43 protein-coding genes, 1 tRNA gene, 1 pseudogene and 1 riboswitch (1 of these 46 running past the window's edge) are annotated in these 57,671 nt (G+C 51.4%); of the genes and pseudogenes, 24 read left to right on the plus strand and 21 right to left on the minus strand.

Annotation, left to right across the window (positions count from 1 at the left end; genetic code table 11):
* Positions 1-220: 220 nt before the first annotated feature.
* The 5 genes from NDA02_RS05615 to NDA02_RS05635 all read left to right on the plus strand — a co-directional run bounded on the left by NDA02_RS05615 (position 221) and on the right by NDA02_RS05635 (position 4,777).
* Complete coding sequence (locus tag NDA02_RS05615) at positions 221-1,087, plus strand: radical SAM protein (RefSeq protein ID WP_190791666.1); 867 nt, start codon at positions 221-223, stop codon at positions 1,085-1,087.
* A gap of 151 nt (positions 1,088-1,238) precedes the next feature.
* The gene (locus NDA02_RS05620; RefSeq protein WP_348247917.1) at positions 1,239-2,561 is read left to right on the plus strand and encodes an S-layer homology domain-containing protein; all 1,323 of its coding nucleotides are present in this window, start codon (positions 1,239-1,241) and stop codon (positions 2,559-2,561) included.
* A 24-nt stretch (positions 2,562-2,585) separates the two neighbouring features.
* Positions 2,586-2,685: riboswitch (TPP riboswitch) on the plus strand.
* Positions 2,677-2,817 carry a hypothetical protein gene (locus NDA02_RS05625; RefSeq protein WP_190791667.1) on the plus strand — a complete coding sequence of 47 codons (141 nt, stop codon included), beginning with the start codon at positions 2,677-2,679 and terminating at the stop codon, positions 2,815-2,817. Its footprint overlaps the riboswitch before it by 9 nt.
* A gap of 12 nt (positions 2,818-2,829) precedes the next feature.
* Positions 2,830-4,329, plus strand: coding sequence for a Na+/proline symporter (locus tag NDA02_RS05630; RefSeq protein ID WP_348254584.1), 1,500 nt, complete (start codon positions 2,830-2,832; stop codon positions 4,327-4,329).
* A 187-nt stretch (positions 4,330-4,516) separates the two neighbouring features.
* Positions 4,517-4,777: a hypothetical protein gene (locus tag NDA02_RS05635; protein WP_190790252.1), complete on the plus strand. Its 261-nt coding sequence runs from the start codon at positions 4,517-4,519 to the stop codon at positions 4,775-4,777.
* Between the two features lie 12 nt (positions 4,778-4,789).
* Here NDA02_RS05635 and NDA02_RS05640 read toward each other — a convergent pair whose 3' ends face one another.
* Entirely contained in the window at positions 4,790-6,310 is a 1,521-nt protein-coding gene (locus NDA02_RS05640) for an MBOAT family protein (protein ID WP_190790253.1), read from the minus strand.
* Positions 6,311-6,433: 123 nt separating this feature from the next.
* Positions 6,434-7,732: a lipid-A-disaccharide synthase gene (locus NDA02_RS05645; RefSeq protein ID WP_348254586.1), complete on the minus strand. Its 1,299-nt coding sequence runs from the start codon at positions 7,730-7,732 to the stop codon at positions 6,434-6,436.
* Between the two features lie 264 nt (positions 7,733-7,996).
* Between NDA02_RS05645 and NDA02_RS05650 the strand changes: the two genes are divergently transcribed.
* Entirely contained in the window at positions 7,997-8,413 is a 417-nt protein-coding gene (locus tag NDA02_RS05650; protein WP_190789851.1) for a hypothetical protein, read from the plus strand.
* A gap of 329 nt (positions 8,414-8,742) precedes the next feature.
* Here the strand turns inward: NDA02_RS05650 and NDA02_RS05655 are convergent, their stop codons facing one another.
* The 3 genes from NDA02_RS05655 to NDA02_RS05665 form a co-directional block, all read right to left on the minus strand.
* The gene (locus tag NDA02_RS05655) at positions 8,743-11,565 is read right to left on the minus strand and encodes a hypothetical protein (RefSeq protein WP_348254588.1); all 2,823 of its coding nucleotides are present in this window, start codon (positions 11,563-11,565) and stop codon (positions 8,743-8,745) included.
* A 392-nt stretch (positions 11,566-11,957) separates the two neighbouring features.
* Positions 11,958-14,597 (minus strand): DUF4347 domain-containing protein, encoded by a 2,640-nt coding sequence (locus tag NDA02_RS05660; RefSeq protein WP_348254589.1) that lies wholly within the window; start codon positions 14,595-14,597, stop codon positions 11,958-11,960.
* 525 nt (positions 14,598-15,122) lie between these two features.
* Entirely contained in the window at positions 15,123-15,350 is a 228-nt protein-coding gene (locus tag NDA02_RS05665) for a hypothetical protein (RefSeq protein ID WP_199296373.1), read from the minus strand.
* 436 nt (positions 15,351-15,786) lie between these two features.
* Here NDA02_RS05665 and NDA02_RS05670 point away from each other — a divergent pair, with 436 nt between their 5' ends.
* Positions 15,787-19,233, plus strand: coding sequence for a hypothetical protein (locus NDA02_RS05670; protein ID WP_190790439.1), 3,447 nt, complete (start codon positions 15,787-15,789; stop codon positions 19,231-19,233).
* Between the two features lie 7 nt (positions 19,234-19,240).
* Here the strand turns inward: NDA02_RS05670 and NDA02_RS05675 are convergent, their stop codons facing one another.
* Positions 19,241-20,611: a bifunctional oligoribonuclease/PAP phosphatase NrnA gene (locus NDA02_RS05675; RefSeq protein ID WP_190790440.1), complete on the minus strand. Its 1,371-nt coding sequence runs from the start codon at positions 20,609-20,611 to the stop codon at positions 19,241-19,243.
* A gap of 400 nt (positions 20,612-21,011) precedes the next feature.
* Complete coding sequence (locus NDA02_RS05680; RefSeq protein ID WP_190792743.1) at positions 21,012-21,509, minus strand: HNH endonuclease; 498 nt, start codon at positions 21,507-21,509, stop codon at positions 21,012-21,014.
* 154 nt (positions 21,510-21,663) lie between these two features.
* Here NDA02_RS05680 and alr point away from each other — a divergent pair, with 154 nt between their 5' ends.
* The 3 genes from alr to NDA02_RS05695 all read left to right on the plus strand — a co-directional run bounded on the left by alr (position 21,664) and on the right by NDA02_RS05695 (position 24,365).
* The gene (gene alr, locus NDA02_RS05685; protein WP_190792742.1) at positions 21,664-22,863 is read left to right on the plus strand and encodes an alanine racemase; all 1,200 of its coding nucleotides are present in this window, start codon (positions 21,664-21,666) and stop codon (positions 22,861-22,863) included.
* Positions 22,864-23,017: 154 nt separating this feature from the next.
* Positions 23,018-24,175 (plus strand): patatin-like phospholipase family protein, encoded by a 1,158-nt coding sequence (locus tag NDA02_RS05690; protein ID WP_199296642.1) that lies wholly within the window; start codon positions 23,018-23,020, stop codon positions 24,173-24,175.
* A gap of 98 nt (positions 24,176-24,273) precedes the next feature.
* Positions 24,274-24,365: transfer RNA gene (locus NDA02_RS05695), tRNA-Ser, on the plus strand.
* Between the two features lie 14 nt (positions 24,366-24,379).
* Here NDA02_RS05695 and NDA02_RS05700 read toward each other — a convergent pair.
* The 4 genes from NDA02_RS05700 to NDA02_RS05715 form a co-directional block, all read right to left on the minus strand.
* The gene (locus NDA02_RS05700) at positions 24,380-24,598 is read right to left on the minus strand and encodes a hypothetical protein (RefSeq protein WP_190792740.1); all 219 of its coding nucleotides are present in this window, start codon (positions 24,596-24,598) and stop codon (positions 24,380-24,382) included.
* 120 nt (positions 24,599-24,718) lie between these two features.
* Complete coding sequence (locus NDA02_RS05705; protein ID WP_190792739.1) at positions 24,719-25,474, minus strand: alpha/beta hydrolase; 756 nt, start codon at positions 25,472-25,474, stop codon at positions 24,719-24,721.
* A gap of 450 nt (positions 25,475-25,924) precedes the next feature.
* A complete protein-coding gene (gene tsaE, locus NDA02_RS05710; protein ID WP_190792738.1) occupies positions 25,925-26,446 on the minus strand; it encodes a tRNA (adenosine(37)-N6)-threonylcarbamoyltransferase complex ATPase subunit type 1 TsaE in 522 nt (173 codons plus the stop codon).
* 93 nt (positions 26,447-26,539) lie between these two features.
* Complete coding sequence (locus tag NDA02_RS05715; protein WP_190792737.1) at positions 26,540-26,767, minus strand: Calvin cycle protein CP12; 228 nt, start codon at positions 26,765-26,767, stop codon at positions 26,540-26,542.
* Between the two features lie 435 nt (positions 26,768-27,202).
* On the opposite strand from NDA02_RS05715, the gene NDA02_RS05720 reads away from it, so the two are divergent.
* The gene (locus NDA02_RS05720) at positions 27,203-28,480 is read left to right on the plus strand and encodes an FIST C-terminal domain-containing protein (RefSeq protein WP_190792736.1); all 1,278 of its coding nucleotides are present in this window, start codon (positions 27,203-27,205) and stop codon (positions 28,478-28,480) included.
* A gap of 15 nt (positions 28,481-28,495) precedes the next feature.
* On the opposite strand, the gene NDA02_RS05725 is transcribed toward NDA02_RS05720, so the two are convergent.
* The 5 genes from NDA02_RS05725 to lepB all read right to left on the minus strand — a co-directional run bounded on the left by NDA02_RS05725 (position 28,496) and on the right by lepB (position 39,002).
* Positions 28,496-31,531, minus strand: a complete 3,036-nt coding sequence (locus NDA02_RS05725; RefSeq protein ID WP_348247907.1) for a PAS domain S-box protein — start codon at positions 31,529-31,531, stop codon at positions 28,496-28,498.
* Between the two features lie 176 nt (positions 31,532-31,707).
* Positions 31,708-32,763 carry a glycosyltransferase family 2 protein gene (locus NDA02_RS05730; RefSeq protein ID WP_348247906.1) on the minus strand — a complete coding sequence of 352 codons (1,056 nt, stop codon included), beginning with the start codon at positions 32,761-32,763 and terminating at the stop codon, positions 31,708-31,710.
* Positions 32,764-33,145: 382 nt separating this feature from the next.
* The gene (locus NDA02_RS05735; protein WP_348254590.1) at positions 33,146-35,002 is read right to left on the minus strand and encodes a YbaK/EbsC family protein; all 1,857 of its coding nucleotides are present in this window, start codon (positions 35,000-35,002) and stop codon (positions 33,146-33,148) included.
* A 305-nt stretch (positions 35,003-35,307) separates the two neighbouring features.
* Positions 35,308-37,842, minus strand: coding sequence for a tetratricopeptide repeat protein (locus NDA02_RS05740; protein ID WP_348254591.1), 2,535 nt, complete (start codon positions 37,840-37,842; stop codon positions 35,308-35,310).
* 491 nt (positions 37,843-38,333) lie between these two features.
* Entirely contained in the window at positions 38,334-39,002 is a 669-nt protein-coding gene (lepB, locus tag NDA02_RS05745; RefSeq protein WP_190794507.1) for a signal peptidase I, read from the minus strand.
* A 100-nt stretch (positions 39,003-39,102) separates the two neighbouring features.
* Between lepB and NDA02_RS05750 the strand changes: the two genes are divergently transcribed.
* From NDA02_RS05750 to NDA02_RS05775, 6 genes are all read left to right on the plus strand, one after another.
* Positions 39,103-39,345 (plus strand): DDE transposase family protein, encoded by a 243-nt coding sequence (locus tag NDA02_RS05750; RefSeq protein ID WP_190794506.1) that lies wholly within the window; start codon positions 39,103-39,105, stop codon positions 39,343-39,345.
* Between the two features lie 139 nt (positions 39,346-39,484).
* Positions 39,485-40,411: an alpha/beta hydrolase gene (locus NDA02_RS05755; RefSeq protein WP_190794509.1), complete on the plus strand. Its 927-nt coding sequence runs from the start codon at positions 39,485-39,487 to the stop codon at positions 40,409-40,411.
* 343 nt (positions 40,412-40,754) lie between these two features.
* Positions 40,755-41,366, plus strand: coding sequence for a ParA family protein (locus NDA02_RS05760; protein ID WP_347277932.1), 612 nt, complete (start codon positions 40,755-40,757; stop codon positions 41,364-41,366).
* 77 nt (positions 41,367-41,443) lie between these two features.
* Positions 41,444-42,517, plus strand: a complete 1,074-nt coding sequence (locus NDA02_RS05765) for a hypothetical protein (protein WP_348254593.1) — start codon at positions 41,444-41,446, stop codon at positions 42,515-42,517.
* A gap of 45 nt (positions 42,518-42,562) precedes the next feature.
* A complete protein-coding gene (locus NDA02_RS05770) occupies positions 42,563-43,876 on the plus strand; it encodes a pitrilysin family protein (RefSeq protein ID WP_190794503.1) in 1,314 nt (437 codons plus the stop codon).
* Positions 43,877-43,917: 41 nt separating this feature from the next.
* Entirely contained in the window at positions 43,918-44,784 is an 867-nt protein-coding gene (locus NDA02_RS05775) for a fructosamine kinase family protein (protein WP_348247902.1), read from the plus strand.
* Positions 44,785-44,932: 148 nt separating this feature from the next.
* Here NDA02_RS05775 and NDA02_RS05780 read toward each other — a convergent pair whose 3' ends face one another.
* From NDA02_RS05780 to NDA02_RS05795, 4 genes are all read right to left on the minus strand, one after another.
* Complete coding sequence (locus NDA02_RS05780) at positions 44,933-46,672, minus strand: ABC transporter ATP-binding protein (protein ID WP_190794501.1); 1,740 nt, start codon at positions 46,670-46,672, stop codon at positions 44,933-44,935.
* A 184-nt stretch (positions 46,673-46,856) separates the two neighbouring features.
* A complete protein-coding gene (murQ, locus tag NDA02_RS05785) occupies positions 46,857-47,771 on the minus strand; it encodes an N-acetylmuramic acid 6-phosphate etherase (protein ID WP_348254594.1) in 915 nt (304 codons plus the stop codon).
* 76 nt (positions 47,772-47,847) lie between these two features.
* The gene (locus tag NDA02_RS05790; protein ID WP_190794499.1) at positions 47,848-48,279 is read right to left on the minus strand and encodes an NUDIX domain-containing protein; all 432 of its coding nucleotides are present in this window, start codon (positions 48,277-48,279) and stop codon (positions 47,848-47,850) included.
* A 61-nt stretch (positions 48,280-48,340) separates the two neighbouring features.
* Positions 48,341-48,526, minus strand: coding sequence for a hypothetical protein (locus NDA02_RS05795; RefSeq protein WP_348254596.1), 186 nt, complete (start codon positions 48,524-48,526; stop codon positions 48,341-48,343).
* 60 nt (positions 48,527-48,586) lie between these two features.
* Between NDA02_RS05795 and NDA02_RS05800 the strand changes: the two genes are divergently transcribed.
* Positions 48,587-49,003 (plus strand): thioesterase family protein, encoded by a 417-nt coding sequence (locus NDA02_RS05800; protein ID WP_190794498.1) that lies wholly within the window; start codon positions 48,587-48,589, stop codon positions 49,001-49,003.
* Between the two features lie 208 nt (positions 49,004-49,211).
* Positions 49,212-50,084, plus strand: coding sequence for an alpha/beta fold hydrolase (locus tag NDA02_RS05805; protein WP_190794497.1), 873 nt, complete (start codon positions 49,212-49,214; stop codon positions 50,082-50,084).
* Between the two features lie 98 nt (positions 50,085-50,182).
* Here NDA02_RS05805 and gvpA read toward each other — a convergent pair.
* Positions 50,183-50,401, minus strand: a pseudogene (gene gvpA, locus NDA02_RS05810) (gas vesicle structural protein GvpA).
* A 517-nt stretch (positions 50,402-50,918) separates the two neighbouring features.
* On the opposite strand from gvpA, the gene NDA02_RS05815 reads away from it, so the two are divergent.
* The 5 genes from NDA02_RS05815 to NDA02_RS05835 form a co-directional block, all read left to right on the plus strand.
* Positions 50,919-52,136: a response regulator gene (locus tag NDA02_RS05815; protein ID WP_348254597.1), complete on the plus strand. Its 1,218-nt coding sequence runs from the start codon at positions 50,919-50,921 to the stop codon at positions 52,134-52,136.
* A 28-nt stretch (positions 52,137-52,164) separates the two neighbouring features.
* A complete protein-coding gene (locus NDA02_RS05820; protein WP_190794495.1) occupies positions 52,165-52,530 on the plus strand; it encodes a response regulator in 366 nt (121 codons plus the stop codon).
* A gap of 3 nt (positions 52,531-52,533) precedes the next feature.
* Complete coding sequence (locus NDA02_RS05825) at positions 52,534-53,544, plus strand: chemotaxis protein CheW (RefSeq protein ID WP_190794494.1); 1,011 nt, start codon at positions 52,534-52,536, stop codon at positions 53,542-53,544.
* Positions 53,545-53,648: 104 nt separating this feature from the next.
* Positions 53,649-57,497 (plus strand): GAF domain-containing protein, encoded by a 3,849-nt coding sequence (locus NDA02_RS05830; RefSeq protein WP_348254598.1) that lies wholly within the window; start codon positions 53,649-53,651, stop codon positions 57,495-57,497.
* Positions 57,498-57,649: 152 nt separating this feature from the next.
* Positions 57,650-57,671, plus strand: partial view of a hybrid sensor histidine kinase/response regulator gene (locus NDA02_RS05835; protein WP_190794492.1) — the 5' portion only. It continues 3,644 nt past the right edge of the window; the window shows 22 of its 3,666 coding nt (coding positions 1-22); it begins with the start codon at positions 57,650-57,652; its stop codon lies off the right edge, out of view.

Raw genomic sequence — 57,671 nt, forward strand, 5'->3', positions numbered from 1 at the left:
TAATCTCAAGTCGTCTTTGCTCTCTTGAATGTTGATTTTGCAAACGCCAACCATACTCGTTAGCCCTCAATTCTCCTCCTCCCATCTGTAGCATATAAAAATTGAATCGGTATTAGCATTCTCCTGAACATGCACGTTATGATTCGCGTAGGACGATGAGTTAAAAAAGCTCTCACCGTCTATGTTTCATCTGCTAAGCCACTAAGGAATATTCTGCTCTATGGTCTTCAAGGAGCGTCAACCCCGCGCCAAAGGTGTTATCGAAGCCGTTTACTCTGAAGGAAGAACTGTTTCACATCGCCTGTTAGAACTTCATCTTTACCCCGGAAATCAGTGCAACCGCGACTGTGATTTTTGTACGGTATTCGGAACACCGAAGGGATGGTATCACGATTACACGATCGATCATTTAGAGGCGGCTTTACGAACGATCGTGCTCACTCCTGAGGGAACGCTGAAGTTTTTTGGCGGGGAACCGACGCTGCATCCCGAAAATGTGATTTGGGCGATCGGCTATTTACGGCAAAGAGAATTTCAGGGATCGATCGTGATTTATTCCAACGGAATTCAGGCAGAACGGCTGCTGCAAATCCTCCAGTCTGATCCGCTCAACTGCACGACTGCCTCGCTCAACTACTCGATCGCCACCGGAGACGGCGCACTGCAAATGCCGCGCAAATCGCTAGACCTGCTAGAGACATACGAGAAAGCGCATCCAGGCACGATCGCGATCGGTCATCCCGACATCGTGGATTCCGGGCGCGGCGTTGATCCGTTTACCGGGGAGGCCAGTCGCCCCAAGGTGAACTCCCGCTGTCCCCACTGCTATCCGGTGCTGACTAGCGAAGGCAAATTTCATGCCTGCCCATTTGCGATCGAAAACCAATCCGCTCATTTTCAGCTTGGCGATATTCACACCGATACCGCGATTGTGACCCAAAACTTTCGCGCCTTTTTCGACTGGCTCGATACTGTTCACGAACCCTACGCCGTTCAGCACGAACTCCCTGCCTGCACCGTTTGCTGGAAGCATTTAGACCAATTACCCGTGCCAGACGATTACCGTTCTGTTTCCTGTGCTAGCTAATATGCCAGGACGATGAATGCCTGATCGCACTAAAGCTTGATGGACTATCAATAAAGCTTCTGTCAAATGGAGGATATTTCGTCAGCCAACTGCACACCTCCAGTTTTGATCTGCTAGCGTAGGATTGTAGTGGTGTAGTCAGAGAATTATCGTGTCTGCTAAACGTGCGATCGTTCTAACCAGCTTGATGTCCTCGCTGCTTGCTCTGGGTGCTTGCTCGAATAGCCCCTGGGCGCAGTCTTTAGAGCGATCGATCGCGGCTGATCCCCGACTGCAATCTAGCCCAACGGCTTCCCCAGAAACAGAGGGGACTCAAACCCAGTTTCCGGCTGATTTTCCTGCCGAAATTCCCCGCTATCCACAGGCTCAGCTTGTGCAGGCAACTCCTGGAAGCGGATTGAATAGCTCCACACAGACTCAATGGGCAGCTCCCAGCTCAACCGATCAAGTGCAGCAGTTTTACCAGACCGAACTGAGCCAAAATAGATGGCAGCTCACTCAACCTGCAACCCCCGGACAGCCTCTTGTTGCAACTAAAGACGGGCTCCAGGCAATTGTTACGATTCAGCCTGCAATTGATCCATCCCGCACACTTTTCTCGATCGCCTATCAGTTTAGCGATACGGCTCAAGCCAATTCCCCATCCAGCCCCACCGCAACGAATTCTCCGGGTGCTGTCTCTCAACCCGGCGATCCTGACTTTATTGGTCCTGTGCTGCCCGGAAACTCGGCTGCCCGATCGCCAAACCCCTCGACTTCAGCCGCCGCGACTGCGTTTACCGATCTGGATCAGGCTCCTGATGGGCTGCGATCGTACATTGTGGATCTAGAGCAGCTGAACGCGCTGCCGCTTCGGGGAACCAATGCTGCCCCAGCGGGCGCAAACGAATTTAAGCCCAATCAGGCAATTACCCGCCGCGAATATGCGCGATGGCTACTGACAACGAATAATTTGCTTTATGTCAATCAAGCCTCGCGTCAGATCCGGGCAGCTTCACTCACCGAGCAGGCTGCCTTTCAGGATGTCAAATCGACCGACCCGGACTTCGGTGCAATTCAAGCTCTGGCAAATGCAGGGTTAATTCCCAGTCCCCTGTCAGGCAGCAGCACAACCGTCACCTTCCGCCCGGATGCCCCCCTGACGCGCGAAGATTTGATTTTCTGGAAAGTGCCGATCGACACCCGCCAGCCGCTTCCTAATGCCTCGATCGACGCAGTGCAGCAAACTTGGGGCTTTCAAGATACCGCCCGCATCGCGCCCCCGGCTCTCAAGGCAGTGCTGGCAGATTTTCAAAATGGCGATCAGTCCAATATCCGGCGCGCATTTGGCTATACCACCCTGTTTCAACCGCAAAAGGCAGTGAGCCGAGCCGAAGCCGCTGCTGTATTGTGGCAATTTGGCACGTCTACGGATAGCGTGACGGCAAAAGATGCACTTCAGAGCGGTACGAAGCCTGCACCTACTGGACCCTAATCGGAACCAGGAATGGTATGATTTTCCTTAAGCTAGGGGTGCCTGATTCTGCGTCAGGCTGAGACTATACCCTCGGAACCTGAGACTGGGTAATGCCAGCGTAGGAAAGCGTTGATTGCGGTCACTTGCACCAAAACCGACGGGCGATCGATCCAACCTGATGACGGGCTGTGTGGATTTTCTGCACGGTCATAGAGCGATCGTCAAAACGAGGTCATTTCTCATTTCAACCCTCAGCTTGAATGGCTCAAGTTAGGGGAATTTTTCCATGACAGTTGAAGCGATCGGATTAATGGTGCTGCTGGTGACGGCGGGTGGCTTTGCGCTGCTCGGATTGATCCATGCCAGTCAGCAAACGATTAACTTAGAAGAATATTTGATTAGCCGCAATCGATTTGGAAGCTGGTTGGCGTTTGCCACGATTCTGGCATCTGCGATGGGCGTGTGGATTTTGTTTAGCCTGCCAGAAGTCGGCGCAACGAGTGGCATCGCCGGAATCATAGGCTATGGCATCGGGCAAGCGGCTCCGGCAGCAATCATTTCGCTGATTGGTCCTCGAATTCGCAAGCTGATGCCCCACGGACACTCGCTGAATGAATATGTGCTGTATCGGTTCGGCAATGCCATGTACGGGCTGACACTGGCGATCATTCTATTTTATATGTTCATTTTTCTCTCGGCTGAGCTGACCGGAATTGCCAAAGCGGTGCAGATTATTGCAGATGTGCCCCTGATCTGGACTGCGCTCGTGGTAATCACAGCGACGTTTCTATACACAACCTATGGCGGAATGGGGGCAACCGTGTTTACCGATGCGGTTCAGTTGGTCGTGATTGTGCCGCTGCTTGTGGTATGTGCAGCAGTAGCGATCGTCTCCCTGAATGGATTGGGGGCTGCACTTCAGCCAATTCAAATCAACACGCCCGAACTGCTGTCGCTGGGAAATCTGCCCGGCATTAAATTCGGCGCAACGCTGATTATTGCGATTATTGCCGCCGAAATGTTTAACCAAACCAACTGGCAGCGCATCTACGCTTGCCGCACGAATGCCACCGTGACTCGCGCTTTTTTTGGCGCAGCTCTAGGCACGCTGCCGATGCTGTGGATCGCAGGCGGTTTGGGTTTGCTTGCCAGTCAGTTTGGCTTTACCGACGATCGCGCCTTTTTCTCGCTGATAGAGCGGCTAGAGTTACCTGTCTGGTTCCTCATGGGTGTGCTGGTGCTGGCACTGGCGTTGGTGATGAGTACTATGTCTTCGCTGCTAAACGCCGTTGCCAGTCTGTTCACAGTGGATCTGATGCGGCTGATGCCCCACTTGCAAACCAGCGGCTTATTGCGTGCCTCGCGTCTGATCACCGTAGCGATCGGGCTTCCGGCGATCGTCATTGCGGCTCAGGGCTTTAATGTGCTGTATCTGTTTTTGCTGGCTGATCTGGTTTGCGCGGGAGCCGTTTTCCCCGTGATTTACGGGCTCTATGCTCGCCAGATCACCGGAATGATTGCGTTCTGGAGTGCAGTCATCGGCATTGCTGCCGGAGCCTTGTTCTTTCCCAAACCAGATTTCACTGCCTGGACTTCCCTGCCTTTTGCAGGCGATTTGCTGGTAAGCTTTATCGTCCCCGTGATTGTCTCTGCTGGGATTGTGCTGGCTTGGACAACGATCGCCGCCCGTCAGGGTCACTCACGCCTGTTTGATTTCTCGATTTTGCAAACCCAGATTCAGCTTTATAGCGATCGAGTGGAGGCAGTACGGGAGATGATGGAATAAGGTTTACAGAGTCGCGCTAGACCCATTAAGAAGCATCAGAGCAGAGCAATTGAGGGCTGTTTGAATAGCGTTAATTGTCCTACACCGCCCCCTAAATCCCCCAAATTGTGGGACTTTGAGACCGCTATCGCTTTTCAAACATCCTCTAAGATAGGAAATACGTTTGTTACAGATAGGGCAACAGCCGATGCCGCGTTACAATCCCTTCAGCCTCCAGCTCCAAGTCAGCCGTATGTTTGAGCAGGGGCAATCCTTTTTTGCCACGACTAGAGTGCAGGACTGGCTGCGTCAGCGCAACGAAGACCCTAACCAGTATGAAGTGATTTTTCACGAGCGACCTGCTCCGGCAGATTCGGGGTTGATTAAGGCGATCGAAATTCAGCTCAAGCGCAAAGACGGTCAGCCGATCGATCCCTTTTTGCAGAAAGAGCTAAATGAGTGGGGTTAACCAGCCACCCATCTAAAAATCGAAGTAAATATAGGGCTGGCTCTCATTGGGGGCAAGTAGCCACGCCGCAAACAGACAGAGTGGAACCAGCATGAGTTTGACGGCCCAGTTGAGCTGAAGCTTCAAGCCGCGATAAAACAGATAGGCAATACCCATTCCGACAACGATCGCCCAGAGTAGTAAGGCAAGGTGAAGGCGATCGATTTGCAACGTTTCGACATATACCTTTTGGGCAAACTGAATGTCGCCTGCATGCCCAAATAGCCGCGAAATTACCAGCCCAGAATCTTTCAGGTTGGGCAGTCGGAAGAAAATCCAGGTAGTAAACACCATGAGCTGTGTCATCGTCCAGGCAGACAAGATGCCCGGAACGGTTTTCCAGAAGATGCCGAGCCAGTGCCACTGCTTGGACAACGCATCGGTGAGGCGATGAACCACCAGTGCCAGCCCGTGAAAACAGCCCCAAACGATGAAGCCCCAGGCGGCTCCGTGCCAGATGCCGGCTAGCAGCATGACAATAATCAGGTTCAAGCAAGTGCGGGCAATGCCCTGACGCGATCCGCCAAGCGGGAAATAAAGGTAATTTCGCAGCCAGTCGCCTAGCGTGATGTGCCAGCGTCGCCAAAAGTCAGCAATGCTCGTGCAAAAGTAGGGAAAGTCAAAGTTTTGCGGTAGCTCGATACCCATCAGCAGGGCACTGCCACGTGCCACATCCACATAGCCGCTGAAGTCGAGATAAAGCTGTAGTCCATAGGCAAATGTTGCCAGCCACAAATCGCCGCTTCCTGCGCGTTCGATATTGCCAAAAATCAAGCCAACGATCGTCCCCAAATGATCTGCCAGCAAGAGTTTTTTTACCGCGCCCGACGCAATCAGCCATAGCCCCTCTGCCATTTGGCTCGGCATCGGAAACCGCAGGGTTTGAAGCTGAGCCGCAAACGGATGAAAGCGGGTAATCGGACCCGAAATAAACTTGGCAAAAAACAGCTTATACGTCGCAAATTTCAAAAAATCATGGGTGGCAGGCGCACCCCGGTAGACATCTACCAGATAGGCAATGCACTCAAAGCTAAAAAAGCTAATCCCCAACGGCGCAATAATATTCGTTTTTACCCAGTCTGCCTGTGCTGGTGCCCCGGTCGCTCCTAATGCGCCAACGGACTCCAGCACAAACGGCACATACTTAAAGCCCAGCAGCAAGAGCAGATTCAAACTAATGCCCACCCAGAGCAGCTTCAGCCGTCGCTGGTTCCAATCCTGCTGAGCAAACTGCCACTCGTCATCGTCTACCCGCCAGTCCATCGGTGCGCCGATCGCCCGCCCGATATAAAACGTAATGCCCGTCAACATTAGCAGCAGCGGCACATACTGAATTTGCAGCGAACTGTAAAACACCAGACTGGCAATCAGGATCACCCAGAGCTGAAACGATCGCTTCCCGGTTGTTTCAGAGTGCCCTAAAGGGACAACCGCCCAGAACACTCCCAACGTACTCAGCAAAAACAAACCGTAGGTAATTGAGAGAAAAGACATAGCGACGACTCAGGGGATGCAGCAGTTCGGTTGCATGATACCAAAGGTAATTCGGAATTGGTAATTTGCAATTCGTAATTGTCAGACCATTTGGAAGGTTGGGAACTTGCGACGGAGAAGGCTTCAATTCCGCATTCCGTATTCCGCATTCTGCATGATTTCTTCTCGCACAATGCCCGCCAATCGCTCTGCCGCGCCTGGTTTCCCCCGTACCTGCCGCAATCGATCGCGCATATGCGACAGCTTCTCAGGATGGTCGAGCAAATCTAACACCTCCTGAGCGATCGGCTGGGGCTGAAGTTGTCCGACCCGCTCCGGCACAATTTCCTCTCCCGCCCAGATGTTGGGCCATGCCAGCAATCGCTTTTTCCGTAAAAACCAGCCGTTGATTAGCATTGCCATCATTGAGCCGACTCCCGGAAGGTTCACGAGTAATCCTGGAATGCCATCCCATGCCCGCATTGCATCAAGCTGCTGAGTCGGAATCACCACGATCATGGGCACTGCCAGCGAACCCAGTTCTGCCGTATTTGCTCCGATTGTGGTCAGGCACAAATCGCACTGCGCCAGCACCTCATAAGCAGGAAAGTCGGTTTGGAGGGCGATCGACAAGCCCCGATCGGTTTCTAGAAAAAACTGCTCCCCTTCCTGCCTCAGCCGTGCCGTTCCTTTCCTAAAATACTGGCTCACTAGGTTCTGCTCCGGATCGGCGAACTTTGCCAAAGTCTTGACATCCAGCGTTGGTGCAACCGGAATCACAAACCTGGCCTCTGGACGCTCCCGCCAAACCTCCTCCGCGATCGCCAGACCAAGCGGCACGCCCTGAGCCAACTTCGCCGCCTTCGATCCCGGCAACAGCCCAATCAACGGTTTTCTCCCTCCTACTTCTCTATTCCCTTCTGCCCATTCCCCTGCCTCCGCCATTAAATCTCCCACTACGATCGCCTTCTCCCGATACTGCGGCGGCATTCGATCGATCAATTCCGGTTTCATCACCCCAAAGCGATCGATCCAGCGATGCCAGCGCGTGTCCCATTCGCCATAAATCACAGTCTGGTAGCCGAGCCACCTGCCGATGATGACGGGAAAAACTTGATCGCCGCCCAGAAACAGCACTACGCCGCGATCGTGCCAATCCCAGGAGCTCGCAGTTTTACCCCACAGCAGAAACGGAAAGAAATGCTCTGCGCCCTGGACGCGATCGATTTCCGGGTAAGACTGGGCGATTTGAACTTCTTTGCCGCTGGCGTTAGGGCAGGGTGATAAAACGAGGGAAATCCGAATCTGCTGATGATCTGAGTTCGTTTCCTCGGTCGGGCGATCGTGACCAAACTGCTGACGCAAGGCTTTGACGACAGGACGCACCCAGGTTGTGATCTCGCCCGGCCCGTTCGACAAAATCAGAATATCCACAGGAGCCATAGGAAACAGCGGAAATAAAAGATACAGCGGATAATTTGACAGAGAGCAATTATTCCGAAAGAAAAACTGCATTGCAAGTGTTTTGCTAAACGGACTGCCATTGATGTAACTAATTCTCTGGACAGTCGGTATCAAATAAACGTTCGGTACACTTCAGTGTATTCCACATCGAATTGCAACGGGGTTTGACAAATCTCGAATTTTCCACAATAGAGACAAACAGGGCAGGAAGCTATGATTTGAGCAACCGATGAGAGAAATCCAATGAATAACAAAGCCAAACTTCTAATTGCTCTGACCGCTACCGCTGCTGGTATTTTTGGTACTGCTTCTAATGCATTCGCAGGTGAAGGTGGTGCTGCGGGTGCTGCCGCCTTCCGAGTCGAGGGTGGTGCAGTAACGGGTGTTGCGGTGGCTGCCTCTGTGGGTAAGCAAGATGCGTTCGCGGGTGCGTTCAATGATATTGGTGCAAACATGAACTCAGCAATGGCTTTGGGTTCTGCGGGTGTGATCACAATGACCACATTGAACGCAACGTCTCTTGCGTCAGTTAATTCCGCTGCGGATACGCAGCTGGGCACCGCACAAGCAAACGAGCTAGACACCTATCGTGTCAACATCAACGCTGTTCCTACTGGCACAGTTGCTGACTTCGATACTCCTGCTGCTGGTGGAGTATAACCTGTCCGTAATTTTAAGTTAATCACATAACTTGTTTTTGGAGATGCACTCAGTGTGTCTCCATTTTTAATGAGCATTTTCAAGTGGCATGAAACAATATATCCGGCAGGAGAAGCCCCACTGAAATCCATTTTTTGCTGGGATATAGACAACGTTTGTAGAGGATGCTTTAGAGGTAGCAAACGTACTGCATTTGCCCCCCAGCCTCCCAATTCTGGGCGACTTCCGCTCCAGCTTCCGTTGGAATCCTTTCAAAGTCTCTAAAGTTGGGGGTCAGGAAGGGAAATGGAGGGGGCGGTTTGAGTCGCAACTGGCAGATTTGAAATATCCTAGCCTGCGGGTGGATCTACTCGATCGCGCTGCTGCTGAAACCGCTCAACTTCCTGATCCACTTTTTGCCTGAGCTGCTCTGCGGTGCGAGGATCAAAGGGATTTGGAGGTTCTCCCAGCCGCACCTGAAGCGAAAACACATTTTGATCAACGAGTAAATCATTTCCCGCCTGGTCTAAGCCGTAGTCATATTCATAGTTACTCCAGGAGAAGATCAGCGTGGGGTCATTATAATCACTGCCCAGCCGCCACTGAACTTTTGTGCCATATCGCGATCGGCTTGAATTGCGATCGATCGGGGCAAAGTAGCCCGACAAATAAACACTGTTACCAATTTGGACTCCTGCATCCAAAATTAAAGTGTCTTCGATGGAGTGCGGCAGGAGGTCGCCAAAATAATTGGTTACGCCAAAAGAAACCGGACCGATATTCGCTCTGGCTGAAATGTTGACATTACTTCCCTGGGTGTCCAGCGTGACTCCATCGATGCCGTCTTGCTGATCTAACGCCCAAACGAATCCGGTGGACAGCACAAGATTTGCGGTATTGCTGAGCCGAATCCGATAGGCGGTGTTGCCCCATAACCTGCTGTAGTAGTCCCGGTCAGGGTTGAGATAGCCGATCGCACCCGCGTTGAATGTCCACCCGCTTAGCGAGACATAGGTATAATCTAGTCCTAGATAAGCTTTGATCTCATCCGAAGCAATAATGCCAGCATAGTATCTAAAAATATCGTTGCTGCTCGTAATATTTCCCGTGAAACTAATGTGAGGATAAAATCTTGTTCGTTCAGTTTGCGTTGTAGAGGTAACAAAATCTACATCTCGTCTTGTAAACGTGAGATAGATTTGAGTATAAAAATCTTCCAGCTCATTGGTAGAAAAAAGCTGTTCGTTCACTAATGAATTGAATTCAACATTGCTGTCAACGCCTCCTTCCCCGCTCGCTCGTGTAGTGATGCGAGTCGGACCTGTCGGTACATATCGAATTTCTCTAGACAGGCTGCGTTCGGTCACAGGAGACAGACCAATCCAAATACTGTTGAAGTGAGCATTGGGCAAATCTTCCAGGCTTGTGAACGTAACCGGGGTTGCCGCTCGTCCAATGCCAGCGTGATAGATGGTAAAGCTTCCTTCGGGGAGCCGAGTATTATTCGCTGCTAGAAATAAGTTGCGGTTAATGTTGGTGTTCGCAGGATTTTCTGATCCTTCAATTTGCGGATCGGCATCCGGCAAAAATTCTGCGACTGCTTGAACGGCTGAATTCAGCAAAAGATTGTCGAGATCGGCGATTATCACGTTTCCGCGAATGGTGCGACCCAAAACCGCTTCCCGATCGTTTGCTCTAATAACCTGCCGAACTCTGGAGAAAACTCCTGCGGGTCTTTCTTCAAAACGTTCCTCGCGATCGATCGAAGCTTCTGTTGATTGAGTATTTCCAGCGAATGCCCCAGTATTGGGAAATATCAAATCCAGCCCAACTTCCTGCCCATTCGCCCCCAACTGAAACCCAGGTCGCGCCATCGCGGCTAAAGACTCAGGGGTAACAACATCACCGAAGTCTGCGGTTTGTTCAATCCGAGTCGGAACGAAGAAATCTGGATCGATACTCTCTGGATCAGTCACCAAACCGGGCGTGTAGGTGCATTGATCGTCTGGCTCACCCTGATCCGGCAGCAGGCAACTCGCCGTCAAGCTCATTTGAATCCGCAGTCCGGTCATGGTTTGCGGCTCACGTCGGCTTACCGTTACTTCCCGCTCAATTCGGACAGTCCGAGCCTGTAAGTATTCCCCAGTTTGTAGGGAGGTGAAAATATTGTCTCTGCTTAAGCTTTGTTCAACCTCGCTGTCGAGCCGCAGAATGCCGTCAAAGCCAAAATTTTCGCTGCGACCATCGCCAAACTCAAACCGAGAAACGGCTTCCCACTCAGTCAGGTGACTGATTACCGTACCATTTAGCGGCATAGTTGTAATGAAGGCAGGAACCCGCTCATCCGGCGCAATTTGAGGCGGCATGATGTAGTCCGGGTCAGCTGAGGGACTTGCAGCAGGAGTTTGAACAGGCGCAGGCGGTTGGGCAGCAGGTGGTTGAGTGGTGGGACTTTGAGCAGTGCGAGATTGAGCAGTACTAGATCGGGCAGGAGCAGATTGGACAGGAGCAGTTGGGCTAGCAGGGGAATTGGCTCTTAGGTGTGCTGCCTGAGTTGAGGCGGAGGATGCAAGGGCAGCAGAGGTTAGAGCGGGAGATGCTGGAGAAGGGACGGGAGCAGACCGCGCTTGAGGCGTAGAAGGTTTCGGTTCAGCCACATTCGCTACAGGAGTGACACTCGCTTGAGTAGACTGCCTGCTATTGTTTGCTCTGCTATTATTTACCCCGCTATTGTTTACTCTGCTATTACTTACTCTGCTATTGGCTGCCCTGATATCGTCTACATCTGCTAAAGTTTGACCGGGATTGGTAATTCCCCGCCGTCCTGCGATCGGTGTTGTCGATGCCGATGCAATACGTGGCTTTATGTTCGATAATTCTGGTACTGCCCTTGTGCTATAGATTTGATCGGGTCGCGACAGGGTTTCAGCAGCAGCCCCAACTTCTGCGGAGTCGATCGGTGTAACAACAGGTGAAGGGCGATCGACAATCTGGCGATTTAGATTTTCTGAATTGTTCCCCAAATGATGGACGTTCGTTTGCGAAGCAGAATTATCTGTAGTACTCTGACTCCATGCTTCGCTGGAAAGGACAAAGCCATTTAAGCTGATTAGAAGAACGAGGGTCGATCGCTTAATCAGGTAAAAAACAAATCTGATTTGAGAGGTTTTCATCCGGGGCTTATCGGTGCGAATTAATTCCAGAGCTGATTCGCCTTGGGGCTGTACGGCGTGGGAGGCTGCTGTAAGTGTCCTGGCAAAGTTAACGTTCCCGGAAATGTTTCAGGGTGAACAGATTTCAGCCAAGCAAGAATACAGTCAGTGAGCCTGGATGCGGAAATAGACGAGCTTCTTAAAAGCGATCGTGACTCGTCCAATAAAAAACCCTCACATCCCAGTGCAATGAATGTGAAGGTTAGTTGTGTCTCTGCAATTGTTTGCAGTCAATTGTTCGCAGTCAATTGTTCGCAGTCAATTATTAGCAGTTGAATCAAGCCGTAGAACGTTGAGATTCTTCCTGAAGCAGGCTGACCAAGATGTACGCCTTCCTAGAACATCGGCATCCCTTACTGATTGCCCCCTACCTCAACGAAGCTGCTGGGCGAAAGCAAATCTTTGTTGATCCGGTTGAGCGTTGCCAGTGTTTGACCACCTACCTGAAGCAGCGTACTGGTTCCACTTTGAGTGAAGGTAAGTTCGCTGTAAGCTACTCCCTGAAGCTGGATTTTGTCTTGTCCAATCACAAAGTCCGTGATGGTATCTGCTCCTTCACCCGCTGTCAGGACGAAGGTATCATTGCCGGTGCCGCCCATGAGGCTGTCTGCTCCAGCACCACCGTTAAGGAGGTCATCCCCTGCATCACCAAAGAGCGTGTCTGTGCCGCTGCCACCTGTCAATTGGTCATTGCCATCACCACCCCGCAGGCTGTTAACGCCCTCACCCCCAAACAGGAGGTCATCTCCAGCATCGCCAAACAGCGTGTCATTGCCTGCCTCTCCCTCCAGAATGTCGTTGTCGTTGCCGCCTCTGAGGTTGTCATTACCAAGACCACCCAGCAGAATGTCGTTGCCTGCATCGCCAAAGAGGGTGTCATGACCACCGTTACCATAGAGGACATCGTTGTCGTTGCCGCCCCGCAGGGTGTCATTTCCCAAGCCGCCGTAGAGGTTATCATCCCCATCTAAGCCGTAGAGAATATCGTCACTCTCTAAGCCGTCGATCGAGTCGCCCAGGCTGGTGCCGCGCAGGTTGCTATCAATGTTGGGAGTTCCCATGATGGTGCTGGTCGTGACATTGCCAGGTTCAGTCACGTTGAGGGAAAAGGTATCGCTCACAATGCCCTGCTTACCATCATTCGCAGTAACTTTGACATTGAGAGTACCAACCTCGCCTATTGCCGGAGTACCACTGAAGGTGCGGGTTGCGGCATTAAATTTGAGCCACGCTGGGAGCGCTGCGCCGTTTTCTAGAGTAGCAGTGTAGGTTAGCGCATCTCCATCTACATCGACGAAGACATCACTGGCGAAGCTGAAGGCAAAAGGACTGTAAGCCTGGGCTGTTTGATCTGCGATACCAGCGTAATTGCTGTTTAGCGTAGGAGCATCATTGACCGGAGTCACATTGACAGAGATAGTCTTAGTATCACTCTTTGCCCCGCCATACCCAGTATTGCCAAGGTCATTAACAACGAGATTAATAGTGCCCTGACCGTTGTAGTTTAATGCACTCCGATAACTCAGGCTACTCAACGCACTATTGATATCTACCAACGTGCCTTTGAACGTCATGCTGCTGTTCGCAGTTCCATTTCCTGTGGTGAAGCTCAGTCCTGTTTTATTTGTCAGAGTGAGACTGCCACTAGCTACAGATAGTGTAACTTCAAGAAGACTGTTACCTGCATCAAGGTCTGTAATGTTGATACCTGTAATGGTCGAATCAGTGTCTTCCTCAATGTTTTGGTTGGCAGGAACTGTAAGCGTAGGGGAATTATTCGGTTTCAGGATGGCAAAGCTGTCGACTAACAGCTTAGAACTAACAGCCATATCTCCGAAATCTAAAACCCCAACACCTATTGTGTAAGTACCAGCAGTTGAGAAGATGTATGAGAAAGTCTGATAGCCAGTCTGGAGACCGATTGTAGAGGAAAAGGAGGAACTGAATGTGTCAGCTAACTTAAATGCGCCAACTGAGTCAATTGAGACGAATGCAAAATCTCGATAGGTTGAGTTTTGGACTTCACCATTAAGGAAGTTCCAGTTAAAAGTGATTTGATCGTTAGCCTGAACTGTGATTGTTTGCTTGATTGCCGAACCTTCGGTAGCATTTCCTCCTGCAATCCTGTCTAAAGTTCCAGTAGATAACCACAGAAAATTTTCAAGGCTGCTATCGCTGACTGAGCCAGAGTCAGTTGTCATAAGTGCCTGAAAGTTTCCCTGGGTAGGGCTAACACCAAACTGGCTAGTTTGAATGCCAACGTTCCCCATGGTTGTCCAATCTCTGAAATCACCTGATTCAAAGCTGCTATTTCTAACTAGAACAGCTTCGTAAGCTGCTAATGCAGATTGCTGAAATGCCAGAGAAGGATGGATACGACCGATCGCAACTTCCAGTTTCCAGTCACCACCCTGCTCTGCACTACCCGTTTTGTTTGTAGAAGCCGCAATGTTGGCTCCGGTGAGTTGGTGAAGCTGTTTCAGGAAGAGAATACCAGCAGGTTCAGCCGCAACGTTACAGCCATAGAGTAGCAGATCAGCACTGGATGAAGTGAACCAGGACTGCAAATCCCAGGAATAGCGTTCCAGGGTATCAAGGCTGAGATAGGTGTTGCCAAGCTGCACAGAACCGGGCGTACCGTGAGAAACAATGTGGAGACTGGTGGTGTTCGGGTGCTGCTTCAGGGCAAGGGTGATTTGCTCAATGCCATCCTGTTCAGGCTGAAGAATGATAACTTTTGCGCCGTCCAGGACTCCGTTTACGAGTAGCTCATAATCTTCAACAGCGGAGTCGATCGCCACTAGCATTCCTGCTCCAGGTTGGCTCGATGCGGCAGATTGTGACTCGGGGGTAAAGCATTCTGAGGCTGGCTTGACTGCGGCAGAGGTATCGAATATAGGGCTCAACTCTAAAACCTGTAGGGCAGAAAAGCGACGAGAAACGGCACTTTGATTGAACAAATTCTTATCAGCAACCGGAGAAACACACTTCATGCGAAATACCTTTTCAGCGAGTTTTGAGCGAGTTTAGATGCTTGAAAAACGATCGAAACTGAAGTGCGTTTAAGCGAATCAGGTGATGTCTTTCACTAATTGACAATTTGCCATATCGCTTCCGGCTACCGTTATAGAAGGGCTTGAAATTCATAGATTGCTTATGTCTAAAACCTCAGTGCAGCTACTGAACGCTGCGCTCAACGCCTTATCAATGAAGCTTTTCGTCTGCGGCTAAGGCGATGAATTCTGTTAATTCTTTACGGTTAAAAGTAACTGCCTGGCTAGAACTCGAAAAAGCACTGATGTGAGTTAACAAACCAGCCTACTAGCAAGAGGCTAAATAGGTGAATTCTTGCCGCAAAATTAAGTTCAAGAGGGCGAACATCGATACAAATCTCCGCAGGGTTACTGAGAACGTGCGCTGCTTTTGTAGGGATACAGCAACTTCTCAGCAGATGTACGACCGCGATCGTCCCTCCCCTGCAGAATTTAGTGCGGAATTTAATACAGTGCCAGAGCAGGCTAAGACGATGAACCCGATCGCTCAGAAACCTGCCCGGAATTCTGGGTCTCTAACTCCAAAATGGGCAGTCGATCGCCCCGAAAAATTTCTTCGCTGGCTTCGCCGACTTCCCGCATAACTTGTAGGACGGCTTTACTGCCAAGCAGAACGGCAAGCACCGGAATTGTGCCTAAGCTGAGGAGGAGGGAGGTTGGGATTTTAACGCCGGGCATGGATTCTTGGGGCATGGATTCTGGGGGCATTGGTTTAAAGGCATCCTTTCAAAGATGAGGTGAATCCCGGTAGTCGCTGCAATTCCGGCGGATCAAAGTCGATTGATTTAGCCAAATCAAGCACAATAGATGAAAAAAGGGCTGATACTGTAGGCAATTCCCTGTAAAGTTTTGTTAGTTGAGGCAAAGCTTGACTTTTGAGCCTCTCCTCAACCCGGATAAGCCTTCTCCCAAAAACAATTCTGGCTATTCTATAGCGTGAATGGTGTTCAATCTAGTTTGTCGTCCTGATTTGCAGTCTAAGTCTGGTTTCTCCGGCGGTTCCCTGTTCAGATTCCCAGTTTAAATGAAAACCTTGTGCATCATTCGAGCGGAATCCGAGTATGCTATGAGCCTGAAAGGTGATGTACCTGCCACGCTAACCTTAGCGAATTGCTACGTCAGGGTCTAAATGTCAAACGCAACCGCAACCCCATCTTCTTCTCGATCGCCCCTTGAGCGATGGATTCATCAGACGATCGCGCAACGTGGACTGCGCGTAAAGTTTCGGCTGCGGGGTAATAAGCTGCATTTGTTGATTGAGCAACAAACCTGTCCAGACCGGACGGAGATGCTGCGGTGGCTGGTTCCGGCTCTGCAAGAAACGAATCTAAACACTCTGCTGTCTGACGATCAGCCGCCGATTTATCAGCTTCAGCTTTATGCCTGCGAACTGAGCCAGCGTCAGCCCCTCTGGACGGCTGCTATCTATCTCAATCAGCTCGATCGTCATCTCAATCAGCTTACAGTGGGTGAAGCCGTGCCCGAAGTGATCGTTTCGGTTGCTGCTCCCGAGCAGCCTGCGAGTTTTCCGCCTCAGAGAATGGCTTTCGATCGTCCCCCCGCTTCCCAGAGCAATCCTCGTCCCGCCTCCCCAGCGAGTCATCGTTCCCCCGATACAGCGGCTCTGGCTTTGTCGAATCTTAGTCTGGCAAAGCGCGGGGAGGAAATGGCGATCGCCAGCTACCTGAGCGAAACCCTTAGTCATTGGGGGGTTGGGGTGCGGGTTAGTGCGAAATCAGTTTCCTATTCTCCGCCAGCTGCGGTTTATTCCAGCGATACGCCCCTTCAAGACACCTGGACGGCAAAACGTCTCTGGGTTGCCTGTGAAGCAGCTTATAGCCTCGATCCGGCTTCGTTGGGGGAACCGATTACCCAAAAGCTGCGCGAACTCGAGATCGAAGGCTATCGGGATGCGATCGTCCTGTTTCAAGTGCAGGGGGAAACCGAACCCGACTGGCTGCTGCGGGTTGACCTGACTCCGGCAACGGAAATGCTGCGCGAGTGGGCACGCTGGGGTGATGTGGAGGCGCTCCAACGGCTGCTGAACCAGGATCTGGCTGCCTGGGCACTAGAGATTACGAAAGCGACGCTGACGGATACGACGCTGCACCTCTGCACAGAATGGCAAACGATTGAGCCATCAGGATCGAGAGCTGACCTGCTACCGGAACCGATTGCTTCTGCCGGAGGAAAGATGGCGTTGCAGCGCAGCCTGGCAGAACCAGAGCAAAAGCGACTCAAAGCCGAAGTTGCCCTGGCACTCGAAGCCCTGGGACCTCAAGGAATTCATGCGGCGACGCTCTATGGTCCTGAAACGGCTGCGGATTCGCCGGGCTGGGTCGAGTGGATGTCGCTGCCTGCTGCGATTCATGCTGCCTTTGCCGATCCGCCTCTGACTCTGGCACAGCGCGGAGACTGGGAAGCCGTTGCCTTTTTGCTGCATCGATTGCTAAATCCAAATCTCGATCGCTATTTGACGATCGGCGGAATTCGCCTGCTGCTGTTGCCGAAGCCTGACCCGAATGCCAAAGGAGAGCCAGGAGATGACCCCAAGCTTCTGCTGCATCTGATGTGCGAGGGGGTCATTTGCCCCGAGCAGCGACAGGTTAGCCTGGCAGCCTCGCGATTCCTTCAGCAGCTCAAACTGCCCAATTTGTCGGGCGTTCGCATCTACGGGCGCAGAGCCGGACAGAAAAAACCGCTCTGGAGCAATGGCGTAGACTTTTTGCCGCGTCAGCGATTGGTTCCCGAAGTCATACCCGAATTTGCTGCCACATCTGCCTATGTGGATGAGCTACTTCCCGCTTCGGAAGCATCGATTTTGCGTCCTGAGCTGACTCCTGCCGATCTTCAGAGCACCTGGCGAGAGTTGCGGCAGCGATGCGGCTATCAGATCCGCCAGCTTTTGACCCGATCGCAGATTTTTGTGCCTGCGGCTGAACAACACCCAAAAGCCGCCCTGCCTGGAAAGGTCAGCTATCAAGGAACTGCTGCTGGTCTGGTCTGGAGTGCGATCGGCTTGCTGCTGATGGTGCAGGGAAATCTGCTGTTGCTAAGCTGGCTTCGCGGTCAGCCCACTCCGGCAGAGGCAGAGAATCGATCAACGCTCATTGCTCCGACCGAACCCGTTACCCCTAACCAGGAACCCCCTCAAGCATCACCCCAGGTATCGCCCCGAGTTTCGGTTTCTCCTGCTCCGCTGTCTGCTTCTCCAAACGGGCAGGCTTCGCCGCCGATTCGCCTTAGGCAGGCTCCCAACACCGACTCCAATACATTTAATCGTGAAGGATTTACCCGTCCTACTCCGCAGGGAAACCCATCGGCTGCAACCCGTTCTCTGGCTGTGCCTGGACAGAATGCTGCCCCTCGGCAAACGGCTGCACCTCGTCAAACTACTGCCTCGCAACCCCTACGTTACACGCCCATTAACAATCGCTTAAATCAAGCCGCGTTTGAAATTCAGGCACAGGCGACCAATCTGCCCACGTTTAACAGTCGTCAGCTCGATCAGAAACTTCAGCTTTACTACAACTTCCTGCGGGAACAGGGAACGCCCGATGTTTTGATTGTGGGAAGTTCTAGGGCACTGCGCGGTATTGATCCGATCGCCCTTCAGCAGGAGCTTGCTAGACTCGGCTACCCTGACCTGAAGATTTTCAACCTGGGGATTAATGGTGCGACGGTGCAGGTAGTGGATCTTTTGGTGCAGCGCATTCTGACCCCCGATCAGTTGCCGCGCCTGATTATCTGGGCAGATGGGGCACGCGCCTTTAATAGTGGCACAACGGATGTTACCTACAACGGCATCGTGGCTTCGGCTGCCTATCGTCAGTTGCTTGCTGGAACCTTTCCCCTTCCCAACCTGCCCGGAACGAGTGCCACCCAACCTACCCAAAAGTCAGGATTCCGCTTCTCGTTTAATGCTTCGCTTACCGAGTCTTACCAGCAGCTCGATCGCTGGTTTAGCAGTCAGCTTGCAAATGTGGCTCCGGTTCATCAAGGGCGCGATCGGATCAAGCATTTGATCCAGCAGCAGCTGACTGCCTTGATGCCTGATGGGTCTGAATCCCCTGTGCCTGCAATGACTGCCCAATCTCCTGACCAGACTGCCAACTTATTACAGCCTGGACAGCCAGTGATAGATCTTCAGGGCTTTTTGTCGCTGGGAATGCAGTTTAATCCGGCAACTTACTATCAAAAATATGCTAGGGTGATCGGGCAGTATGACAGCGACTACGAAAATTTCCGCATTCAAGGCGAACAGGACAATGCCCTCAAATCGCTGCTGGAATTCACCCAGGCTCGCCAGATCCCCGTCGTGTTTGTCAATCTGCCTTTAACCGGAGACTATCTCGATCCGGCACGAATGCGCCATGAGCGCAGCTTCCGCCAGTACATGGTGCAGCAGCGAATGAGCAATTCAGGACTGGTCTTTGTCGACTTGGGTGAAAAATGGACATCCGAACTGCGCTATTTTTCGGACCCCAGCCACCTGAATCGGCATGGAGCTTATGCGGTGGCGGGGACGATCGCGCAAGATGCCCTCATTCCTTGGAATGCGACCCGATCGCGCTAGGCTTAGGTTAAACCGTGCGAATCATGCCGTTCTCAGGATTCACTAGGCGATAAAGCTTTTGCTTGATTTGCGCGTCGTAAACTTCCCACTTCATACGAGTGTATTCGGCGTTTTCGTTAAACCCAGAGAGGAAGCCCATCGGGATCTCGAATCCGCCTGCCATCGATCGCCCGCCGCCAAAGAACCGTCCGTGGGTATCTTGCCCGAAGGCTTCTTTGATGAACTCGTCGGGATCAAGGGTGATTTTATTGGTGCGGAGCGAACCAATCACCACCTCTAGATCTTCGTCTTCGTCGTGGACAATCCCATAGACAACGGCGGTATGCACGTTTTCCTCAGTTACCAGAAAATCCGCCGCTTGAGGGATTGCGTCACGATCGTCATACCGTAAATAGCCCACACCCGCGATCGAGAAGTTGTTTTGCAGAACGCGGTTACGCAGTGATCGTTCGATGACGTCCATCACCCGCTTCGATCGCGAGGCTTGCAGCACCGAGTTCAAAAGCTGCGAATCGTAATAGCGGCTCAGGTATCCGGCTGCCAGGAAGTCTTCTTCTTGCGCCTGCATTAGCCGATTCGTGTCCGATCGAATGCCGTGCATTAAGGCAGTAGCACACTTAATATGGTCGCTGTTGCTGCTGTCGAGCTTCAGCAGTCCGGCTTGCAAGTATTGGGTAAAGATTGTGGCAGTGGCGCGGGTTTGAGGACGCAGATCGATAAATTCTGCCTTTAGCTCACCCTGGCTTGTGTGGTGGTCAATTACGGCAATGATGGGCAAGTTTGCCTGCTGCACTAGCGGCATAAACTGCGTGGTTGTGCCCTGGTTGTCAATCAGGACGCAGCCGTGGTAATGAGAGAGGTTTTTTTCCTTTAGAGCTTGACCAGAGCAACGTTGGGCAGGCAATCCGGTCAGGCGCACCAAGGCAATGTTTTCCTGGTGGCTCAGCGTTCCCGCGTACACAATCTCACAGGTGATATCAAACTGCTCTGAGATCAGGCGATAAGCCCAGGCTCCTGAAAGGGCATCTGGGTCGGGAAAGTCTTGCAGAAGAACCAAATGGCGTTCGCCCCGGTGCTGGTCGAGCAGTCGCCGTAGCGCCTCGGTGCGCTGTTCGGTAACGCGCCATCCCTGAGGGGTTAGACCATTTTGAGCCGCTCTTGCTTCCCGTCCAGAGCTACCTGAGCCTGAATGGGCTGGGGACATGGAAATTACCCCAGAATTGGAGCTGCTTTGCACCGACGATCGTGACGGCATCGCTACGTGGTCGGCAGGTTTAGGCGATTCTGCTTTTGGCAGTTCTCGCTCAGAATCAACAGTGGCACTTTCAGTCATCAACAGCGAACCGTCGTAGGGTTTAGGCGAATTCAATTGCTGCATATTGGGCGAGGGTGAAAAATATACTGACACTGCCGTTTGTCTATCCCTCAGCGAAAGCAGGTCAGCTTAAAAAGCGGTTAAGGTTGGAACCTTAGTTTAGATCTTTGCAAAAAAACGTAGCTACGGCATCGTGCCTTCTAAGATTCCATCTTTTGATGGAGCGTGAGAAATCCGTGGAAATAGACTGGTGGTCTGTCAGGCTTGTGTCGGGCTTAGGGCAATGCCTCGGTAGAGAATCCCAGGTAGATGATGAGAGAAGGCGATCGAAATCCGCTTGCAGTCTATTGTCCTTGCAGTCCTCCTTTTAGTCCTACTTCCTGGGATTAGTTTCTCTGGAATTAGTTTTTCGGCTGCTCAGCTTCTTGCCAAAAACCCCCGGTGCTTCCTCACAGCCAGGGGTTTAAGTGCCAATAACATATTTTTGCCATTCTTTGTGAAGACCACTTTTTATGTGTTTCGTCACTTCAAAATACAGCCCGCTGTAAGGCTTGTGCGGCTCGTTTCTCAGCGGCATACTGGCTTCCTTCGGAGTGCGATTGCCTTTTTTCACATTGCATCGCACACAGGCAGTCACAATGTTTTCCCAGGAATCACCGCCGCCCCGCGATCGAGGGATCACATGATCTAATGTTAGCTCATCGCCCGTATAGCCGCAGTATTGACAGGAATGGCTGTCCCGATGCAGGATATTGCGACGAGTTAGGGGAATTTCTTTATAGGGAACTCGGACATAGTGGCGCAGCCGAATTACCGTCGGCAGAGGCATTTCGGAGTACACAACTTTACCATTGTGTTCGACCTGCTCTGCTTTCCCTTTAATCAGTAAGACCACTGCCCGTCTCCAGCTCGTGATGTTGAGCGGTTCGTAAGAGGCGTTCAATACAAGAACCTTGCCCATTGACAGAATCTGATTCAGAAGGTTTCACAGATAGTAACATATTGGCACAGATGGAAGGTAGATAGTGATGTTTTGTCAAGAGGGAATCCTGGGATTGTTGGTGGTGGCGTGAACTAAGTGATGACTGAGGTGTGAGCAAGAGGAGTGAATCATCATGCTGAGCTGGGAACTTTCTCCCGATCTGGCAACCCTACGGCGCGATCGGGCCTGGGTTGAGATTGATCTGAACGCACTGGGGCACAACGTCCGGCAAATTCAGCGAAAACTGTCGCCCCAAACAGCACTTATGGCTGTCGTGAAAGCTGACGCCTACGGGCATGGAGCCGTCACTGTGGCGCGATCGGTGCTTGGGCATGGGGCGAGCTGGCTGGGAGTTGCCACGATCCCGGAAGGTATTGAGCTGCGGCAGGCTGGGATCAAAGCTCCAATTCTGCTGCTGGGCGCGACGAATACTCCGGAAGAAATTCGCGCCGTGGCACAGTGGCGACTTCAGCCTACCCTTTGTACTTCGAAGCAGGCATTGGTGTTTGCCGAAACGCTTGCCGAGGAAGGTCATCGCCCGATTCCGGTGCATCTCAAGATCGATACTGGGATGTCTCGTTTGGGAATGCCCTGGCAGCAGGCAGCAGAGTTTGGGCAGCTTGTCGCACGTTTGCCCCAGCTTGAAACTGCCAGCGTTTATTCCCACTTGGCGACGGCAGACAGTCCTGATCCGACCATCATGCAGCTTCAGCATCAGCGATACCGGAAAGCGATCGCCCAGCTTCGATCGATCCAGATTCAACCGCCTCGTCTGCATTTTGCTAACTCAGCTGCGACCTTGGTTGACCCTGGCTTGCACTACGATCTGGTGCGAGTCGGGCTGGCAATCTACGGACTCTATCCTGCGCCCCATTTACAAAAGACGATCGACCTTCAGCCGGTGATGCAGGTCAAGGCACGTGTTACGCAGGTCAAACCAATTACCGCCGGAACTGGAGTCAGCTATGGCTATCAGTACATTGCCGATCGCGATATGCTGCTGGCGGTTGTAGGAATCGGCTATGCAGACGGAGTGCCGCGCAATTTGTCGAACCGGATTGAAGTGCTGATCCGCGGCAAGCGAGTCCCTCAAATCGGCGCAATTACAATGGATCAGCTCATGCTCGATGTGAGTGCCATTCCTAACCTGCGCGAAGGGGAAGTCGTGACGCTGCTGGGACAAGACGGAGACGATCGCATTACTGCCGACGACTGGGCAAACCGCCTAAACACAATTTCTTGGGAGATTCTGTGCAGCTTTAAGCACCGCCTGCCTCGCATTTCAATCGGGTCTTCGTCTGAATGCCAATCTGAGATTTCAGTTCTGGAATAAAACTTCACACCCGCTCTATAAACTCCACATCGAAAGTCACCGGAACGGTGGTCGATCGCTCTGTATCAGCACCTATGCTAGTCGCAAGCGTGAGAATCGGCTCATTTTGCGGTACTTCTAAGCTGGGTGTTTTTCAACAAGGAGAGCGATGGCAATGCTGGATACTAATCAGATTTTGCAGGAACCGGGACTCCGAATTACCGCAGCCGAAAAGGCTTCGATCCTGGAGCGGATGCCACCTCCCGCCCCAAATGGGCAAATTTACATCGATGGCGTGTTTGAGGGTGGCGGGGTTCGAGGGATTGCATTTCTGGGCGCACTGCGTTGTTGTGCAGATGTGGGGCTATCTTGGCGCAAAGTTGCCGGAACCTCGGCTGGAGCCATTACGGCTGCTCTCGTGGCTGCTAATTTCCAGATCGATCATCTAGAAAAAATCATTGGCAGCATGAACTTTATGGAATTTCTGACTGAGAAAACCAGTTCGCTGATCCTTAACGGCAACCCAGCAGACGATTTGAGCCATCCGCTCTGGCTGATTCTGTGGCTTCAGCTTGCAGGCAAATCGGGGCAGTATTCGGGAGAGCCATTTCGCCGCTGGATGGCAGGAATGCTGCGAAAACAGGGATTGACCAGCTTTTCTAGCTTAAAGGAGCAATCGAGCGACGGCGTCATGCGTGAGCTTAAAGTCGTAACCTCGGATATTTCGAGAGGCGAGATGCTAGTTTTGCCAGACGATTTGCCGAACGTGGAAGAGCAACGGGGCTATCGCGATCCGGGCGAGTTTGAAATTGCCGAAGCAGTGCGGCTTTCAATGAGCATTCCACTCTTTTTTGAAGCGGGCAAACTGGGCGGCTCCAAAATCGTGGACGGCGGCATTCTCAGCAATTTTCCCCTGTGGATCTACGACTTTAAGCCCGGCAAAACTCAGCAAATCTGCCCGCGCTGGCCCACGTTTGGCTTACGGCTCGTGCATCGCAACAATCAGCAGGGCAAACCGATTACGGGACCGTTTGATGTGCTGCGTGCCATGTTCAGCACAATGATGGTTGCCAGGGATCAGTACCACCTGGGTCAGGGCAAGCAAGACCGCGTCATTGATATCGATGTCACCGATGCACAGGTTACGGCAACCGAGTTTAATTTAGGCGACGACAAAAAGCGTGTTCTTTACCGCATAGGCTACCTGGCGATGAAGGACTTTTTGCTGGGCAACGCCTCCACCGGACAACCGCCCTGGAACTGGGATGAACATCTGCGCCGCCGAGGGTTCGATCCGGTTGAGTGCCGCCAGGAATACGCAGCACGATCATAGATCATTATCCATGAATCTTGGTTGAATCATAGATTGATTTAAGGGCTAGAAACCGATCGATTGCAGTAGAATCTGATATACTAAGGTTTCGTCAGCCTGGAGAGGTGGCTGAGTGGTCGAAAGCGGCAGATTGCTAATCTGTTGTACGGCAGGTAACTCCGTACCGAGGGTTCGAATCCCTCCCTCTCCGTCCAGTTTTTAGAGTCAGTTTCTAACCCCAGTTTCGCTGGATGCGCTCGTCGTTGGCTTGGCGAAAGCGATCGAAGCCTGACTGGGATTCTTGACTGTTGAAGTGCTGCCCTGCGCAGGGGTGCGGTCTTCTGTTTTACTTAAGTCATCCAGATTAAAGTCATTCAAATCAACAGAGGACAAAAAGAAGCGATCGAGACTGTAGATGTAATTTACATAGACTGCTCTGGACAAAAATTTAGACAAAGATCTGGGCAAAGATCTGGATAAACCTCGGTTGTTCAATCAGAAACAGCTTGTTGATACTTGGCTTGTTGACCTTGAACTTGTTGGCATTGAGTTTATACGCCGAATTTATACGCCCAGATCAAGCAGTTCCTCGGATATCACTGAACGCTGGTGTAAGGCTGCCGCTCCCCAAAAATTGGCAATCTGTTCACTAACAAGTTGAGCATAAAAGTAATGAAAGAAATAACGCCCACCCGGACAAATCCAGAGACGAGAAATGGATTGATCAAAATACTGCTGCCAGTCTCGAAGCTGATTGGGATCAATAACCATATCATCCACGCTGCCGCAGACTAGAAGCGGTACAGATACAGAAATGGGTAACAAGTGCGTTGACCGAAACAAGCTATGCGGCGAAAGGGATTGATATAAGTCTTGCTCTAGGAGTTTTACAAAAGTCTCCGTCACGTCCTTTGATGGACAGCCCAGCAACCCATGCACCATTTGTCTGAGAATTCTTTGCTGATCGCAGGGAAGCAGACGACGCTGAGTATAGTAATGCATCTGCCAATCGATCGTAGGATTAACGCCAACCGAGAGCAATGTGAGCGATCGCACTCGCTCTGGATGTTGACGCGCATAGAGTAATCCCAGCAGTCCGCCTGTGCTGTGTCCCAGCAGGTGAATTGGGCGATTGTGATGTTTCAAATAATCATGCAGCAGCACTAGCGCAGTGTCTAAAGAAGTGGGTTCATCTAGATCCTGAGCATATTCCCAGTGTCCAATCGCGGCGTGTTGAGATAAATGATTTAGAAGAGGGCGATTGAAGCCTTGGAAGGCAGGACTGACATTTAACCAAAGGGCATCAGGAAAGAGAGACATGGAGGGCTTCCTTATGAATAGAAGAGAGAATGAATAGAAGAGAGGACGGTGTTCGCTTATTGAGTATATTTCTCAACAAGCTTTGACGAGAGCTAGTTTAGAATCATTCGCAATAAGATGATATTAAGTATTATTAAGCAAATCCAAAAATGACCTCAGTTGCTGGATTTGGAAAGCGATCGTGGAGGATCTAAAAAATTAACAGGAATCTAATGCCAGGAGGATGTCTAAAAGGCGAGGAATGAGCGTTCCGGTCAGATTTTCCCCCGCCCCTTTCAAAAGAAGGGAAAGGGCTGGCAGGCATGCGAAGCCTGTTCAATACGGGAACTTGGTTTGCATTATCAGGTGCTTATCGGGGCATCATTTGCTGCTAGGAGTTCTGAGGCTTGCTCAGGCAACCTATCAGCAGCTCATTTCAATTTTCAATAATGGTGCTTCCGCTCACGAGCTTTATCCATTCTGTGAACGTGCCAAAAATGGCTGAAGGGCAGGCTGAAGTAAACCCAGGGAAAATCCGTTCTGGAACTTTCCTGCTGGGCTGATCGCGTTAAGGTGAGCCGTTCTGCTGCCCTGCTCAGTTGGGGCAAGTTCAATTCGCAAATACTCTAACGGGAGTTCGGGCAACCGCTCTGCCCATTCGATCGCCACAATGCCCAGCGGAAACTCCAGCCCATCCCAATAGCTTTCTACATGCAGGACTTCGACTTCGGTCGGGTCAAGGCGATAAAGATCAAGATGGTAGAGCGGGATGCGCCCCTCTGAATATTCGCTAATTAGTGTAAAGGTGGGGCTGACGATCGCTTCAGCAATACCCAGACTCTCACCTAAACCCTGAACCAGGGTTGTTTTGCCGCTGCCAAGATTGCCCTGAAGCAGCAGAATCGTTCCCGCAGGCAGCGATCGTCCCAGAAGATGACCGAGCTGATAAGTTGCGGCTGCGTCTGGCAGCAGGAGGGTGAGGGATTCGATCATAAAAAACCAGAGAAAATAATTAAGGGCACCCAGGTGGATGCCCCTCAAAATAGAGATGAAGTTAATTGCCGCTAAAGCAAATTAGCAAGCAAGCTAGTTGTCGTAAACCCGGCATTCATCCGCTTCAGGGTTAGCGTCGCAGTATTGCTGGAAAGAGGTTTGTTGGGGAGCTTCTTTTTGACGTTGGTGAGATGCCTCTGCTTGCAGTTCCTCAACTGCATCCCAGGCAGCGGCACACTCGGCAGAACCATCTCCTTTTACCTCGCAAACTGTGCGAGCTTCATCACGCTCTTTTTGAATTTCGTCTTGGATATTGCTCATAATTCTACTCAGCTAAACTGGGTTCTATTTCGTGTGCAGAGCTTTATACATTTAGCTTAACCTGATCCTCTGCTGCACCAGATCATCCTTTCGAGTGTCTTTTAGGTAAGCGCCTACTCCTACTTACGCATGAGATCTGCTTTTCCCAAAAGGATCACGTTATTTCTTAAGGTTTGTGGACAGGTTTCAAGACAAACCGACAAAAGGTTCGGCTTGTGGTGTGCGTAGACGGGCAAAGTGCCAGTACGGATAAGCACATCCCTGTCATCATACCTTGACGCAAATGAGATTCTGGTTCGCTTAGATACGAAATTCGAGCGAACTGCTTTACCGTTCCGCTTTGCCGCTAGACTGAGAGCAGGTTTTCAACGCTTTCGTGTGATTCATCATTATTAATTAAGTCAAAGATTTCTATCGCTTATACTGAGTCATCCCATGATGCAATCGATGAAGTGGGCGAGTGCTTTATCCACCCGACCGTCTCTAGAGCAAGCGGTACATGATGTCATCGAGCAAGCAACCCAGCAGCTTCAGGCAACCGCAGATCTGGCGATCGTCTTCATTTCTTCGGCGTTTGCCAGCGAATACTCGCGTCTGATGCCGCTGTTGCAGGAGCATTTGAACGTGCCAGCTCTGATTGGCTGTAGCGGTGGCGGTGTGATTGGTGTAAATCCGTCCGGGCAGATTCAGGAAGTCGAAGGGGATGCTGCTCTGAATTTGACGCTGGCACACCTTCCGGGAGTCAAGGTCAAGGCGTTTCATTTATCGGTTGAAGATTTGCCTGACCTGGATAGTCCGCCCGATACCTGGATTAATCTAATTGGCGTGCCGCCTCAGGAGCAGCCGCAATTTTTGCTGCTTGCCTCGCCGATGGCTTCTGGGGTAAATGAGCTGCTGCAAGGGCTGGATTTTGCCTATCCGGGCGCAGTCAAAGTGGGCGGGCTGGCAAGCGTGACAGCGTTCGCAGGGGCAAGCGGGCTGTTTTGCAACTATCGCCGCCATCAGGAAGGCATTGTGGGCGTGGCGTTGAGTGGAGACATTGTGCTGGAAACGATCGTGGCTCAGGGCTGTCGTCCAATCGGTCAACTGCACCGAATTGTTGAAGCAGAGCGCAATATCGTGCTGAAGGTCGAAGCGCAAATGGATGACGTGGAGCCGCTCCTTCTAGGAGGAAGTCGAGCAGGACAACCCCGGGCACCGCTCGAAGTGCTTCAGGACTTGCTGCAAACCTTGAGTGAAGACGATCGAGAGCTGGCACAGCATTCGCTTTATATCGGCGTGGCGCAAAGCGCGTTTAAGCAAAACCCAGAGCAGGGCGACTTTTTAATTCGGAATCTGCTGGGCGTTGATCCTCGGACGGGGGCAATTGCGGTAGGCGATCGAGTGCGTCCGGGGCAGCGAATTCAGTTTCACCTGCGCGATGCCAAAACATCAGGCGATGATTTGCAGCTGCTGCTCGAACGCTATCAAATGCAAACCCAGCGAACTCAGCAGCCTTCACCAATGGGTGCGCTGATGTTCTCCTGTGTCGGGCGGGGTGAGGGGCTTTACAATCAGCCTAATTTTGACTCTCAGCTTTTTAGCCGCTATATGCAGCACATTCCCCTGAGCGGATTCTTTTGTAATGGGGAGATTGGTCCCGTAGGGGGCACAACGTTTTTACACGGTTATACGTCGGTGTTTGGAATTTGTCGTCCGTCGAGTAGGGTGTAGGGAGTAGATGGGAGGTCAGGAAAGGAGGGTGGTTTGTTTTAGGGGGATTTCGATGATGAGTTCTGTGCCTTGTTGAGGAGTTGAAAAGCAGTGGATTGTGCCGCCGTGATTTTCGGTGATGATCTGGTAGCTGATCGACATTCCGATGCCTGTGCCTTTACCGATCGGTTTTGTGGTGAAAAAGGGATCGAAGATGCGCTGTTTTACCGCTTCGGGCATTCCTGGACCGTTATCTGCAATATGAACTGCCACTCGATCGGGGTCAATTTTCTGAGTGCGGATCACGATGCTGCTGGAAGCTTGATCGATCTCCTGGTGCGATCGGTGCTGATCGTGTTCTTCTAAAGCATCTAAAGCATTCACAAGAATATTCATGAAGACCTGATTGAGCTGTCCAGCGTAGCATTCAACCAGCGGTAAATCGCCATATTGCTTAATCACCCGAATGCCGGGATGCTCTGAGGTGGCTTTGAGGCGGTTTTCGAGGATGACCAGTGTGCTGTCAATGCCTTCATGGATGTCTACTGCTTTGCATTCGGCTTCATCCAAACGGGAAAAAGTTCGGAGAGAGCTGACGATCTGGCGAATGCGCTCGGCTCCCATTCTGATCGAAGACAGGAGCCGGGGTAGGTCGCTCTCCACAAACGCCAAATCGATCGCCTCAACCGTGTTTTGAATTGCCGGCAACGGGTTGGGATAGTGGGCTTGGTAGGTGTGAATCAGCTCAAGCAAGTCCTGCATATACTGTTCAGCCGGAAACAGATTGCCATAGATAAAGTTCACCGGGTTGTTGATTTCGTGGGCAATTCCGGCGACCAGTTGGCCCAGAGAAGACATTTTTTCGCTCTGGATCATTTGCAGTTGGGTATGCTGGAGTTTTTGTAGGGCTAGCTCTAGCTCTTGTGCTTTGGTCTGGCTCTGGTCATAGAGTTCTGCCTGGTTCAGGGCGATCGTCAACTGCTCCATGACTGCCTGCAACAGCTTTACCTCGTCATCCGTCCAGCAGCGGGGCGATCGGTTTTGACAGTTCATCACCCCAATTAATCCTGAAGGGATCTGCATTGGCAAGTTTAGCGATGCTGCGTAGCCCAAATCATTAAAGAGTTGCCGAACTACTGGGTCTCCAACTTGGTGTACATCTTCAATACAAACCGTATCTAAAACAAATAGCTGTTCTGCCAGGGAACCGAGCGCCGCAACCGGATAGCGGCCTAGCAGGCTGGGCTGGGCTTCTGCGGTAGCCTGTTTGACCACTTCCCAGTAAGGCTCTTCTGCATCGGGGCAGTACCAGGCAAACGAGCAGGAATCGACCTGCATAAAGCTACGAATTTCCTCAACCGCAGTCGTCAAAATAATGTCAAAGTTGAGCGAACAGCGAACCTGACTGGTGATGCAATTAAGGAGTTGTTCGCGCTGTGCCCTTTGCTGTAGGGCGACTTCTGCCTGTTTTTGCTCGGTGATGTCGCGCACGATCGTTGAAAGATATTCGGGAGTTCCATCGGCGGCTTTGTGGGCAATAATCACCTGCGAGACAGGAATTTCTCGTCCACTGCGGCTTAAGTGAGTGGATTCCCCCTGCCAAATGCCCTGCTGAATCGCGATCGGGATGCCCTGCTCCAGCACAATCTGCTTGGAATCCTCGGTAAGAATCGTTGAGATCGGCAGTCCCATTGGGGCTTCTGCTGGCGGAATCTCCAGCAAACGCTGTCCGGCACGGTTTATATAAAGGACTCGTCCCTGCATATCGGCAATACCAATCAGGTCAGAGGTAGCTTCTAGAATCGCAGTGAGTCTTGCCTGCGCCTGTTCAGCCGCTTTGCGATCGCCAATATCCCTGATGATTGACAGAGCGTGCGGCTTATCCCTGTATCGAAAAGGAACACTTGTCACTTCAACATCGATAGAGCTGCCATCTTTGTGCAGGTCAATTCCTGTGCAGAAGAACGGCTTTCCTGCCCTGATGGTTTCAACAAACTGAAAAAACTCTGGCAAAGTGTCCTGATGCACCAACTCAGAGGGACGAAGCTCGACAAACTCCTCGGCGGTGTAGCCGTGCATCCTACAGGCTGCGGGATTGACCGAAACCACTTTGCCGGTTTCCAGATCCGTGATAACAATACCATCGTTGATGGTTTCAAAAATACTGCGGTAGTGGGATTCTGCTTGCTGAAGGGCGGCTTCAGCGATTTTGCGATCGGTGATGTCAAACGCGGTGACAACAATGCGGTGAATTCTGCCGCGATCGTCTTTCAGAGGATTGAGCGTCGTAAGCCACCAAAAGTCGCGCCCGCCAAGCGGAAGATACTCCTCGTAAGTGATTGGAGTTCCTGCCTCCAGGCATCGCTGGTAATCGTGCCGCACGACTGCCCCATGCTCCTGACCCATCAGCTCTTCCGGGGTCTTGCCGACGATCGCTTCGCTGGGAATTCCGGCGCTTCTCTCAGTTGCAGGATTCCAGCCGACAAAGCGGAACTCGCCATCTTCCAGCACGTTTACCATCGTGATGCTGTGCTCGACCGCTTCATACATACTGCGAAGCAATCGCGCTTGTTCCCGCAGTTCGGCTTCAGCCCGTTTGCGATCCTTAATTTCACGCCAGGTCGTATGGAAAATTTCTCGCCCATCGATCTCAATTTTGGTCAGCAGCACCTCTACCCAGAAATCCTCGCCATCGACTCGACGATGCATCCACTCGAACCATTGACTGCGCTGATCCGCCATTGCGGCGAACATCTCTCTTGCTTTTGCCTGAGACGACTGCCCGTCAGGCTGACATTCGGGGGACATTTGGGAAAACTGAAGAGATAGCAGCTCCTCTTTGCTGCTGCACCGCATCATCTTGACTGCCGCTTGGTTACAGTCAATGACCTCCCCATCTTCTAGAAGCAGCATCGCATCTGCAGATTCATCGAACAGTTGCCGGAACAGGGTATCAGACAGTTTTCGTCCCGTTGTAGCAGCGACTAGATTGGCTGCCACACTCCCGATCGGGTTATTGCTACAGGGGGTAGGGTCAGCCGTTTCGTATGGAGAACGAGTGTTGTCCGGCATAGGAATTTTAGAGCTGAGAAGCTGATAGGCAGATGATCGATCGCCTCCTGCCCTGACCAGGTTGGAGTAGATTGAGTTACTGCTTAGAATGCCCCTTAAGCAAGTTTTCTAACAGTTCTAAAACTCCGGCTCGACAGCAATCAGGTCTCGTGCGGTAGGTCTCGTGCAACTTCTTTTTAAGTGGCTTTTGTACGCTTTTGCTCAGTCCTCAAAGAAACCTCTACTAGGGCTACGGCTGAAATCAACAAGTACGAGAAAAAGATTGGGAAAGATTGCCTGAAAAACGACTTGAAACACCAGAGCAAATATTTTAGATTGCTCAATACATAGTTGGGTAATAGTCTTTCACTCGTTAACTGCAAGATTTTGCGATTGCAGACTTTTCGAGAGAGTCCTAGTTCCTTGAGCTTGTTGTAAACAGCAGGGATATCCCGATAAATTGTGTAAAACCACTGTTGGGGCTCTTTTCCCCAATTGCTTGCTCCCAACGTACATTCTACGAAGTTTTCTTTAGTGACCAGAACGCCGCCGTGAACTGCACAATTTCCAGCCCAGTAGGCTAATCCAGCCCAGTTTTCCAGGCTACCGGGCCACATTTCAAGCGCAGCTCGGACGTATTCGGTTTGAAAAATTGTTGAAGTGATAAAAATGACTGCTCCAATATCTTCCTCAAGGCATTTCTCAAAAACTGCTTTGCCATCTCTCCAATTTTCCTCCAGGTTCGTTGGCAAATAATGCTGGAGGTGTACTTCGCCAGTTTGCTTAAGCCGACCGAAGAAATTGAGGAAAATTAGGGATAAGCCTGGCTTAGACTTAAGAGAATTCAACACATAAGCAAGCGTTCCAGGTTGAATTGGATCATCATCCCCAACAATCCATACATATTTTCCAGAAGCTTGATTTAGCAAGTATTGGAAGTTTCGCATCCATCCAAGATTTTCAGCGTTTCGATTGGTCTTAAAAACGACTTTATTGAAACGAGGACGCCACTTTTCAAATATTGCTGGGGTTTGATCTTCAGAGCAGTTATCAGAAACAATCACTTCACATTCGGACTCAAACCCTTTGATTTCCTCTTCTAGCCAGGCAAGTTGACGGTCTAATTCGCCTGCTCGATTAAACGTTGGAATGCAAACTGACAACAAGATACTCATGATAGAACCTGATAGAAATAGATTACTGGTGACATTGCAATTTACTGAAGCTTTGAAGCCGGTCAGGAGTGTAATCAAGAATAGTCGAGCCAGAAGCAAAAGTTAGATGTGTCGGTTTATCTAGATGAATCTTCCCTAGATAAACTGTCTCTGACTTGTTTTTTTCCTAGATGAGATTAGGATGGAAAGCTCTTATGTATAGCGAACCCTGTAAGCACCGCGATTCTAGCTTGAGCCCTTAGCTTGAACAGCGGCAGCTTGCAGCTACTTTATCAAACCATTACAACTCAAACTCCAATTTAAGAAGTTCGAGGAATCTGCTTCCGGCATTACTTAATTTTAAAGTTGATTTTGTATAGCGTTGCTCTGTAGAACTAGGTTCGCTCTTGCTTCTGCACCCTGTCCTTAGTCACTAAGACACAGCCAATAAGACACGGATATGAATTATGTTTGTGTAAACCTAAAGCTCGATCGCCCGATATTGTTCAATAATTCTCAAGAAATCTGCTTTGCGAATTTTTAACGTTTTACGATTGTCACCAATCCCTGTGTAAAACCACTCGCAGGAATGCCCAACGATCGCCGCATCTACAAAAGTGAGCAGCGGAGTGGTTGCTTGAAAGCCAAAGGGCGCAATGCCGCCGATCGGAAATCCCAGCTCCAGCACTTCTTTTTCGGTGGCAAATTTCAGGTGGTGGGGACTGACGCGAAGCTGAGCCGCAACCTGGCTTTTGTTGATTCGTTTTTCAGACTGAAGCAGAATAACAATAAATTCTCCAGTTTTGCGGTTGTTAAAGACGATCGTTTTAATCATGCAGTTTGGAAAGTAGCCAATTTGCTGTTTCACTTCTTCCATTGACAGCACAGGCTCGTGTTCTTCAACACTATATTCTGCCTGATATTGTTTTAGAATGCGTTCAACATTGATATAGCCGTTGACTTCTCGATATGCTTTCTGAGCCGTGACAAATGCATAGTAGCCGTTCTGACTTCTGGGATTTTCTGACAGAACGCGATCGGCATGAATAAAAGCATTGCTGGCTTCGGCATCTTCCAGCATATTGTTTGGTAGCAGTGCCATGATCATCGGGTAGGTGACGATCGATTTGATATCAAAAATTTTGTTAATTTCGCCTTCAACGCCTTCGTCAAACAGCTTGCAGAAAATGTTAAATCGGGTTTTTTCGGTGAGCTGTACTTCGAGCGAATTGTTTTCTTTATCAATTTGAGCGACAAGAGCTGTATCGCGCCAGTTTGGTGTGACTTTGAGCGTAATGGCATTGGCATTGTAGAACGACAGGAAAATGTAGCCTCCCGGTTTTAGCCACTCGTAAAAGCGACGCAGCATCGAAGCCGTATCTTCAATAAAACTGCCCATGCCAAAGCTGGCAATCACAAGATCACATCTGCCGTAAAATTGCGCTTCGTCATTCAGCCGCTCGTACTCAAAATCGTTGACCGAAAAGAAGATATTGCGAATGTCTTTTTCGCGCTTGATCGAGTTTGCCTGCGCGATCATATTCGGCGAAAAATCGTAGCTGTAGACCGATTCAAAATGTCTGTAGAGCGTGAAGCTGTGCCGCCCCGTGCCGCATCCCACATCGATCGCCACTTCGCCTCGATTTTCTGCTCTCAGCTTTCGGATTAGCTCATTGAGCAAATCTTCCTCATAGCTCATCGTCTCGCGGGTGGCAATCTTGGTGTTGTAGTAGTGTTTGTCATAAATTGGGGCAGCCACTTCTGACAGCACCAGATGAAACATTTTCTTTAAGCGTTTAATGAGCCGTTCTGCAACCACATTGACAATAAGCGAATACTGCTGATTGTTTCCGGGTAGCGGCACAAAATAATTAAATGATCGTGTATGCCTAATTTCATCGACTTCGGGAATATCAATAAAAATTAAATCTGTGTTGTCCTGCTTCAGAATTTGCACGATTTCTGAGTCAACTGATACCATTGACCACAGCGTAACTCGATCGATATTGTCCCGGTATTGTAGTCCTTTGATCGATCGGCGCAGCGCAAATTCAAACTGCGTTTCCTGATACAAGCTAAAAATAATCAGCAGTCGATAAACTCTAGACCGATAAATTTCCGAAAACTCATCATACGGCTGAGCAAATTCCAGCAGAATGCAGTTGCTTGCGTCTAGCCCTAAGAGCCCATTTGTGCCGGAATTGTCTTTGACTGAGGAATGGTAAGGCTTGACTTCAAAGAATCGATTGGTTAATCCTTCTTCTTCAAATTTTGCCCGAATGGTTGAGACAATATGAGCAACATTGACCTGTATTTCAAGTGGACTTTGAGAGAGCATTATGTTTAATATCAGTCTTGGATGGAAAGGGAACAGTGTTTTTCTAAAATTTGATTGGGTAAGGTCTTTTTAGAGGCTGCTTGAGGAGCAATTCTTGAGAAGTAATTAAGGTGCTGCGTTGTATCTCCTCAACTCCCTAATTTTGGAAAACTTTGAATCTTGAAGGAGAGGCAGGAAAGATTGGCTTTTAAGAAGGGCTAGGGAAATCTCCAGGGTTGAAAGCCTACTACAAGCTAGTTCGAATAACGATCGTGACTTTTCAAGCATCCTCTCGATCTCAAATCTATTCATGAATTGCAAGCCTTCTAACTCAGCATCTTTCGTACCTTTTCGATTTGCCTCGGCGCGTGCATCTTCTGGTAAAGCTCGATCGCCATTGTAAAACTTGCCTGGCTTTCCTCCACGAGCCGCATTTTTTGATAGGTCAGCCCAAGCTGATAGTAAACTTCTGCCAGATCTGCTTTTGCGCCAATCTGGTCGAGCAAGCTGCGGGCGTTGCGCAGGTGGGCGATCCCGGTTTGAAACTGTCCCTTCGATCGTTCGATCACTGCCATGCCGTTCAATGCTTTTGCCTGCACGAGAACGTAGCGGCTTTGCTCGGCGAATTCTTGTGCGAGTCGATACATTTTGAGGGCGCGATCGGGTTCGCCCAGATTTTGATACGTGAGTCCCAGGAAGATGAGGCTGTAGCCGTATCCCCAGCTTGTGCCGTGAAAAATTTCAAACTCGCTCAGCACCTTTTGCATATATTGACGGGCGATTTGCGGTTGATGAAAGCAGGAATGCAGATACGCGAGACAAAACCAGGAACCCACTGCGTACAGATGACACTCGGTATGGAACGCGAGTTCCTGCACCTGCTCAAACAAATGCGCTGCCTCTTTCAGTTCCCACAGCTCGATCTGGCACAGTCCAGTATTAAATAAAGCCAGGATTTCCAAACTTCTAAGGTCATACTCTACGGCGATCGCTCTGGATTTTTCGTGACACTGCATCGCCTGCTGAATTCGTCCGGTAAACCAGTACAAATCGCCCAGATGGTTGTAGAGTTGGCTGAGGACGTAGCCTGGCTGAACCCGATCGATAATTTGCTCGATTGCGCTGGTCATGCGCTGCAAAATGCCAATTCGATAGGCAGCCACGCCCAAAGATTCTTCCGGTTCCCAGGGGCTATGTCGCCGATGCAAAATTACTCTGGCTGCTGCTTCATCGTCGTTGATTTGCAAGCAGTGATAGTAAGCTTCTAGGGCTGTCAGTGCGTCCTCGATCGTCCGAATGGTTCTCACCCGTGCCGTCCAAAACAGAGCCGCCTGCTGATTTACCAGTTGCCAGTCTGGACTTGCTTTGAGTCGGGCGATCGACTCTGCCTGAATTGCCGGATGCAGCCGATACTCGCCGTGATGCGATTCCACCAAAAACCAGTCGCGCAAACAGCGCAGAATTCGCCCATGCTGCTCTTCGGGTGCGTCCCATAAGAGACCAATCATGCCTTCGGGAGGCAGGGTGGCGATATCTTGAAAGCGGTAGCAGCCCAGGCGACAAAGCAGGCGATAGGCTTCCGGGTAAAGCTGCTGAAGGCGATCGAAGTGGCTGGCAATGAGATCCTGCAAATCAGTTTCGCACAGCAAATCGTCCTGGTGTGCCTGCCAGTAGGCGGTGAGGTCGCCTTCATAGTCAAGCCGTACCGCGCTGCTGAGGATGGTCATTGCTTTGGCATTGCCGCGATATGCCCCGTGCATTTGCTCCAGCGAAGTGAGGTCGGGCGGGATGTGCTGATGCTCAAAAAACTGTGCCCAGGCAGAGAGATCAAGCTGCGGCAAAACATAAGGATGCAGGTTCACCGTTGCTTCATGGACAGGTTCGCGGCTGGTAATCAGTGTGATTGACTGTGCGGCCGGATCGGTCAGCACTTCCAGCAGAGCAACGTAATTGCGGTGAGGCTTAAGCAAATGACCGCTGCGGTCGAGTGCCGTCTCAAAGTTATCGATCAAAATTCCCACCGATTGCTGGCGCAGCTTTTGCCGCAGCCGCTCGAGTGCCAGGCGAAAATCGGCCGTTGGGTCTTCTTGGAAGTAGCGTTGCAGCCATTCCTGCACCAGCATTTCTGCCGGGATTAAGTTCTGGCTTTCCTTTGCCATCCAGCCTTCTAGCTTCAGCGTGAAGTGATGCTGCCGCAAAAATTCCGATGCCAGTGTGGTTTTTCCCAGCCCCCCTTCTCCCAGAATTAAGATTGCCTTTGCGCCTTTTTGCCGCAGTTCTTCCAGGTCGCTCATGGCGCGGGCACGTCCAACAAAGCTAATGCTTGCCACCGCGATCGAGGCAGGACGCTGGGGCAGAGTGAGATGGCTGCCATAACCCGCGACTTTGCGCCAGTCGAGCTGAAGCAGTTGGCAGCACTGCTTAAACGTTTCAATGTAGAGCGGTTTGCGCTGCATCAGCCGCTGCCAGGTGTCGAGGGCAGTGTTGCCCAGTGCCGATCGAATCACGGTGGGGCAATCGGTGGGACTATCGAGCGCGTCATCCTGCTGCATATAGAGCTGTTCGCTGACCTGAAGGATCTTTTCTAGCCCCGATCGCGAAGGCTTCAGCAAAAAGGCGGGTTCGACAATGAGCGTTGTGCCGTTTCTACGAATCACATCCACAATTTCGCCTGCGGCAATGCTGAGATTTTGAGGACAGCGAGCTAGCCACCAGGCACTATTGAAGTAAACTTGTCCGGTTCGACGCGGCTGAATTTCACGTTCAACGATCGCCTGTCCCTGCCAGGGTTCTCCTTGTTCATCAGCCGTTGATTTGTCGAATCGATCGGGTTCTAACCCGTTTGCTAGATCAAACTGCATTTTGATTAACTCCCTGATTCAGGCGGCAATGCTGGAAAAGCGATCGCAAGAGCAAAGACATTTGCTTACTGTTTGGCTTCTTTTATTCTCGCGGGTGATCGCGTAGACAGGCGGCGTCTCCGGGGAAAATCTTTAGGGTTGTCTCCGAGTCGAGCATTTCTGAGGGGAGGGTGAAATCAAACGATGAATTCAGATGAACACTGTAAATTGAATTGTGCGTGAATTAAAGCGTGAATCGTGCTCGGACACTAAAAAGTTACAGAAAAGCAAGCCTTGGGACACAGGTAATCCCATTGCCAAGCATGAGTCTACGAACTTTGAGGAACATTTTGTGAAACGTCCCTGGAGGAACATCTCGATCGAAAGACTGATTAGCGATCGAAATAAATCAAAATAAGCGGAATACAAAATCAGCTCTACGAGTGATCCGGGATGCTTATTCCCTACAACAATGGCTGTTGAAAATCCAGAAATCAAACCTACTTTTTGGATCAGCCGGTCTGCCCCTCCTGCAAGGGAGGAGTGCTTTCCGTAGCGGGGACTTGCAAAAAGCCGAGACGATCGAACGGGAAAAAGCAGAAGATTGCACGACCGATAATATTCTGACGCGGCAAAAAGCCCCAGACGTGAGAATCATTACTGTTGTTGCGGTTGTCACCCATCACAAAAAACTGGTCTGCAGGAACGCGTACTGATGGCATTTCGTAGGCAGGCGGCTCGGCAAGGTAGGCTTCGGTCAGGGATTGACCGTTGATTAAAACATTGCCCTGCGTCACTTGCACGATGTCTCCCGGTGTGCCAATCACCCGCTTGATAAATGCCTTATCAGGCGCATAACCAAACTGCTGAAGCTGGAGCGGCGGGTCAAAAACGACAATCTCTCCGTGCTGGGGCGATCGAAACCGATAAGCAATTTTCTCTACCACGAGCCGATCGCCAATTTGCAGGGTAGGCAGCATCGAATCCGAGGGAATGTAGCGCGGCTCTGCTACAAATAGCCGAATCACGATCGCCAGCACCAGCGCGATGCCTAAAATTTGCACGTTGTCTCGCTGTCCTTTCGAGAGGCGCGACCACCACGAGCCAGACTGCTTCTTAACAGAAGCTTCAGTGTTGGCGGATTGAGCATTGGGGGGAACGTTTTGCGATTCAGAAGCCATCGGGATTCAGAAGCCAATAGATAGAGCGAATTTCTCTCGATCGAGAGACCATCCCAACCTTACAATTTTTTTAACCGTATTCCCAGGAGAGCCGTAAATTATGGCAAGTTCAGCGTCGGGCGATTCAACAGCTCCCTCGGAGCAGGCAAACTCAAAACAAAATTTAGAACAGTGGTACATTGTCAAACAGCCGAGCGGAGTCTGCCAAATTCTCTCTGTTGCCGAAGCTTCTGAGTTTGCGAATTGGTCTGATCACGAGAAATGGGGACCGTTTCAGTCCCAGGGCGAAGCGATCGCCCGTCGGGTGGGGCTGATCCGGGCTGGAAAGTGTCAACCTCAGTAAAAAGTGTCAGTCCCAGTAAAGAGCCAGCCCTAGTAAAGAACTGATTGCCGCTTTGCTAATCATTCACCGGACGATTCCCCGGATGATTCACCCGCTCATTCACCCCATTATTGGTTTACTCGCCATTTTTGCTGCCCCTATGTCCTTTCGATCGCTCAACCTCCCCATTGCCCAACTCACCGAACCCACTTCGATCGCCCTCGCCCAATCCATCTACGTTCAAGGCATCGAAACCCCGCTTCAGCCAGAGCCGGTTGCTTCGCAGTTCCCTATAGGGATAATCGAGACGGCGTTTGTTTATCGAAAAGGCAAACAGACCAGAAATCAGCCGATCGTGTTACTCCACGGATTTGACAGCTCTGTGTTTGAGTTCCGGCGGTTGCTGCCGCTGCTTGCAGAACACGAAGACACCTGGGCGATCGATTTGCTGGGGTTTGGATTTACCGATCGTCCGGCGGGAATTCCCTTTAGCGCAGCGGCAATCAAGACTCATTTTTATTACACCTGGAAAACGCTGATCGGTCAGCCGATGGTGCTGGTGGGGGCTTCGATGGGGGGCGCGGCTGCGATCGATTTTGCCCTGACTTATCCAGAAGCAGTGTCGCGGCTGGTGCTGATTGATAGTGCAGGCTATTCGGCAGGTCCGCCGATCGGCAAATTCCTAATTGAGCCAATAGGCAGGTGGGCGACTAATTTTTTGCGAAGTCCGAAGGTGCGTCGCGATGTCAGCCTGAAGGCTTACGCTGATCCCCAGTTTGTCACCGACGATGCCCTATCCTGTGCGGCACTGCACCTGGAGCATCCCCACTGGCAAAATGCTTTGATTGCCTTTACGCAGAGCGGGGGCTACCGTTCGTTTCGCAGGCAGCTTGCCCAGCTTCAGCCGCCAACGCTGATTCTGTGGGGCAAGAACGATCGCATTTTGGGCATCAAAGATGCAACTCGCTTGCACCAGGCAATTCCCCAAAGTCGTCTGGTCTGGATCGATCGCTGTGGTCATGTGCCGCATCTAGAGCAGCCACAGTTAACCGCCGCCCATATTTTGAAATTCCTGGAGCCTGAGTAAATGTTTCAGGGTGAATGGTTCAGGAGTCCCCATAGTCCTGCGTTTGCCCCCAATCCCCGACCCATGAGACACTTCCGCTTCAGGATGCGGTTCAGAATTCGGTTCAAAGTTCCTCAATCTCGAAAATTTCGAGGGATTTCATGCTCTCTTCCGGCTCAAAGTTCCCCACGGATGGGAATTTGGGGGGCGGTTCAGGTCGCTTCCTCGCAGCTTCAAACATCCTCTTAACGGGCGAATGTTCCTGCCCTGTGTCGTGATATTGTTAAAGCTCCCCCTGTCTGAGCGATCGAGGAATGCTGCTGTGAAGTCGTCTGCTCCGCCATTTGCTCCGAAAGTATTGGTCATCCTGAATGGTAAGGGCGGCGTGGGTAAAACAACAACAGCAATTAACCTGGCGGCAGTATTTGCAGAAAGGTTTCGGGTGCTGCTAGTAGATGCCGATCCGCAGGGATCAGCAAGCTGGTGGGTGGAGCGCAGTCAGCGCAGTTTGGGATTTGATTTGTCGCAGGAAGCCGACCCTACTCTGCTAACAGGACTGCGGCGCGTCAAGGATTACGAGCTGATTGTCGTGGATACCCGACCCGCGCTGGACTCCGAATCTCTGATGGCAGTGATTCCGGCAGCCGATTATTTGCTTTTACCGACCCCGCCTGCCCCAATGGATCTGTCTGCCCTGATCGAAACGGTGAAGCGCACGGTGATTCCGGCTCAAGTTCCCCATCGGGTGCTGCTTACTCGCGTTGATCCCCGCAGTCTGGGGGAAGCTCTGGAGGCACAAAATACGCTGCTCGAAATGGGCATTCCTGCCTGTCATGCGTTTATTCGAGCGTACAAAGCACACGAACGAGCGGCATTAGAGGCGCAGTCTGTCATTCAGTGGCGCGGCAAAAACGGGCGAGAAGCAGAGGCAGACTATCGGCGCGTTGCGGAGGAAGTGCAGCGGGATTGGGCATGATGTGAGCATGATTATTGATAAAATTTGCATCTGGAGTAGGCGGCAAAGGCTAGAATTTGAAGGGATTGGAGGCAACTATGGCAAAGAAGCGGCTTTCGGATTTACTGCGGGACGAAGTCAATAAATCGGCAGATAAGGCAGGGCAAGCGGCTGAGCCTTCTTCTGAACCATCAAACGAGCCGTCGAACGAGCCGGCAAATCAGTCATCCAATGAGTCGGCAAACGAGCCATCGAACGAGTCGGCAAATCAGTCAGCAGATCAGTCAGCAAAATCAACCGGGGCGAAGCCAGCCAAGCCACCTGAAAAATTGCCTGCTTCGAGTCAGCCGACGATCGACTCAGCCGATTCAGCCATAAGTAAGGCAAGTCCCGAAACCCCTGCTGAAGCCAAAACAACCGCCCCCCAGGGAGAACCACTTCGCCTCGGCGTTCATCCCAGCCAGCAGAATCAGCAAGATGCAACCGCTGAGGTAGCTGCTGCCCAGTCTGCTCGACGCAATAGCCCCACCAAAGCAGAACTCGAAACCACGATCGCCGAACTCAAAACTCAGCTCGAAACGGCTCAGCAACAGAAAGAAAGCTTTGACCAGCAGATCGATCACCTTCAGGCAGAAGTGAAGCGGCAGCAGTCTGTAATCGACCAGCTTCAAGCGGAGATGCAGCAGTCTAAATCGCTCAGAGCTGAACTGGAAGAAGCCCGACAAGTCATTCTCAAGCTTTCGGAAATCAACGTCAAACCCGTTGACGCGAAGTACGCCAGCAAGGAACAGGACACCCGTAAGCAACAGGACACCCGTAAGGAAACCGCTGGCACAGCAACGAATGGTGTGGCTCCGACTGCCCATCTTCACTATGTTAAAGCGGGAGAATCACAACCAATCCCGCCTCAGTCTGCTATCAGTAAATCCGGTGCGCCGATCGTTCCAGCGCCTTCTAACGCGGCTGAACCCGAGCTAGAGTCCAAGCCAGTCCAGTTCAAGATGCCCGCTTCCAACGAAGATGCAGGCAAACTCGCGCCGCCCAGCCGACACCAGCAGGAACTTCGCCGCATTCTCGACCACCCGATCCGACCCGCCTCCCTGCCACCGATGTCAACGCCGCAAAAGGAAGACAAGAAGCTGAGCGAAACGGACATGGGCTGGGTGGATTGAGATCGTTAAGATAGATAGAGCCAGTATTAGCGAACGTGAAGCTTCATGACCTCAACCCTCATCAGTTCCTCCTCCGGTCTTAACGCACCCCTGAATGCGCCTACCGTTCATCAATTGTCCAGTGGACTGACAATCGTTGCCGAGCAAATGCCCGTCGATGCGGTGAATCTGAGTCTCTGGGTGGGGATTGGTTCTGCGATCGAAACTGACGAAATCAATGGCATGGCTCACTTCTTGGAGCACATGATCTTTAAAGGCACGCAGCGGTTGCAGAGCGGTGTGTTTGAACGAGAAGTCGAGCAGCGCGGCGCAGCCACCAATGCAGCAACCAGCCAGGACTACACCTACTACTACATTACCTGTGCCCCTCAAGACTTTGCTGCCCTGGCTCCACTCCAGATTGAAGTTGTGCTGAATGCTGCCATCCCAGATGATGCCTTTGAGCGGGAGCGAATGGTCGTTCTGGAAGAAATTCGCCGCTCTGAAGACAATCCTCGTCGCCGCACCTACGCCCGATCGATCGAGGCAGGATTCGATCGCCTGCCCTATCGCCGTCCCGTTCTTGGACCTGCCAGTGTCATCGAAAACTTGAAACCGCAGCAAATGCGCGACTTCCACGCAACCTGGTATCGTCCTCAGTCGATGACCGCCGTTGTTGTAGGGAACCTGCCCGTCGATCGCCTGATCGAAATTGTTGCCGAAGGCTTTGAAGCAGCTCAATCCAGCAATTCTCCCACGCCCACAGTTCCCAGCCCCCATCTCCTCTCCCACTCCCCCGAAGCCCCCTTTACCGAAGTCAGCCGTCAGGAATTTGAAGACGACGGCTTGCAGCAGGCGCGTCTGGTGATGATGTGGCGCGTTCCCGGTATGGAGGATTTAGCTGAAACCTATGCGCTGGATGTGCTGGCTTCAGTGTTGGCACGCGGACGGACTTCTCGCCTGATTCGGGATTTGCGCGAAGAGCGAGGCTTGGTATCGAGCATCTCGGTCAGCAATATGACTTATACGCAGCAGGGCTTGTTCTACCTCGCTGCCCAGCTTCCTACTGAAAATATTCCAGCCGTAGAAGCCGCTGTGCAGCAGCACATTCGCCAGCTTCAAACCGAGCCGATCCAGGAATCTGAGATCGAGCGCATTCGCACTCTGGTTGCTAATCGCTTTATTTTCGCCAACGAAACGCCAAGCGATCGCGGCAGTCTCTACGGCTATTACCAGGCAATTCTGGGCGATCTGGCTCCTGCACTCGACTATCCGGCACAAATTCAGGCGCTAGAGGCGATCGATCTGCAGCGGGCAGCGCAACGCTATCTCGACCCGGATGTCTATCGTGCCGTAGTGATGAAGCCGACCGTTTCGTAAGTGCCGTCAGCAATCCCGTCAGCAGTGCCGCTAGAACTCCAATGCAGTGGAACGAAATTGCCGCCCACATTTCTCAGGTGACTGATCAGCCCTTTCAGATGGCACACCAGCGATCGGTCGGGGGCGGCAGTGTCAATCAGGCATACGCGATTTCTGGCGGCGAACAGTCCTATTTCGTCAAGCTAAACCAGGCGAGTCGGCTTGCCATGTTTGAGTCGGAGGCGTTGGGACTGCGGGAAATCGGCAAAACGGGAACGATTCGAGTGCCGCAGCCACTCTGCTGGGGAGTGAGTGGCAACGCTGCCTATCTGGTGCTGGAATGGCTAGACTTAGGCTACGGTGAACCGCCGACCTGGGAGGCAATGGGGCGCAATCTGGCGGCAATGCACCGCATCACCAGTGCTCAAGGCTTTGGCTGGCATCAAAATAATACGATTGGCTTTGTTCCCCAAATGAATTCGTGGACGCAAAGCTGGATCGAGTTTTGGATCGAGCATCGGTTGGGCTATCAGTTTCAGCTTGCCCGCCGCAAAGGAGGACGTTTTCCCCAGCAAGATCGCCTGCTGGCTGCCGTTCCCCACATTCTGGCGGGACATAATCCGCAGCCTTCTCTTGTGCATGGCGACCTCTGGACAGGCAATGCCGCTGTGACGCTTGAGGGAGAGCCTGTGATTCTTGACCCGGCAACCTATTACGGCGATCGCGAAGTGGATCTAGCCATGAGCCAGCTTTTTGGCAGTTTCCCGACCGGGTTTTACAGTGCTTACCAGGCGGCTTTTCCGCTCGATTCAGGGTATAAAACTCGCAAAATTTTCTATAACCTGTATCACATTCTCAATCACTTCAATCAGTTCGGCGGCAGCTATGAATCCCAGGCAAATCAAATGATTGCATCGCTGTTGTCGTAAATGGAAGCGATCGGTTTCAGCCGGAAGATCTCTCGATTCTAAAGCAGTACAATATGGGCATCTAGCTCGATCGAACTCATCTTTGGGGACAGAAGCAGGCAGACTGTAACGATCGAAATTAGGATGATTCTTCCTATTTCTGAAACATCTAATTTCCGGCGTCGATCGTCTCAAACTGCTTCGCGTAAAAGCGAGCATAGCGTCCACTGTGCGCCAGAAGTTCCTGATGCGTTCCCGATTCCACCACGCGACCCTGCTCTATTACCAGAATGCGATCGGCGCGACGGATGGTAGCGAGGCGGTGGGCAATGATAAACACGGTGCGGTTTTGCATTAGTCGTTCGAGAGCTTCCTGCACCAGGGCTTCGGATTCAGAGTCAAGAGCAGACGTGGCTTCATCCAGAATCAGAATGCGGGGATTGAGCAGGACGGCACGGGCGATCGCAATGCGCTGTCGCTGTCCGCCGGAGAGATTCACGCCCCGTTCCCCCACCCAGGAATCATAGCCGTCTGGAAACTGGGAAATAAACTGATGAGCATTTGCAACTTTTGCAGCAGCAATCACCGCGCCGATATCATAATTGTGCTGACCAAAGGCAATATTTTGGGCGATCGTCCCAGAAAATAGCACCGTTTCCTGCGGCACAATTCCGATCTGGCGACGGAGGCTGCTGAGCGTCACCTGACGAATATCCACCCCATCGATCAGGATTTGTCCGGCTTGCGGATCGTAAAAGCGCGGCAGCAGATTCACCAGCGTTGTTTTGCCTGCTCCCGATGCCCCGACTAATGCGATCGCTTCACCGGGAAACGCCAGCAGGCTGAGGCTTTGCAAAACGGGCTGATTGGGTTTATAGCTAAAGCAAACATCACGCAATTCGACCTTGCCGCTTACCCAGGGTAGGGGTTGGGCGTTGGGTTGCTCGACGACGGCAGGCTCGATGTGCAGCAGCTCAAAAATGCGATCGACCGAGGCTTCTGCCTGCTTGAATTCGTTGTAGTTTTCTGGAAGGTGGGCGATCGGGTCAATCAGCCACGCTACTGCAACCGCATAGCTACCAAACTCCGTTCCGGTGAGGTTGCCCTGCGCGATTTGCCAGCCCCCCAGCAGCAGCAGCAGCAAAATACTCACCGCATACAGAAAACCCACCACGGGAAACTGCACTGCCTTCAGCCATGCTGCCTTGTACTTTGCCCGCCGATTGCGTTCGGCTTCTACACTAAAGCGATCGACTTCATACGCTTCTGCCGCAAATGCCCGCACTAATCGAATGCCGCTAAAAACTTCTGTCACCAAAGAAGATAAATCAGAAATTAAAGATTGGCTGCGGCGAGATTGTTTTAAGATACGTTCGCCAAACCAGCTAATCAACCCACCCAATAACGGAACGGCAATTAAACTTGCCAGCGTGAGCTGCCAATTGAGATACACCATGTAGCCAAACACGAGAATCAACTGCAACACGCAGGGGATGAAATCGTGAAAGACTTTGTTGATGGCTTCACCAATGCGATCGATATCCTCTGTTAATCGATAAGTGAGATCGCCCGTCTGTGCTCGTTCAAAATAGCTGAGGCTCAGGGTTTGCAGGTGCGCGTAGGTTCGCTTTCTTAAATTCAGCGCGATCGCCAGAGAAGCCTTTGCCATCAGCGCATCCTGTCCGTACTGTGCCGTCTTCTGCACTAGGAAGACGAGTGCCACGATCGCCGCTGTTTTCGCCAGATTCAGCACATCCCCCTTCACCAAAAAACTGAGCAGTTGCCCACCCAATGCTGCTAGAAGGGGCCAGCAAACCGTGAAAACCAGCGTACAGAGCAATGCCTGAACGATCGTGCCCGTTTGAGGACGGAGGTAGGGGAGGAGTTGCCAGTAGGTCGATCGGGGCATGGGGTGGATGGGGAGGTGAAAAGATATGAGGAGATGAAAAGATATGAGGAGGTGGAAAGATGAGGGGATAGGGAGATGAAGAGAGGGAGATGGGTATTAGGAAAATGGGGAGTAAAGGGCAAAGAGGGTGAGGGACTAGAGAAGTAATTTCCTTTTCAGATTCAAGGTTGCTAGTGTTTTCACCTCATCCCCGTATCCCCTGAAGTGCTCGACGCAAGTCTCCTCCCTGTTCAGCAAGACGCTGCTTGGCGGCGATCGCATCCAGTCCGCTCCAGTGCATCAGGAGGGCAAGTTTGACTTGACGATCGCTTTTTTCTAAAAGTTCGGCGGCATCCGAGCGGGGGAGTTGGGTCAGGTCTTGCAAAATGCGAAGGGCGCGATCGTACAGCTTGCGATTAGTGACGGAGACATCGACCATCCGGTTGCCGTAGACTTTGCCCAGTTTCACCATTGTTCCGGTCGAGAGGATATTCAGGGCGAGTTTAGTGGCGGTTCCGGCTTTGAGGCGAGTAGAGCCTGCGAGAATTTCTGCCCCGACCAGGAGGCGAATATCAACATCAACGGAGAGGCTGACCTGCTCGATCGGCACACAGGCAATAAAAATCGTGTTTGCGCCACGCTGCTGAGCTGCGTGAATGGCTCCATGCACATAAGGGGTTGTGCCGCCTGCGGTGATCCCGACGACAACATCGTGATTTGTGATCTGGCGATGAGCGATCGCTTCCATGCCGTCTTCTGCCCGATCTTCGAGATCTTCGGAGCTGCGAACCAGTGCCCCAGCTCCGCCTGCGATAATGCCCTGCACCAGTTCAGGCGGCGTACAGAAAGTGGGAGGACATTCGGCAGCGTCGAGAACGCCTAAGCGTCCGCTCGTTCCCGCACCCACATAAAACAGCCTGCCGCCCCGCCGGAGAGATTCTGCAATGAGATCGATCGCCTTTGCCAGGTCTGCTTTTGCGGCTGCTACGGCTGCCACTGCCTGAGCATCTTCCTGGTTGAATAGCTCAACGATCTCCACGGCGGTCATCTGATCGAGGTTCTGGCTGTTGGGGTTGGTCTGCTCGGTCAGCAAATGTCCCCGTTCCGTCATATTCTGCATGGGTAGCGAGTGCGAGAGGATGTCCGAGCTAAAGTGTACCGTTTGTCGGACATGGGATCTAGCAGGGGAACTTCTCCTACTTCACCTTCGGATATAGCCCATAATCGCGCAAATATCTGTAGTCCCGCAGAATTCGATCGTGGTCAAAGCAAAGCAGCTGGGGAATTTCCCAGAGTTCAAACACGCCGATCCCTTGAGCATCATCTTCGGCGATCGGATCACCAATGGCAGTTGCAACATAAACAGCACTCATCGTATGCTGACGCGGATCGCGCTTCGGGTCAGAATAAACCCCCAGCAGCTTCACCAGTTCGACCTGAAGGCAGGTTTCCTCGAAGGCTTCGCGCATGGCTGCCGATTCTGCCGATTCGCCGTAGTCGATAAAGCCGCCCGGAATTGCCCAGCCCAACGGCTCGTTTCTGCGCTCAATCAGGACGATCGGGCGATTGGGGCGATCGATTAGCTCGATGATAATGTCAACGGTGGGGGTAGGATTGTGGTGAGTCACGGGGCGTTCCCTGAAAAATGGCTAACAATCAGAATAAATCCTTGCCGAACCAGAACCCGCTCTAAAATGAGAGAAGTTTTCTGGAGGACTGCGAGATGACGCAATCGATCCCCTCCGCTGCGGCTGGATCGGCAACGGGCAGAGCAGGAACGACAACGGGCAGAAGCCGCTGAGCAGGAGCTTGCCCGACTCCGATCGCTCCTACAAAACACCAATCCCGACGCTTGAACGAGCCGAACTCCTCCATGTGAAAGATGAGCCGATCGCCCTAAACGTGCCACATTCAATCTAACTCCCTTAACGTTCTATGACTCAACGCTTTGTTACACAACTGCGTGTTCGCCACTACGAGATGGATGCTCTGGGTCACGTTAACAATGCTGTCTATCAGCACTATCTGGAGCAGGCAGCGATCGAGCATTCCGAATCCCTTGGCTTCACCCCCGATCGCTACCGGGCATTGGGAGGATTGTTTGTCATGCGGCGAGTGGCGATCGAGTATCTGCGTCCGGCAGTGGCAGGCGACATGCTGAAAATCACCACCTGGCTCCAGGAAATGCGCGGAGTCCGTACCCTGCGTTGCTATGAGATTCGCCGCCAGGGAGAACCCGATTTGATTGTTTCTGCGGAGGCTCTCTGGGTCTGGGTCGATGAAGCAACAATGCGCCCAAAACCGATCCCGGAGGCGATTCAGGAGGCGTTTGGGGAGTTGGTTAAGCGGTAGAAGAGATAAGGAGATGAGGGGATAAGGGGTGAGGAGCGAGTCGGAATGCAGTTGATTAATTATCACAACACTTATCAATCGGCTTGAGCGATCAACCAGCAGCACACTTGACCCTAGAACCCCCGATTGCAAACAACCAATCTATCCCTTTCTCCTTCTTGATCTCCCCCTTCCCTGATCCCCCCTACCAACTCAATGGAGGCACACAATGACCACACTCCAAGGCTCATGGTTACACCAATCGATTATCAGCAATGGCGTGAAGCTGCACTACGTGACCCAGGGCGAGGGTCCACTCATGCTGATGATGCACGGATTCCCGGAGTTCTGGTATTCGTGGCGGCATCAAATTCCTGAGTTTGCTAAAGATTACAAGGTGGTGGCGATCGATCTGCGCGGCTATAACGAGAGTGACAAGCCACAGGAGGTCAGTGCGTACCGAATGCCAGAACTGCTGCTGGATGTTGAAGGGGTCATTCACGGGCTAGGCTATGATTCTGCCGTGGTGGTGGGGCATGACTGGGGCGGGATGATCGCCTGGACGTTTGCCTATGACTATCCGCATCTGGTCGATCGGCTGATCGTGCTCAATCTTCCTCACCCTGCTAAGTTTGCTCAAGGACTACGAATGCCGCAACAGTTGCTTCGCAGTTCCTATATCTTTCTGTTTCAGATTCCAGGTCTGCCGGAAATGCTGATTCAGGCAAATGACTATCAGTTGTTGGCAACTGCATTGACCGGGATGGCAGTCAATAAGCAAACCTTCGCATCCGCAGATTTAGAGGCATACAAAGACGCGGCTGCAAAACGGGGCGCACTCACCGCAATGCTCAACTACTATCGGGCGAATTTCTTGCAGTCGGAACTGCTCAGTCGCGACTGGGGAATGCTGGACGTGCCAACGCTGATGATTTGGGGCGAGAAAGACACTGCCCTCGGCACTGAACTGACCTATGGTACTGAGGAATACGTCGAGGATTTGACTATTCGCTATATTCCCAACTGTAGCCATTGGGTACAGCAGGAACAGCCGCAGCTTGTAAATCAGTACATTCGCGAGTTTTTGGCACAGCCAAAGTAGAAGCAGGAATGCGGGATGCCGGGGTAGGACTGAGTAAGCAGAGCGACTGCTGTCTCACTCAGTCCAGTTTGATGATCCGCCTGTTGGTAAGACAGTGGTTAGGCAGAAGGAACCGCAGCCTGAGCGGTGAGACCCACGGCTTCTGCATACTTCAAATAGGTTTCTACCGAAGCAATGACGACCTGTGCCTCAATTGCCAGCAGTTCAATGCCGACCAGCGAAACCCGCACTCAGGTATCGACAACAATCCCTTTGTCGAGAATGCGATCGACAACTTCAGCCAGGCTAGACGAGGAATTCACTTTTTCAACTGCCATCCAATACGCTTGAATAAGTTATCGAGTTGTAGAATTGTCAGTGAGCGTACGTTCAACAGAATAAGAATTTGATGCCTTAGCGATCACGAGATAAATACTGGAAGAACAGAAGTTTGAATAAACGGAATCTCGGTAAAATCACGAGAAAAAATTTCCGTAGAATCACTAATTATTTATCTTTTTGATAAATTGCTGAAAAAGTGAACCGCCCAGATCGTATTTTCAGCAATAACACGTTTATGATGTTTAGGATTTAATAAAGAAAAGAATTTGACACGTCATGGTTTGGACGAGAACTTGGCTTGCCGCTTGTAAGAGATTGGCAAGTATAGGATTCAAACCCAGCCTAAACCGGTGCAAACGATTTTGTGAATGAAAGCATTAGCTCTCTTGACTCGTTTGATCGCGTAATTGTTATTTTTTACCCAGTTTTGGGCTTCATAAGAAATAAATGATGCTATTCAAACTTCTAAGTTGGCTCACTTAGAGAATTGGGGCGAGGGAGGCAGGTACCATTGTGGAAAAGTTATCGCTAGGGCAGTTTCTAGTTCATGTTAAATCAATCAAGAACTCACAGCTGACGGGCACTTATACCCTCCAATCTAATGCCAATCAGTCTTGGAAGCTTGTGTTTCGCTTGGGGCGAATTGCCTGGGGTGGCGGGGGTGAGCATCGCTTTCGTCGGTGGTATCGCTGCATAAAGCATTATTGCCCTGAGCTTGATCCTGGAGGAATTCGGCTTCGTCAACAGGACATCGTGAGCGATTGGGAATATACGGCGATCGCCCTTTTAATGATGCGGCAGCAAATTTCACGCGATCAGGGAATTGCAATGATTCAGCAAGTCGTCATCGAAGTTTTGTTTGACCTGGTGCAAAGCTTTGAAGTCAATAGCAGTCTAATGGGACATTTTGAGGCGCAGGCCGATGTCGGTGAACCACCAGTTTTATTAGATTCAGAACAGGCAGTTGCCCGATCGCAGTACCTCTGGGGCAATTGGTTTAACGCTGGATTAACCAGCATTTCGCCTAATCTCGCACCCGTTTTAAAGAATGCCAATGCTCTTGAAAAGCAGCTCTCCGGCAACTCTTACAGTTCGCTCAAATCACTGGTCAACGGCAACTCATCCTTGCGAGATCTCGCCTTTCAAATTAAGCAGGATGTACTGGCAGTTGCGCGTTCTTTTAGCCCCTATTTTCAGCAGGGCTTAATGGGCTTGCAAACGATCGCCGACTTACCCGCTCCCCCTTACCAGCTCACCGAGCTAAAGGTCAAAGTGGCAGAGCATCAACCTCTGATCGTTTGTATTGACGATAGCGTGAAAGTCTGTGAAACGATGAGTGAAATCATTACCCAGGCAGGATACCGCTTCATTGCAATTCACGACTCTTTCCAGGCATTGCCCACGCTTCTGGCTCAGAAACCCAGCTTTATCTTTCTCGATCTCGTAATGCCGATCGCAAGCGGTTATGAGATCTGTACTCAAATTCGTCGCGTTTCATCCTTCAAAGATATCCCAATTGTGATTCTGACGGGGAATGATGGCATTATCGATCGCGTTCGCGCCAGGGTGGTGGGTGCTTCTGACTTTCTCTCGAAACCGATTGAGTCTGATAAAGTCATTGCTGTGATCAACCGTCATTTGAGAAATCGCACTGCGGGTTCTGCGAATCGTTCTTTAGAGAACCGATCGATCGTCTCTCCAGAATTTTCGACTGATTCTTTTATCGTTTAACCCTTTATTCTCTCTGGAATTCACCGCTATGAATACTGTACTCCTCGTCGAAGATTCTCAAACAGAAGCAGATTTCGTGGGTCGTTGCTTACAGCAAGCTGGACTTTATGTGGTTAGTGCAACAAGTACCGATGAAGCGCGCACCCGCCTGCAACAGCACAAGCCAGACCTGATTGTGCTAGACGTGATTCTGCCCGGACAGAGTGGGTTTGAATGGTGCCGGGAGTTAAAAAGCACTGCCCAAACCAGCTCGATTCCAGTCGTGATTCGCTCATCGAAAAGCACCGAAGCCGACCAGCTCTGGGGAAAAATGTTGGGTGCAGATGCCTATGTGCCCAAATCCGAAAGCTATCAGGCACTCGTGCAAACCGTGCAGAAATTACTTCGGAGTTGAGTGATGCAGCAGCTACATCAACGGAATCTGGGGCTTCCGCCAGACCAGATCCGGCAAAAGCAGGCGCAGCAGGGAGACATTCAGGCGATCGCCGTGCTGCTGAATCAGAAACTCAATTCCAGAGGCATTCAGGTTCAGGGCAATCGCAGAGAGAATCGAGTGGGCATTTTGCTGGAATCTACCACCCCGCTACCGCACCAGCCGTTGCTGACGTGGGTTCATCAAGAGTTGAGTACTCTCAATCCAAAAGGAATTGCTCAGATTGAAGTGTATGGACGAATCAAGGGACAGCACCAGACAGAATGGCAGGCAGTCATCAACCTGAAGCGTAGCATCGCCACCCCAGGAAGTGATATTGCCTCTCTCGATGCGGTTGCTTTGGGTACTGTCTCTCTCGCTGAGTGGTTACAGCAGGGAGTCATTTCCGATCGGCTTAAATTGCAGTCAGCCAATCCGCCTCTATCCACGGAATCGGTTGTCCTGACTCCGTTTCTTCGGTTCTATTTCGCCGCTGAAGAAACGGCACTTTTACCGTTGGAGGGAGTTAAGGAAATTCTCAAAGTTCCACCATCGGCAATTCTGCCCGTCCCGCAAATGCCAGCCGGGGTTCTGGGCGTCTACAACTGTCGGGGTAATATCCTTTGGCTGGTTGATTTGGGAATCCAGGTTGGTTTGGAAAATTCCTCATCCTCGCGCTCCAAATCCTCCTCTAAACGGCTGAGTTCTGCAAGTTCGTCTTCCGGGCAGCAGGTTCCTGGATTTCCTATTGGGTGGACTGCTGGGCAGGGGTTAACCGTGATCGTCATTGAAGTAGAGCATCAAACGCTGGGACTAGTCGTTTCTGAGGTACTAGAGATTGAGCCCTATCCGCTTCAGCAAATACAGCCTGCCCTCGCAGACCTATTCTCACCTCAGCTCCAGCCCTTTATTCAAGGCTACCTGAGCAGTTCGAGTAGCCCTGTGCTCAGCCTGAAGGCCCTGATAAACGATCCCAGACTGCAAATTTATCAATAGCCCAAACGCGATCGCCCAAGCGCGACAATCCAAAGGCGATCGACCCGTTTCCCTGCTTCAAGTTTCTCTTATCCACTCGTCTACCTTCTGCAAAAGACTGCACTATGAACAGCTCCTACCTATCCGACGATGCAAGCGATGACCTTTTTGCTGGGTTTGATGACCAGCCTGTTGCTTGGAGCCAGCCTATGTCTGAGGAAATGCCTCCCCGGTCGGAACAAGGCAAGCAGACGAACGGCAACGGAGAAAGTTTTGACAGAAACGATAACCGGGAAAGTCACGACAACGGTAAAAGCAGCAGTAACGCGAACGGTAACGGACAGAGTAATGGCAAAAACGGTAGAAGCGGCAAGCTGCCGATGATGGTAACTGAACACGAGCATAGTTCTCAAAATAATTCTCAAAACATTGCCCAAACTGCAGTGCTGGATCAATTAATGGGATTTACTTCTCCGCCTGCGGTTGCGGTGACGCTGAGCAACGATCGCCCCATAGCCGCTAAGCTGAATCAGGCTCAAAACTCCGCCAGTGTGCAGCAGTTTTGTGAGTCGGTGTTGACGATTAAAAAGGAGCTGGAAAAAGCGGAATTGCTCAGCAAGCCCGAATTACGCGATAACCTGCAACAGCTCGTCAGACTCTACAAAAGTGCCCATCACGATGTCGAAAAGCTGGTCGAGTTAAGGGTGCAGAAACAGCTTGAGACGCTGAAACACCAAGGGACAGCAATCATCCAGGAAATGCGGCAGGCGGCAAAGCAGGACGCTGCCTTTCAAATTGCGGTAACGAGTCTACAGATGGCGTTGAACGGCGATCGGGTGATGCTTCTGCGCTTTGTGAGTCAAACCCAGGTCACGGTACTCAGCGAAACAGCAGACTATGATGCGCCCAGCCTGAAAGAAAGAACGCTGCCTGCGGGCTGTTTTGGTCGGAACCAGCAGGAGGATTACCTGAGTGCTTCCCTGTTCATAATGGAAGATATCCATGAAACCCAGTTGTCTACCTACCAGCGGCATTTTCTAGAACGCTTGCAGCTGCGCGCCAGTCTGGTCTTCCCGATCGTCGTTGATGGAACCGTTTGGGGACTGATGGCAGTGCTGCACGGCGGCGAGGCGAAACGCTGGCAAGAGGTCGAAACCAGTTTGCTGCTGCAAGTTGGCTCTGAACTATGTCTCCAGCTTCAGATAGCCCAATCCCAGGCACAAACTTTAAACCTGCTCGAGCGGGAGCGGGCAATTTCTCGTGTTGTGGGCAGACTGCGCCAGGCCAATGATCTGACGACCATTTACAATACCGTAACGCAGGAAATGCGAAAGCTCCTGAACGTGGAGCGACTGACGATCTACAAGTTCCGCGACGATTACTCTGGCGATTTTATTGCGGAGTCTGTGACCGGAGACTATCCCAAGCTGGTGGGCAGTGGATGGGAAGACCCCTATTTGAGTGAACAAAAGGGCGGGCGGTTGCGTGATAACGTTCCGCTAATTGTCGATGACATTCACACTGGAGAAACGATCTGGGAAAATAACGGATTTAGTCTGGTTCGTCCCAAACGGCTGCTGACGGATTGCCACGTTGAGTCGTTGGAGTTTTATCAGGTGCGCGCCTATGTCATAGTGCCTATCTTTCAGGGCGATCGATTGTGGGGCTTGCTGTCTGCCTTTCAAAATCGAGGTGCGCGACGGTGGGAAGAGGACGAGATTCGCTTGATGATGAAAATTGCTGACCAGGTGGGAATTGCCATTAAGCAATCTGAATACGCGGCTCAACTGGCAAAAACCGCAGAGCGAGAACAGACGCTAAACCGTGTAATTGCTAAGATCCGGCAGAGTTTGAATATTAACAGCGTTTTTACAGCCACCACTCAAGAACTGCGGCGGGTGTTAAATTGCGATCGAGTCGGAATTTACAAATTTACCGAAGACTGGGGCGGTGAATTTGTCGCCGAATCTGTAGGGGCAGGTTGGGTTTCAGTGATTCAGTCGCAATCCGAGGATCAGACGCTCAAGCAGAGCCTTGCTCTGGAGGATCGTTGCACTGTTCGGGATTTGACCACTTCAGGAACGCTCAATTCAGACACCTACTTTCAGCAGACCAAAGGGGGCGACTACACTCGTGGCTGTCCATACAAGCGGGTCGATGATATTTACACAATGAATTTTTCCCGCTGCTACCTGGACACACTGGAAAAGTATGAGTGTCGCGCCTACATTATTGTGCCGCTTTTCCAAGATTCCAGGTTGTGGGGACTGTTGGCAGCGTACCAAAACTCGAATTCCCGCCAATGGCAGGACGAAGAAGTTAAAATCATGTTGCAGCTCAGCAGTCCGCTCAGTGTTGCAATTAACCAGGCTGAGTATCTGAGCCAGATTCAAGCCCAAAACCGCAAAGCTGCTAGAGAAGCAGAGGTCGAACGGGCACTTGCCAAGGTCGTGGAAAAGATTCGCAAATCGCTGGATATCAACACCATTTTTGAGACGGCAACTCAGGAAGTCCGCAAGCTACTGAGCGTCGAGCGGGTGGCGATCTACAAGTTCCGCGATGACTATTACGGCGATATTGTGGCGGAATCCAAGCTAGGTGATTATCCCAGTTTAGTCGGGGCTGCCTGGGAAGACCCCTATTTGCAGGAACATCAGGGCGGACGCTTCCGCAATAACGAATTCATGGTTGCCAATGATGTGTATGAAGCAGGCATGACCGATTGCCACGTCGAAGCCCTAGAATTCTTTGGCTTTAGAGCCTGTGCCGTGGTTGCCATCTTCAAAGGACAAAAACTTTGGGGTTTGCTGTCCGCTTTCCAGCACAGTGCACCGTACCACTGGGAAGAAGAGGATGTGCGTCTGCTGAACCAAATTGCCTTGCAGCTTGGTTTTGCCTTGCAGCAATCTGAGTATGTGGAGCAGCTCCAAATCCAGGCGCAGCAGGGCGCGATGGCGATCGCCCGTGAAAAAGAAAGCCGTGAAACCCTTCAGCGCAGCGTGTTGCGGCTCCTAACGTCTGTTCGTCCTGCTCTGGATGGAGACCTAACCGTGCGCGCACCGATTACCGAAGACGAAGTGGGAACGGTAGCAGATGCCTACAACAATACGTTGCAGAGCCTGCGGAAATTAGTATTACAGGTGCAAACCGCCGCAAGCCAGGTCGGAGAAACCTCCCAACAAAGCGGAGGCGCGATCGCCGGACTATCGCAGCAGGCTCAGCGTGAAGCACAGGATATCGCCCACGCTCTGCGGCAAATTCAGGTGATGCTAGATTCCACCAAAGCCGTTGCCGCAAACGCCCAGCAAGTCAACGTCGCGGTACAGCAAGCCAATGCGATCGTGCAGCAGGGAGATATTGCAATGAATCGCACAGTTGATGGAATTTTAGGAATTCGGGAGACGGTATCGGAAACAAGTAAGAAGATCAAACGATTGAGCGAATCGTCCCAAAAAATCTCAAAAGTGGTGAATCTAATCAGCACCTTTACTTCACAGACTCAGCTCCTTGCGCTGAATGCGGCGATCGAAGCGACCCGTGCCGGAGAAGCAGGGCGAGGCTTTGCGGTCGTTGCCGATGAAGTCCGTGCTTTGGCGCGACAGTCTGCAGAAGCAACGACGGAAATTGAAAAGCTGGTGCAGGAAATTCAAATTGAAACCAGTGCTGTTGCCACCGCAATGGACGCCGGAATCGAGCAGGTTGTCAGCGGGACAGGCCTGGTGAACACTACCCGCCAAAGCCTGACCGAGATTGTTTCTGCCACGGCTCAAATCAGCCAGCTGGTGGAAGCAATTACCCAGGCAGCTCAAAACCAAACCCATCAGTCCGAGACTGTGACGGCAACCATGACCGATGTGGCGGCGATCGTCCAGCAAACTTCCCAGGAAGCAATTCAGATTTCTGCATCTTTCCAGGAGTTGCTGAAAACGGCGGAAGCTCTGCAAACCAGTGTCGATCAGTTCAAAGTCTCGTAGGTTTGTAGTTTCGTAGGATAGGTTAGGCGAAAGCCGTAACGCCTTAATTCCCAAAACACCTGACACCCGTGCGTACGCTGCGCTAACCCATCCTACGCAAGCTGACTGCCTGATTCCACGCTTCGAGAACGCGCTCAGCATCTATCCCTGCCATGACCCCCATACTCCGCACTC

Origin of the sequence: Leptolyngbya sp. ST-U4 (assembly GCF_039962215.1) — a bacterium.
Lineage (GTDB): Bacteria > Cyanobacteriota > Cyanobacteriia > Elainellales > Elainellaceae > Leptolyngbya_A.

What these genes read in the sequence shown, in the direction of transcription:
- NDA02_RS05615 (WP_190791666.1), top strand. Translation starts at nt 221, where the DNA reads ATGGTCTTCAAGGAGCGTCAACCCCGCGCCAAAGGTGTTATCGAAGCC.
- NDA02_RS05630 (WP_348254584.1), top strand. Translation starts at nt 2,830, where the DNA reads ATGACAGTTGAAGCGATCGGATTAATGGTGCTGCTGGTGACGGCGGGT.
- NDA02_RS05635 (WP_190790252.1), top strand. Translation starts at nt 4,517, where the DNA reads ATGCCGCGTTACAATCCCTTCAGCCTCCAGCTCCAAGTCAGCCGTATG.
- NDA02_RS05640 (WP_190790253.1), bottom strand. Translation starts at nt 6,310, where the DNA reads ATGTCTTTTCTCTCAATTACCTACGGTTTGTTTTTGCTGAGTACGTTG.
- NDA02_RS05645 (WP_348254586.1), bottom strand. Translation starts at nt 7,732, where the DNA reads ATGGCTCCTGTGGATATTCTGATTTTGTCGAACGGGCCGGGCGAGATC.
- NDA02_RS05650 (WP_190789851.1), top strand. Translation starts at nt 7,997, where the DNA reads ATGAATAACAAAGCCAAACTTCTAATTGCTCTGACCGCTACCGCTGCT.
- NDA02_RS05655 (WP_348254588.1), bottom strand. Translation starts at nt 11,565, where the DNA reads ATGAAAACCTCTCAAATCAGATTTGTTTTTTACCTGATTAAGCGATCG.
- NDA02_RS05660 (WP_348254589.1), bottom strand. Translation starts at nt 14,597, where the DNA reads ATGAAGTGTGTTTCTCCGGTTGCTGATAAGAATTTGTTCAATCAAAGT.
- NDA02_RS05665 (WP_199296373.1), bottom strand. Translation starts at nt 15,350, where the DNA reads ATGCCCCAAGAATCCATGCCCGGCGTTAAAATCCCAACCTCCCTCCTC.
- NDA02_RS05670 (WP_190790439.1), top strand. Translation starts at nt 15,787, where the DNA reads ATGTCAAACGCAACCGCAACCCCATCTTCTTCTCGATCGCCCCTTGAG.
- NDA02_RS05675 (WP_190790440.1), bottom strand. Translation starts at nt 20,611, where the DNA reads ATGCAGCAATTGAATTCGCCTAAACCCTACGACGGTTCGCTGTTGATG.
- NDA02_RS05680 (WP_190792743.1), bottom strand. Translation starts at nt 21,509, where the DNA reads ATGGGCAAGGTTCTTGTATTGAACGCCTCTTACGAACCGCTCAACATC.
- alr (WP_190792742.1), top strand. Translation starts at nt 21,664, where the DNA reads ATGCTGAGCTGGGAACTTTCTCCCGATCTGGCAACCCTACGGCGCGAT.
- NDA02_RS05690 (WP_199296642.1), top strand. Translation starts at nt 23,018, where the DNA reads ATGCTGGATACTAATCAGATTTTGCAGGAACCGGGACTCCGAATTACC.
- NDA02_RS05705 (WP_190792739.1), bottom strand. Translation starts at nt 25,474, where the DNA reads ATGTCTCTCTTTCCTGATGCCCTTTGGTTAAATGTCAGTCCTGCCTTC.
- tsaE (WP_190792738.1), bottom strand. Translation starts at nt 26,446, where the DNA reads ATGATCGAATCCCTCACCCTCCTGCTGCCAGACGCAGCCGCAACTTAT.
- NDA02_RS05715 (WP_190792737.1), bottom strand. Translation starts at nt 26,767, where the DNA reads ATGAGCAATATCCAAGACGAAATTCAAAAAGAGCGTGATGAAGCTCGC.
- NDA02_RS05720 (WP_190792736.1), top strand. Translation starts at nt 27,203, where the DNA reads ATGATGCAATCGATGAAGTGGGCGAGTGCTTTATCCACCCGACCGTCT.
- NDA02_RS05725 (WP_348247907.1), bottom strand. Translation starts at nt 31,531, where the DNA reads ATGCCGGACAACACTCGTTCTCCATACGAAACGGCTGACCCTACCCCC.
- NDA02_RS05735 (WP_348254590.1), bottom strand. Translation starts at nt 35,002, where the DNA reads ATGCTCTCTCAAAGTCCACTTGAAATACAGGTCAATGTTGCTCATATT.
- NDA02_RS05740 (WP_348254591.1), bottom strand. Translation starts at nt 37,842, where the DNA reads ATGCAGTTTGATCTAGCAAACGGGTTAGAACCCGATCGATTCGACAAA.
- lepB (WP_190794507.1), bottom strand. Translation starts at nt 39,002, where the DNA reads ATGGCTTCTGAATCGCAAAACGTTCCCCCCAATGCTCAATCCGCCAAC.
- NDA02_RS05750 (WP_190794506.1), top strand. Translation starts at nt 39,103, where the DNA reads ATGGCAAGTTCAGCGTCGGGCGATTCAACAGCTCCCTCGGAGCAGGCA.
- NDA02_RS05755 (WP_190794509.1), top strand. Translation starts at nt 39,485, where the DNA reads ATGTCCTTTCGATCGCTCAACCTCCCCATTGCCCAACTCACCGAACCC.
- NDA02_RS05765 (WP_348254593.1), top strand. Translation starts at nt 41,444, where the DNA reads ATGGCAAAGAAGCGGCTTTCGGATTTACTGCGGGACGAAGTCAATAAA.
- NDA02_RS05770 (WP_190794503.1), top strand. Translation starts at nt 42,563, where the DNA reads ATGACCTCAACCCTCATCAGTTCCTCCTCCGGTCTTAACGCACCCCTG.
- NDA02_RS05775 (WP_348247902.1), top strand. Translation starts at nt 43,918, where the DNA reads ATGCAGTGGAACGAAATTGCCGCCCACATTTCTCAGGTGACTGATCAG.
- NDA02_RS05780 (WP_190794501.1), bottom strand. Translation starts at nt 46,672, where the DNA reads ATGCCCCGATCGACCTACTGGCAACTCCTCCCCTACCTCCGTCCTCAA.
- murQ (WP_348254594.1), bottom strand. Translation starts at nt 47,771, where the DNA reads ATGCAGAATATGACGGAACGGGGACATTTGCTGACCGAGCAGACCAAC.
- NDA02_RS05795 (WP_348254596.1), bottom strand. Translation starts at nt 48,526, where the DNA reads ATGGAGGAGTTCGGCTCGTTCAAGCGTCGGGATTGGTGTTTTGTAGGA.
- NDA02_RS05800 (WP_190794498.1), top strand. Translation starts at nt 48,587, where the DNA reads ATGACTCAACGCTTTGTTACACAACTGCGTGTTCGCCACTACGAGATG.
- NDA02_RS05805 (WP_190794497.1), top strand. Translation starts at nt 49,212, where the DNA reads ATGACCACACTCCAAGGCTCATGGTTACACCAATCGATTATCAGCAAT.
- NDA02_RS05820 (WP_190794495.1), top strand. Translation starts at nt 52,165, where the DNA reads ATGAATACTGTACTCCTCGTCGAAGATTCTCAAACAGAAGCAGATTTC.
- NDA02_RS05825 (WP_190794494.1), top strand. Translation starts at nt 52,534, where the DNA reads ATGCAGCAGCTACATCAACGGAATCTGGGGCTTCCGCCAGACCAGATC.
- NDA02_RS05830 (WP_348254598.1), top strand. Translation starts at nt 53,649, where the DNA reads ATGAACAGCTCCTACCTATCCGACGATGCAAGCGATGACCTTTTTGCT.